Genomic DNA, 57,292 nt, shown 5'->3' on the forward strand with positions numbered 1-57,292 from the left:
AAATTCCCCCCATAAAAATTTTTTCTTTTTCTAAAAATGATGAAGCTGCAATAAGCAAATTAGTCCAAGAGCTGCTAAACCCCTTAGCTGAAGAAGCTCAACTAATTGATGCCGAGGACTTTTCTATCTTAGAGCAGTTTTTTAAAGTTAAAAGCGCATTTTACGCCTATCCCATCCAGTTAGAATCATTGCGATTTGAAAATTATAAAGGAATAAAAAAAATTGCCTTAAATGGGCTTCCTAAAGAAGCTTCTTGGTTTTTTATAACGGGTGAAAATGGCTTTGGAAAAACCTCTTTTCTTCAAGCTCTTGCTGTTTCACTAGATGGTAAACTCCCCAAAAGTGAGCTTCAAAGAGAACGCTTTGAGGAATCCCCTTCACCTCTTCAAGCAAATCTTTGGACGATTATTCATAAAAACGAAGTTACAGCTTGTCCCCCATTTTTTGTCTTCAGTAAGGGACAGTCAGATACTAGCTACCACAGCGTTCTAGCTTATGGTGCATCTCGTTTAGATATTGATAAAGACCCCAATCCTCAAAGGCATGCGAGCAACCCTATTGAGAGCTTGTTTAATAGTCAATATGTAATGAGAAATATTGAAGACAAACTCTTAGAATGGAATCTCTTAGACCGCGAGCGTTTTGAGAAAACTAAACAAATACTAGAGGAGCTACTACCTGCCATAAAAATTGAAATCGTAGCTAAGAAATCGATTTGGTACAAAGAAAAAGCTCCAGAAGAAAGCTATTTTGAGGCCGTTAGTTTTGATGAACTAGCCGCAGGTTATCGCAGTTTGTTGGCGCTTTTTGGGGATATGATTATCAGGTTATATGAACGTCAACCCAATGTTATTGACCCCAAAGAGTTTGTTGGCCTTATCATTATCGATGAAATTGCCCTGCATTGGCATCCAAAGTGGCAAAGAAAGCTGCCTACAATACTAAGTCAGCTTTTTCCCAAATTGATTTTTGTAGTATCCACTCATAGCCCTATACCTCTTTTAGGCGCTCCTAAGAATAGTGTCATCCTTACGCTTAACCGAACTCAAAAAGATGGAATCACGGTAAGGCGCTTAGAGAGACTAGAACAAGAGCTCCCAAAACTACTTCCCAACCTCATCCTAAGCTCTGATATTTTCAATATGGATGATTTGGCTCCAATCAGTGCACAACAAGAGGAAATCCTTAATTTCAGTGCATCTATGCAAGACAAAAATGCTAGAGAACAAGCTAAAGAGCATTTAAAAGCACTATTCAAAGAATTAGAAGAGGAAGAAGACTAACCTCCTATGCCCTAAAGCACAATAATAGTATCTGATGATTCCTGTCCAAAAAAAACCTCTTTCGATTCCAGCCAAACTAAGCTCGGAAAGTTGCCTCAATAATAGACGGCAAATTATTGGTCCACCTATAAATAAAGGTAAAATTAGTGCCTACTACTATGGTGATACTTCTGTAAAGGAAAAGTTGAACGAACTCTATTATAATAAATGTGCTTACTGTGAAAGTTTATTGGACGGTTTTGATGTAGAACACTATCGTCCTAAAAAAGGAGTTACTGAAAATACTACTCACCCAGGTTACTACTGGCTAGCTTATGAATGGACCAATTTACTCCCCGCTTGCATAAGTTGCAATCAAAGACAAAAAGGGAATCATTTCCCAGTGAATAACAGCCATAAAACAATTCCCTCCTGTAACCATCTCAGCGAAATTATTGAGTCAGACCAAAAATTAAACGAACTCTACCTTAGCCAAGAAGTGCCCCTTTTACTACATCCAGAAGAGCAAAACTTTGATCCCTTTGACTATTTTGATTTTAATCTTGAGACAGCAGCAATAATAGTCAAAAAAGATCTAAGTAAAACAGACTTAAAATATAAACGGGCCGATGCTACAATAAAAATAATAGGACTTGATAGAGACTACCTAAAGACTCGACGAGCCAACATTATAATAGCATTATCCAATGAATTCTTGTTCCATTTATCCCAATTGGCAACAGGAAAAATCCAACTGCCCGATCTACAAACTATCTTTTATCGCCTCTTAGCTAAACTAGAAAGCAATTCTCAAGTAAATAACGAATATGCTTTCTTCTGGCAGTATTTAAAGACAAATGCCCTATATCTAATCAACTTATCAGTTAATAATTTTATTCCTGACCCAAGGTTTCAAAACCTACTTATTCGACGCTTTCAGAAATGACTTGAGGAATACTCTTAGCAATGAAACTCGGCATGCAACTGTATAATTCTTCTTCCTTTTTTGGGGCCTCCCGCCTATGGCGGGCGCTACGTTGCGGGGCTCGCTATTCGCTCGGCCCTGCGCGGGCTTTGCCCGCTGGCTCTGCGGCTACGCCGCCCCCCTGCACATCGCTAGGCCAAAAGAAAATAGGCCTAAACGGCCTAGAAAAGCAGGCGCTTTGCGCCCTTTTTGCGCTATTACTGCCTAGCGGTTTATTGGCCCAAATAATGAGCGATTCGGTGGAAACTGTGGCGGTCTCGGCCCAACAAAAAAATGAACAAACGCCCTTTAGCAAAAAGGAGTTTTCTACCCTAGAACTAGAACAAGAAAGTAGCCGAAGCCTCTCCAATTTATTGCAAAAAGAAACGGGTATACATATCCGCTCCTATGGACCAGGACAACTGGCCACCCTCTCTAGCCGCGGAAGCGGCCCAGAACAAAACCTCCTGCGCTGGGAGGGCTTCAATTTGGCCAACCCCATGCTGGGCCAAAGCGACCTCAATCTCATTCCCCTCTTTTTTATCGATCAACTAAGTTGGCAGGCAGGAGCCGGCGGCTTGAGTGTTCCCCAACCTTTGGGCGGCAGCTTACTCATGCGTAGCAAATCGCCTTCTATAAAAGGCTGGCAAGCGGGATTTGGAAGTAGTTTAGGCAGTTTTAGCCGACAGCAACAGCAATTTCTCTTGGCCTTTGCCAAAAATAATTGGCGACAATCCCTCCGCTTATTGGTCCAATCTGCCGTAAATGATTATCCCTACCAAGATCTACAAGCTTTTGGTTTCCCCAAGCCCTGGAAAAAAAGAGAACAGGCCGAAACTGCTCGTCAAGCCGCCCTTTATACTTTAGATGCCCCTCTTTTTAAGGGCCAACTGGGCCTAAGAAGCTGGCTACAAAAGGACCTGCAAGAGCTGCCGCCTACGCTTTTGCAGGCCCAGCAAGCGAGCAGCGAAGTACAAAATACCTTGAGCTGGCGAAATAGCCTGAGCTGGAAAAAAAGCTTTAGCCGCTCTGTTTTTCAGGCGCGCTTGGGCTACCTCTATCAGGATATGACCTATATCCGCAATTTGAATAGTGAAGAGCATCTAACACAAGCTGTTTTTATTCAGGCCCAACAGTTTTTTGCCTTAAAAAATGGCGCTTTGCTCATTAATGGACGCTGGGGAAGAAACCAGGTCCAAAGCAGTAGTTATCTAGACATAAAAAAGGAGCAGCAAAGTCGTTTATCTATAGGCCTTAGACAGGCTGTCTTTGGCGCCCAACTAGAAGGGCAATTCTCCTTGGCCCATCGGTCTAATTTGGGTGTTTTTCCTGCGGGGCATTTGAGTTTTAGAAAAATTTGGGCTGCGGGACTGGGCCTAGAAGTCAGTTTGCAGCACTCCATTCGCTTCCCCACCCTAAATGATCGCTTTTGGCCCTTGGTGGGTCAAGAAGAGCTAGCGGTAGAGCAAGGCTGGCAAGAAGAAGTAAACTTCTTTTGGCAACACAAAATATGGGGCTTACATCAGCTCAGTTTTTTTAATCAGGAAGTTGAGAATTGGATTTTATGGCTACCCAACCCCAACACGGCCTTATGGGAGCCCCAGAACTTAGCTGCAGTTTGGGCCAGAGGCGCTAGTTGGAGCAGCGAAAAAAGCTTTAATTTGAAGAAGTTGGGCCAATTGCAATTGCAAATTGGCGCCAACTACAACCGCATTAGTCGGCATAAGAGTCCTTCTACAGATTTGCGCGATAAACAATTGGAATATCGGCCCATTTTTTCGGCCAATTTTGGGCTCAATTACCAATATAAAGCTTGGCGTTTGGGCTACCATCATCTTTGGGATAGTCCCCGCTATTTAGATGCCTTGAATGAAGAGGCGCTGGCCGCTTATCAGTTGGGCCAAATTCAGTTGGCATGGAGGGGCAAAATGGCCCAATATCCTATTCGGCTGCAGTTGCAAGTACATAATCTTTGGGGAGCAGAATATCAGTTGGTTTCTGCTCGGCCCCTGCCCTTGCAACAATGGGAACTGAGCCTGTTTTTTGGCGCCCAATAAAAGGGAAGAACTACCCTGCGGTGGGCAGGCGAGCGCAGCGAGCCGCAGGCCTAGCGATGTGCAGGGGTGGCCGTAGGCCAGACCGAAGTGCGCAGCACTGAAGGGCCGAGCAGGCCTGCGAGCCCCGAAACGACAACAAGAACTTTAGTTCGTAGTTCGACGACCAAAGGGAGTAACCGCCGACGAGCGAAGCGAGGCAGGAGGCCCCAAAAAAATAAAAAAACGGCCTATTGGGGAACAGAAAACTTATTTAGCCTTGTTCTAATTTTGAATTGTTTAAAAGCCCTAATTTATGATGGATAAGAAAAGAGAATAATATATCTTTGTGGCCCCAATTTTGATGGAGGAATTTAAGTTTTCCCCTGATCACTAAAGTCTTATAAAACTAAACCGCTATGAAAAAACTACTTTTGTTCCTTTTTGCCCTAGGCCTATTTGCGGCTTGTCAGTCTAATGTAGACCGCAAAGATTTGAGTTCTTCTGTGGTCAATACGCAGGAGATGGATAAAACCAGAGCTGGGCAGCAGAAAAAAGTAAAGGCCAAGGCTTACTATTACCCCTCTTTGGTTGCCTTTGAAAAGGGAGAAAGCCAGAAAGATTTGAGCTTGACGGCCCTATCAAAGATCAATGAAATGGAGCAAAAAGAGTACAATTATGTTGTACTTTATGATGCGGCTACTTCTTGGGCCGAAATTTTCAATACTGGAGATTATAGCCAAACGGGTGATGAGCAATTTAATGAGCTTTTGGCGAGTCACAATTTGCTTATTGTTCAGCAATTTGAGGTGGATGATATGAGTGAAGGCTTGGTTTTGGCGCCTAATATGGCGGTAGATTCTCCGGTAGAAGTAGCTAGAGAGCTCTCTCTTATTCAAGATGTTATGATGGTACAGCTCAAAGAAGTACCTGCAGAAGATCAGATGACGGCCTCTAAATAGAGAACATATAACAGTCTGTTAAAGTATACAAGCTAGTGTCCCTAATTGGGCGCTAGCTTTTTTTTTCTGCCTGCTGTTGTATCTTGCTAAGAAATCAGTCAAGGGAAAATGAATTTGGCTAGAAGCGAACAATTATGATACAAGTCGATCCAGAAATACTAGAGGCAATATATACTCAGAAAGATGAACATCTTTTGGAGCTTTCGCAAAAGCAGCCTGTTTTGCTTATTTTTTTACGTCATTTTGGTTGTACATTTTGCAAGCAAACGATGTCAGACCTATCTAAGGTGCGGGCAGAAATTGAGGGGCAGGGCATTTTGCCTATTATTATCCATATGGCGCAAGAGGAGCTAGCCACAAAACGCCTCCGTAATTTTAAACTGCCTAATATTGGTCATGTTTCGGACCCCGATTTAAGTTTGTATGCTTATTTTGGTTTGAAGAAAGGGACCTTTAGTCAGTTGTATGGACTAAAAGTTTTTGTGGGCGGCATGAAGGCTTTGTCCGAGGGCTTTAGTTTGCCCAGCATTAGTAAAGAGTATGGAAATATTAGCCAGATGCCTGGTGTTTTTATTTTGGAAGCGGGGGAAATCAAATTGGCCTTTATACATAGCTTTGCTGCAGAAAGAGCCAATTACCTAGAAATTGTTGCCGAATATTTGGCCCTAAAAGAAAATTAAGCAAATAAGCTAAATCGCTAATTAACAAGTACTTAAAAACAAGGACAAGAAGAAGGAAATATATTATCGCCTATAAATCAGGGCTTTGGGAACTTGAAAAAGCTCGTCGTAGTTTAAGTGATTGTGTTTCAATAAAAAACGAAAGCACATGATTATTATGACAGCGGCTTAGGTCGCCCAAAATCCTATTCTAATGAATTGGCGAAAACTAAACGGAAGTCGAATTTTGCTCCCTATTAAGGAAGCCGTCGACAAAACCCTAGCAAAAGAACTGGCCGAGGGCCATGACGTAAAGGTTTGCATTGGAACAGACTCGCAGGTGCGAGGCAAGCAAATCAGTTTTGCAACGGTGATTGTTTTTCTGCGTAAGGGCAAGGGTGGTTTTATGTACATTAAGCCAGAGCTGCAAACTGGGCAAATGAGCATTCGAGAGCGAATGATTACAGAGGTAGCCAAATCGGTTGCGGTGGCTTATGAATTGACTGACATCTTTGCGGCCCATGGGGTGCAACTGGAAGTTCATGCAGACATCAGCACAGATAGCAATTTTAAATCTAATGTGGCCCTAAAAGAAGCCATGGGATATATTCGAGGTATGGGCTATGAATTTAAAGCCAAACCTCATGCTTTTGCCAGCTCAAGCTGTGCGGATAAAGTCGTTTAAATGATAAACGCCTAGCCAAATTGGCTAGGCGTTTTTTTTTGTTTTAAAAGCCCTGATATTTTTCTAATTTTTCGGCTGCCTCCTTGGGCAGGCGCACTAACTTTTTGGCCTGATAATCATAACAAAGCAAAGCCGTTTTGATGCGGGCCATTTCCTGTTGATCTTCGGGCCGCAAAAAGCGATAGTGCAAATCAAAACCGAGGCTATAAATATCACCTACGGCAATTTGAATAATAATTTCTTGGCCCCAAAAACCTTCGGCTAAAAACATTTGGGCCGCATCAGACATAATGAGATCTTCTCCAGCAAAATTGGTTTCTTTATAGCCCAATAGGGCAAAAAAACGCATCCTCGCCTCATGGGCCAGGGTTAGAAAACGGTCATTAGACAAATGATTGCCGTAATTTAAATCATTGACGCGAATAGAAAGAGGAGTTTCAAAGGGATAGCGCTTGGCTAGGGGTAATTTGACACGCATAAACAAAATTTAAAAGGGCAAATGATCCAAATCTATATTGCCCCCACTCAAAATAATTGCCCAATTTTGGCCCTTAAAACGCGCTTTATGCTTTAATAAAGCCGCAAGGGGAACCGCAGAAGAAGGTTCCACAACTATTTTTAGTTGCTCCCAAATCAGACGGAGCGCTAAGATAATTTCTTCTTCCTCTACACAAATAATTTCCGAAAGCAATTCTTGAAAAACGCCAAAGGTTTTTGGTCGAATTGTCGTGCGCAAACCATCTGCAAGGCTATCCGTTCGCTTGTTCTCAATGATTTTTCCCGCCGCCAAAGATAAATAAGCATCATTGACAAGCAGAGGCTCACTGCCCAAAACCTTGAGTTTGGGCCGAAAATAATGGGCCGATAATAAAGCGCCACTCAAAAGCCCTCCCCCACCAATAGGCGCCAAAATTCCATCTATATCCGAAAGCTCTTCCAAAATTTCTAAACTACAACTTGCCTGGCCCAATATAACCTCATAATCATTGTAGGGATGAATAAAATGTGCGGCCGTTTCTTTTTGCCAAGCGGCCAAAGCTGCTTCACGTCCCGCTGTAGTGGGCGGAGAAAAACGAATTTTGGCCCCCAATTCTGCCGTGGCCCGCTGTTTAAAGGCGGGCGCATTTTCAGGCATCACAATATAGGCCGGACAAGCCAAGAGCTGCGCCGCCTTGGCAATTGCTTGCGCATGATTGCCCGAGGAATGCGTGCACAATCCTTTTTTTCGCTCTTCTTCAGATAAAAGCAAGGCCGCCGAAAATGCTCCCCGAACTTTAAATGAGCCAGTATGCTGAAAATTTTCACACTTAAAATAAATCTTGCAGCCCGCCAAGGCATTTATTTTCTCCGATTGAAGCAAGGGCGTTTTTTTTAGATAAGGCCGAATAAGCGCTTGCCGTCGCCTAATATTTTCGGCAGACAATATAGTTGGAAGATGTACTGACATTTTTTTTAAAAAATATGTGCTTCTTAATCAAGCAGTTGTTAACAGATTGTAAAAATACAAGCCTAAAATTCCAAAATGCTTTTGGAAAAACCAAAAAGACGCTCTATATTTGTGCCGCTCTCAAAGGAAAGCAAAAATAAAAAATTGGTCTGGTAGTTCAGTTGGTTAGAATACCTGCCTGTCACGCAGGGGGTCGCGGGTTCGAGTCCCGTCCAGACCGCCAATTTTTTTCTTAAAAAAGAAGACCTATAAGGTCTGGTAGTTCAGTTGGTTAGAATACCTGCCTGTCACGCAGGGGGTCGCGGGTTCGAGTCCCGTCCAGACCGCTTTTTTAAAGCCGCAACGAAAGTTGCGGCTTTTTTTATGCAAAATGGCGAATAGGAAAATCTATTCGCCATTTTTTGTTTGTTACGGTTTAAGAAGAATAATCAAATCAATGTCAGTCCATATTAACCGAACACCAAAGCGTTTTTCATTAAAAATTTGAAAGGCAATAACAGATCCCTCTTCATCTACCACAGTCATAAGCTGGTATTTCAGGCCATCTTCTGTCTCTCCCTCTTCTACTCCAGATATTCGCCGAAGAATTCTACGACTACCATCAAGTTTATATTGAGCAATGTCATTATTCGGCCCATGATTTAATATAAAAGTATTGGATGACTCTTCCCAGCCCCCCCAGGACTCTTCTATAGGGCTATACACATTCATATAATTACAGTCTATCCGAAATTGGTCATATTCTTCCTGCGCTTGCAGGTTTCCCATAAAAATCAAAAAGCTAAATACACTGAGGAGGTAAATTCTTACTGACATAGACATTCGTTTTAGTTTTTCTTCAATAGTTCAAAGAAAAAGCACAACTGGCCAACCTATCTGTACAGTTTTTATTTTTTTTATTTTTTTTTGGGCTGCCCCTGCGCTTCGCTTGGGTCGGGCTGTGTCGCAGCTCGCAGGTCTGCTCGGCCCTGCGTTTTTTTCGCTGCGCTCAAAAAACTGGGTCTGGCCTTCGGCCACTGCTATCCATCCCTCATCCGCTCATCTAATTTTTTCAGGCCATTGTTTTTCTTCGGCGGTTTTGAGAAGATTATTTTTCTCTACGATTTCTAGTAGCAGTGGGTTAAAACCCACAGCAAAAAGGGAGGCCATTCTACATCCAAAAAAAAATGGAATAAAACCTTTCCCATTTTCCAGCAAACAAGGGCTTCAGCCCGCCAGTTTGCATAGACCCACAACCATGGGCTTCAGCCCATGGCCATAAAATAACTCCACAAAAAAATTCAGAGTTAAAAAACAACTTCTATTGTTAGCGTCCATAAAATTCATAGGAACCCTAGGGCCAAGGCCCTAGGCTAAGCAAAAATTGTCATCCCCTCCTGCGAGGGGATTTTTTTCGGGCTGTTGTGGTTTGAGCGATTATTTTTTCTTGGAAAAATAATTCCACACTAAAAATTCAGAAATGAAAACAATTGCTATTATTTATGCCCTGGGCTGAAGCCCAGGGTTGCTGACTTGAGCGAACTGACGGAGAAAGTCCTTGTTCGCTTTTTCGGGCTGCTTGTTTTTTCTTGGCTTTTCTAGAACCAGTGGGTTAAAACCCACAGCAAAAAAGGGAGGCTGTTCTACATCCAAAAAAATGAGCCGATGGTTAAAACCATCGGCTCATAAAAAATGGAATAAAACCTTTCCCATTTTCCAGCAAAGAAGGGCTTTAGCCCGCTCTTTACACAGACAATCATTTAAGAAGCGCTACCCTGCTCCACAGCAACAATTTTTAGTTTTCTGCCCAATTTTTTAAAATAGAAATTGTAAATGTAGGGATTAGACAACCTATGCCCTTGCAAGCAACTATTTTCATAAAAAAACAACTCTATGCGAATAAGTTTTTTGGGGCCAAGGGCTTTCCTAATAAAAATATCTAAATGATCTGTCCTGATATTCGCATCTAATGGAATTGTATCCATTATTGTAAAATTTTTCTGTTTTGCTGCCTGGAACTGCCCTTCATCATCAATAAGACGCAAATTAGTCTTGCCTAAATCTTGACTTTTACGCACCAACTCTACAAATTGACTACTTTTAAAAATGGCGGACAAAAACTCATCCTTTTTTTTGAGCTCCCTAGCCATTTGTTGGCCTCTTTTGGCCTTTACTTTAGGTAGCTCATCTCCGAAGTTTATTTCAGACAGAGGAAAAATATTTTCTGCCAGTAAAATAGGGGTATCTCCTTGCGTGTCAAAATAAAATTTAGCCAGATGAGGTTTTTCTGCACTACAGTCCATTTTACAAAAAAACAACGCTAGCTGTTCTATACTGCCAATTTTCTTCCGCTCTAAAATGATAAGATCAAAAAAAGGGGCTGCATTGATATTCCTTGGAAAATCTTTTGCTACTGAGAGCGGCTTTCCAGCTCTGCACAAGCGCAGTGCAGCAAAAGAAGCGGTTTGATCAAAAATGCGCAGACTTAAATAAGCCTGATTTTTCTTTCTAGCCAATAAAAAGGGCTTTAAAGATGCTCCATCTATAATTTGTTGCAACATCTTTTCCTCCATAGTCCGCTTTGCATCCCTTAAGCCTTTGCATTGAAGCTCAGAAAAATAATGCTCAAATTCGTCTTCCAAATCTTCTTGAGCATGCAAAAAACTTAAGCTACTTAAAACAGCTAAAATCAATGCTATTGCTTTCATTAAACTACCGTTTTGGCAAGGTTGGAATAATAGAGGGGTTTTTCAGCTCTGGTGCATCCTTTGTTGGCAAAGCCCTACCATCAGGTTGTAATTCAAATAATTTCCCTTTTTCTACAGAAAATAAAGTCTGAACAGCTTCTATTAAAGAAGTTTTATCCATTGGTGTTATAGTATTACCTAAAATCATATCTCTATTTCCAAGGATATAGGACTCTGCGGCATTTCCTTCGTCAAATTCATCATAACCATCTCCTTCTGAATCCAAATTTTTTTCTTTGGGGATATCATTAACCTCATCATAGTCTATACCGTCTCTACCATCTCCATAATGAACATACTCCTCCCAAAATGTACTCATAATAACTAGTAAACTTGCTTTTTTGCCAAGGTCTGTAGATTTATTTTGCTTTGACATTTCTTCTTCAAATGCAATAATTAAAGTTTCATCCAACACTATATAATGTTCACTGTTAGCCTGTTCAAAAACACCTTCTCCTCCCGAACCATGTCCTCGTACATACTGCCCGTTTTGCCCGTCAGTCATATCTCTAATAACGATTAACGGACTACTACCTTCACCCCAAGTTGCATCCTTTTCAACTTGTTCTGGGGTAAGATTTCCTCCTGAAAATCGTTCCAAGGCCTCCAGAATCAGTTCGTTATTCATTAAATCATTTTTAATATTGTTTTCGATATAACTAACAAAATAAGGATATTTTTCTCGATATTCTTCTAATAACTCTTTAGGGAATTTAAAATTTGGTTTTTGATCCACTTCAGCCAGTTCACCCTCCCCATATAAAGGAGGATAAGCTTCATAGCCATTTTCATAACCCGCCGTATAACTCATCGGATAAGCGGCCTCCGTAGATTCAATATTGTTTTTTTGTCCTTGTACTGCTCCTAAACCCTGCTTCTCCTGCTGTTTTTGTAATTGCTTTGCCATGGGGATATTTTTTTGAGGATGACTTTTTTCTGTTTATTTATTTTATGGTTTTGGGGCCTCCGCCTTGCTTCGCTCGTCGGCGGTTACTCCCTTTGGTCGTCGAACTGCGAACTAAAGTTCTTGTTGTCGTTTCGCAGCTCGCTATTCGCTCGGCCCTGCGAGCTGCGAAACGTAGCGCCGCAGCTTTGCTGCGGAGGCCCCAAAACAAAATACTCCTCCAAAAAAATAAGATTTTAGGGGCAAAGCTTTTCTTTTCCATCAACAAAGGTTTTATTTGCACAAAATTTAAGCTTAAGGAATGATTTATATAGAAACAAGACTCAAAACGGCCCTGAAAGAGGGATTGAATACGCTTTATGGCCTAGAAAATTTGGCCGACAAACAACTACAGATCAATCAAACCCCTAAAAATTTTGAGGGCCAACTTTCTGTCTTAGTTTTTCCTTTTGTTCGAGCAGCTCGTAAAAAACCGGAGCAAGTAGCTGAGGAAGTAGGACAATATTTGTTGGAAAACTGTCCTGAAATTGCGGCCTTTAATGTGGCCAAAGGATTTTGTAATTTGGAAATTGCCGACCTTTATTGGCAAGAATTGTTGGCCGATTTGCTTTCTCATCCAACTTATGGACAAGGCGCAACAAAAGAAAGTGAAATTTTGGTCGAATATTCTTCGCCCAATACCAACAAACCTTTGCATTTGGGGCATGTTCGGAACAACCTTTTGGGGTATTCTACTGCAGAATTGCTCAAATTTGCGGGCTATTCGGTAAAAAAAGTGCAAATTATCAATGATCGCGGGATTCACATTTGTAAATCTATGTTAGCCTGGCAACTGTTTGGCGAAGGCGAAACGCCAGAAAGCAGCGGATTGAAAGGCGATCATTTGGTGGGTAAATATTATGTGCGCTTTGAGCAAGCTTTTCAGGCAGAATATAAAATTTGGCAGGCAACTGAAGCTGGACAAGCTGCTTTTGCGGCCTTTTTGGCCGATGAGAAAAAATATAAGAAGGCCGTAAAAGAGCTGACAAAAAAATCAAAAGATAAAAAGACGGCGCCTACAGAAGAAGCACTGCAAGCTTACTTTTTTAAGTCTGTTTATAAAAATAATTATTTCAATCAGAGTAGCGAATTGGGCCAAAAAGCCAAGGCAATGCTACAAGCTTGGGAGGCTGGCGATGCAGAAGTGCAGGCCCTTTGGGAAAAAATGAACAATTGGGTGTATGCCGGTTTTGCTTCTACCTATAAGCGCATGGGGGTAGATTTTGACAAAAATTATTATGAGTCGAATACCTACCTCAAAGGAAAAGAACTGGTTGAAAATAATTTGAAAAGTGATTCGCCGATCTTTTTCAAAAAAGAAGATGGATCTACTTGGATTGACTTGACCGATGCCAAATTGGACCAAAAAGCGGTTTTGCGTAAAGATGGCACCTCAATGTACATCACTCAAGATATGGGCACCGCTTTGCTTCGCTATGAAGATTATAAAATGGATCGCATGGTCTATGTGGTGGGCAATGAGCAAGAATATCACTTTCAAGTTCTTTTTGAAATTTTGAACCGCCTTGGGCAACCTTATGCAAAAAATTGCCATCACCTTTCTTATGGTATGGTAGAATTGCCCGAAGGAAAAATGAAATCTCGTGAAGGGACCGTGGTGGATGCCGATGATTTGATGCAAACGCTAATTGATGAGGTGGCCAAAGCCTCTAATGAACGCGATATGCTTAGCGCTTTGCCCTTGGAAGAACAAAAAGAAATTCATGAGGCCGTTGCTTTGGGCGCACTAAAATTTTTCATTCTAAAAGTAGAGCCCAGAAAAGGAATGCTCTTCGATCCTAAAGAGTCTATTGACTTGCAAGGACAAACGGGCCCTTATATTCAGAATGCTTTTGTTCGCTGCAACTCAGTGCAAAGAGCTTTTGCGGATAAAAACTTTAGCAAAACCACTTATGCCGAGCATAAATTGGAGCCTATCGAAAGAGAATTGCTACTAAATATTGAGCTATTTCCTAATTTGGTCCAAAGAGCAGCCGAGCAATATAATCCCGCCGAAATTGCCAACTACCTTTATCAACTAGCCAAAACTTATCATCAGTTTTGGAATATCGTAAAAATTCTAGATGCAGAGGCCCCTCAAGCGAGTAGCTTCCGTCTAGATCTTAGCCAGGCTGTAGCTCAAGTGATTGCGCAGGCCGGAGCTATTTTAGGTATGAAAATGCCTAGTCGGATGTAATTTTTTATTTATAAAAGGCATCAAAAAAGCCCATGCAGAAATTCTGCATGGGCTTTTTTACTTAGAGAGAAAACTAATAATTAGTCAACATACTCTCCATCTTTAGGCTGAAGATCTTTTATAATGATTCTGATGAAATCAATAAAAGCCCAAATACCCAAACCGCCAAAAGTCAACAATTGGACAATTCCAATTACGGTATAGCCTAGATAAAAACGGTGGATACCTAGCATACCTAGAAAAAATGCAAGTAGGATAGCAACCACCCAGCTTTTACCAGCTTTTGCTTTTTGAGGAGAATCAGCAGTTTTTTTGGCTGCTTTCTTCAATTTTTTCTTGGCTATTTTAAGTGCCATGCGCTTTTTCCAGCCCAGCTTTTTTCCTTTTTTAGCTGTGTGAAGGGCTGCGTCTAAGCTTTGCTCCGTGCGAACAGCGTCTACTTCATTGTAACGAAGTTCAAAGGCTTCCGCAGAAAAAGTGAAGCTAAGCGTAAAAAGGGCTACCAAAAGGTAGTTAACAAAATGTTTCATTAGTATGAATTTTATAGAAAAAAAATAAGTTTTCTAGGGTATAGCTCTTTCAAGTACTAAAAGATTTTCCTCTACTTCGAGAAAAACATTTAATTAGTGTTAACGACGAGCGAAGATAGTTTTTTTTTTTTACATCCAAAATTTTTAGTGAAAAATGTTCTACCCAATATAAAGGCATCAAAAAAGCCCATGCAGAATTGCTGCATGGGCTTTTTGATATTTAGCCTATTTTTTATCAAGATCTAATCATCATACTCTCCACCTTTAGGCTTAACTACTTGGAAAAGGATAAGGATGAAATCAATAAACGCCCAAAGGCCAAATCCCCCTAAAGTAAACAACTGAACAATGCCAATCAGTGGGTAGCCCAAATAAAAACGATGGATTCCTAGAAGGCCAAAGAAAAATGACAGCAAAACAGTCACCACAAAACTCCTATTACCTCCTTCTTTTAGCGTATTAGGCGCATCTGCTGATTTTTTAGCCGCTTTCTTCAGCTTTTTCTTGGCCAACTTAAGCGCCAAACGTTTTTTCCAGCCCAATTTCTTTCCTTTCTTCTGGCTATGCATCGCCTGATCCAATTGCTGCTCTATACGAACAGCATCTAACTGATTATAACGCAACTCAAAAGCAGAGGCAGAAAAACTAAAACTAATTGTAAAAAGAGCGACTAAAAGATAGCTAGTAAAATGTTTCATTTGAAATAGATTTTAGTAAAAAAGTGATTTGCAAATCAACTTCTTTTAGGTAAAGCTTTTTAATAAACAGCAGTTATTTTAACCATACTGCAATATTTTACACAACAGGTAAAAAAATACATTTCAATCCTTTCAATTAGCCCCTTTCAATTAAACCAACACAAAAAAATCGCTGAGGAGATTCTCCTCAACGATAAATATTTTTCAAAAAAGACAAAAAAAATGTATTTCAAACTGTTGCAACTCTAAAATTTTAACCTTAACTTTAGAAACAACAAAAAAATACAAGCGATGATGAAGCTCCAAGAAAAAATGCGGGACTATAAAATAAGCAAGAAAATGATCAAGGCCTTTTACGGCATTTCTTATCCCACCCTACGCAAACGATTGCGAAACAAAGGCTTAACGGATTTTATTGGCCGTAGAAAATTTATCTTTGCCGAATTTCTACTCATTTTTAAGGCTTTGGGCCAACCGCAAGAAGTTGCAGCGGAGGTTTCGGAGCTGCAGCTAATTTATGAGCAACTCTTGCAGTTGGGCCTATTAAAAGGGGCTTCGCAAAAAGATTTGCCTCAAAAAAAGAGCGAAAACAGCCCGCTGCAGCCAAAAACAAATAAATTGCTGGCCCTAAAAACTCCCCTAGCTTTATTTGATCGTTTTTTGATAAACTACTATCAAATTTTAATAAAAGCTTGGGAAATTTTATCGCCTTCCGCAAAAAATTACCGATCCCAACAGGCCGCCTAGCATTTTTTCTATACTACTTTTGCATCAATTAAAGCCTGCAAACTATCCTGCATTGTTTTTTGCAAGGGTAAAAATTCCATGCCCAATTCTTGACGAATTTTGTTGTTATTGGCTTTAAAAGCATGTCCCACATTATTTTGCACAAATTTTCTCGTCATTGCCGAGTTCACCATTGGCCCCACTAACCAAATTAACCATTTGGGCGCCACTTTTTTGGGCAAAGGATAATTTTCATACTTGGGCAAAAGAGTTTGGCTGGCCGTATAGATGTCGCTATTGTGCCCCACCGTAATATAACGCCCTTTTGCATTGGAGTAAAAAGCGGCCCGAAAATGCGCCTCGGCTACATCGCGCACATCAACAATGCCCATTCCCAATTTTGGCGCGCCCATTTTAAAGGTTCCATCGCCAAGTTGTTTCATAATCGTAAAACTTGCTGAAGTCGTTGCTTTTGGATTCAAAGGCGGCCCCATCACCAATGCCGGGTTAATCGTCACTAACTCCCAACGATTTTGCGCCTTTTGCATTTCCCAAGCCTTTTTTTCGGCCAAAGTTTTAGAATGAGCTTGTTTAAATTTTTTAGTCAGCAGCTAGACTAAGGCAAAAAAAAATGCTGCAAAGCGCTTATTATTGTTGATTACGACAAAAACAAAAAAAGGCTTTGCAACATGGTTGTGAATTTATCAAAAGAATTTATTACGGAAAAAATATTAGCATTTTTTCCCGAAAAAAAATTGGCTCGAAAAACCAAAGCGCCTCTGTGGCAAATTGTTAAAGCGATAATTTATAGGCTTAAAACAGGTTGTCAGTGGAGAGAATTACCGATACAATCTTTTTTTGACGAAGTTCTAATTTGCTGGCAAACAGTATATTACTACTTCAATAGCTGGTCCGAGTCTGGTATTTGGCAAAAAGTGTGGATCCAATTTCTAGCCCATGAAAAATCTTGTTTAGATTTATCTAGTATACAGCTTGACGGAAGTCATACCCCAGCGAAAAGAGGGGGCGAAGCTGTGGGTTATCAGGGCCGAAAAAAGTCCAAAACCACAAATGCTCTCTTTCTCACAGATAAAAATGGGCTGCCAATCGCTATGTCTCCGCCTTTTGCGGGAAACCATAATGATTTGTTTGAAATCGAGAGTCATTTCCAAAAAATGCTTGCCGATCTGCAGCTTTCAGACATCTCTCCTGATGGTTTATTTATGAATGCTGATGCAGGGTTTGATAGCAAAAAACTTAGAGAAAACTGCCAAAAAATGGGCATTATCCCTAATATTGACCACAACAAAAGAAATAGAAAAAAAGCTTATTATCAAGATATTATAGATGAGGAACTTTACAAAGAACGCTTTTCTGTTGAGCGAACTAACGCATGGATTGACGCATTCAAAATTTTACTCATTCGTTTTGAAAGAAAAGCCGACAACTGGGCGAGTCTACACTATTTAGCCTTTATACTTATTTTCCTAAAACGAAATTTTTAAACAAACTCAATAAGAATAAGGCTGATACTTTAAAGAAGCGGTTGTATTCCAAATTTTTTCTGTCAACTCCCCATTCGGATGCCCTTTGCACTCCGAAGCATCCGTATAAATGGCCGCACAACTACTGGTCAAAACTACTTTTTGTACCGATGGCGTTTGATTGACGGAAGCCAAAACATTTTCGGTTCCTTTTACCGCAGGCTCAATCAAATCTTTTTGCGGATCTTTTACGGCGGTAACAAAAGGCGAAGCCGTATGAAAAACAACTGAGCAGCCCTGCATGGCTTCAAAATAAGCGCCTTCTGTGAGTAAGTCGGCTTTAAAATATTTTATTTCGCCCGGGCTATTCGCCGCCAATTCATCCAAATGCGCTGTTTTTTTCTTGTTTTCTGGCTGTCGCACGGCTGCATGCACACTCAAACCTTCTTCCAATAATTTTTTCACCAACCATCCGGCTACATAACCCGTAGCCCCCGTTACCATCACTGGCTTGCTTTTATCCAATTGCATAATTCCTTTATTTTTGTTGCCTAACAAAGATCTAGCATAAAAAATAAAGTAGTCCACAGAAAAAAAGGAAAAAAGAACATAAATCGCTGCATTTTTATTTTTAGCGGCTGTTTTTGGGGCCTCCGCCTCCCTTCGATCGTCGGCGCTACGCTTTAGGGCTCGCAGGTCTGCTCGGCCCTGCGCAAAAAAACAAGTTTTTTTGCTGGGTCTGCGGCTTCGCCGCCCCCTTTCGCATCGCTAGGCCAAAAGGCTCGCTTCGCTCCCCTTTTTTTGCACAACCCTCTTTTTTTCTCTTATTTTTTTCTTCGGCCCTCAAATACCCTTTCAATTAGCGGCTTTCAATTAGTCAGGGGCAGAAAAATCAGTTTGATTTTTCTGCCCCTTTTTTTCTTGGCCTTTTTCGCTAAAGAACAAATTTTTCAGAATCCCCAAAGGGTTGTATCTTGAGGCCCTTAGTATTTCTGAGCTCAAAATTTTGGGCTCTCCACAAACATCTCTAATTGTTATCCAATGAAATCTAAAAAAGCAGCGAACTCTCTGCTAAAATTTGCCCTTATGGCCGTCATCATTATTGTGTTGAATGTTTTGGGCAGCTTTATTTATGGCAAAATTGATTTGACCGAGGACCAGCGATTTACGCTCAATCCTGCTACAGCAGAACTTTTGGCCAAATTGCCCAATGATACGGCTTCAGTAAGCATTGAAATTTTATTAGACGGAGAATTTCCCTCTGATTTTCGCCACCTACAAAATAATCTCAAAGATTTAATGGGATTATTTAAAGAGCGTTCTGCCGGCATGCTCAATTATCGTTTTGTCAATCCCCTAGATGGTACAGAAGAAGAGGTGAAAGCCTTGCAACAACAATTGGCCAAGCAAAAAATTATGCCCCTGCAAATTAAAGATGCTCGACAGGGCCGAATGATTTTGGTTTTCCCTTTTGCTATCGTTCGCTCTGGCTACAACTTTGAAGTCATCAATATGATTGAACTAGGCGATGGCTATTATCAGCCCAGCGATATTTCTGCTTCTATCAATAGTTTGGAGTATAAATTTGCGGCGGCAATTAAAAAGTTGCAACTAAAAAGCAAACCTGTAGTCGCTTTTATCAATAATCATGGAGAATTGCCGCTGCGCCATATTTATGGCTTTGAAAAAGCCTTGTCTGAAAATTATGGGACCAAACATGTGGACCTCTCTCGCCTCAATCAAATTGATTCTTCGGTGAGTTTGCTGGTGGTCGCCAAACCCAAACGCAAATTTAGCTATGACGATCAGTTTAAATTGGACCAATATGTTATGAATGGGGGCCGCATTCTTTGGATGATCGATGCCCTAGATATGGAAGATGACAGCCTAGGAAAAGCTAACGGCATTCATGTTCCTATGCCCAGAGAGCTCGACCTTCAGAAGTTGCTCTTTAATTATGGCGTTCGGGTCAATAATAATTTAATTGCCTCTTATGATGCCGCAGCTTTTGGCGGCCTACGATCTGGCCCCAACCAAAAATCAAATCCAAAATGGTTTTACTATCCTTTGGTCAAGCCTTTTGCAACGCCCCAAGAACGTCTAGAAACAGGGAAATCGGTCATTGACCACCCAATTGTAAAAAACTTAGATTTTGTCTTGACCAAATATCCCTCTAGTATTGATACGGTGGGGACAAAAACAAATGTAAAAAAGACGCCCTTATTAAGAAGCTCTAAATATAGTAAGCTGCAATATCCACCTACTCGTATTGGCTTTGGCGTTATTGATCCCGCTATTGGACCAGAAGCTTTTACCAAAGGCTCACAAAACGTAGCCGTTTTATTAGAAGGAGAATTTGAGTCTCACTTTAAAAATCGCCTGCCGCCAAGAGCCGAAGAAATTTGGAAAAAGGCAGGCAACTACCCAATCCGAATGAGCAGCCGCCCCAGCAAGATGATTGTCATCTCTGATGGCGATATTGCTTATAATAATTATCATGCCTCCAGCCAAAGGCATTATCCCTTGGGCGCAGGTTTTCTCCCTGATTTTGGACCAAAACTATTTGCCAACCAAGAATTTCTCTTAGCCTGCGTAGAATACCTCACAGATGATTCTGGCCTAGTGAATCTCCGCAACAGAGAGATTCGTTTGCGGCCCTTGGACCAAAAACGCGCCTTCGATCAAGAAAGCCTCTGGCAATTTATCAATCTGGGCCTTCCCCTAATTATTTTGGGCCTTTTTGGCCTGCTCTATTATTATTTGCGCCGACGCAGATACACAAAATAAAAGCGCTAAAAAAAGCGAGCAGGTTTTCCTGCTCGCTTTTTGTTTTTATCGCTATACTTTTTTAAAAAATACTCAATTGTCCCTGATCGATCAATTTTTTATCGCTGCGCAAACGATAAATCAAAATGCCTTTGGGCAATTGGGGCAAGCTTAGTTGTGTGCGGGGACCTTCTCCCCTTAGTTGATGGAGCAATTGGCCCTGCAAATTGTAGATTTCAAACACTAAAGGGCCTGTTTCTCCCGAAAGGAGCTCTACATTTAGGCTATGGCGAGCGGGCTGTGGATAAATTTTTACTTTTTGGGCCAAAGGAGCCGCCAATTCATGGCTATAGCTGGTCACAATAAAGTTTTGGCCAAAAGTTCTGTAAATCTGGGGCGCTGGCTGCTTGGCCAAACCATCCTCTACGGCCAAATATTGCTGATAAGCCAATTGGTTGAGGGCCGTAGCCTTAGGATAAAGCTGATAATTTACAAAAACTCGGTCCCCTTGGACCAAATTATAGTTGCTAAAGCGAAAAGATAAAATTCCTTGCTGAGAAATACTCCAATCTAAATCGGTCAAATTATGGGCGCCCAACTGAAAACTACTGGGGTCCAACCAAGACGAAATAGTATCGACCAAAGTTAGCACAGCAGTGGTATCTGTTCCCTGCTTTTCATAAAGCAACTGAAACTCTAGAGGCGTAAATAACTCTACATATTGGTTGCTACCATATCCTTTTGGAAAAGCCCGGCTAAAGTTAGTTGATCTTTGGGCCTGACTTTCTTGGGCGTCATAGGCAATATGTGCCGAGGCATGATCCTGATAAAACTGTCCTGAAAAGCCTGTATCATATCCTCCTTGCGCATCGGGCTTACAGCCTTCTAAGCTGGCCCAACTCATTTGACTAGAAAGCAAGCGGTTATTTTGCGTTTGTGGCGCCTGAATGCGATAAGTAGAACGCGTTCTCGTTGGAATAATAATCGTGTCGCTGCTCAAAGAATCTAAGCTGCCAATATTGGGTTGGCTGTACATCACATCATCTTCTATAACAATCAGGGCTTGGTTGTTTAGGGGCGCAACACCAACATTTCTGGCCACAAAGCGAATAGAATCGCCCAAACAATCGGCAGAAAGGGCTAATTCTCCTGCTGTATAATTGTTGCTATGCGGTCCTATTTCTGCCCGGACCTTATGCATACTTCCTGGCTCATCATTACAATTTGTATTTACCGAAAAAGTAAAATGAAAGGCAGAATCTTGGCCTTGGCCCAAATAGGATAAATTTAATTGATAGCGTTCATTTCCTAAGGCAATCAGTTGTGTAGTTGCAGAATCAAAACTCATGCGGTTACTATCCAGCTCTAGAAAAAGATTTGCGTTTAGCAGGGGCCTGCTGCCTAAATTGGCCATATAAACTTGATAGTCGGCCTGTCCGCAATCAGGAATAAAATCTGTACTTAATTCTACAAAGGGAATTGCTCTAGAGGTAGTTGTTTGGACCAAAATGTTTACCGTATCACTTTGGCTGGGCTGTAAAACAGGGCTACTATTATAGCTACAAGCTGTATACAAATCATGTTCAAAGGGAAAATGCAGCTCTAGGTTATATAATCCGGCGGGCACATTGAAACTGTAATAGCCCGAGGCTGAGGTTGTTTCAAAATATTGTTCGCCAGATACAGAATCGGTTAGGGAGACAATAACTTGCGGAAAAACAACATCTAAAGCAGAAACTGTACAGTTTTGGTCTTGGTCCTGATACAAATTGCCGCTTAAGAATGCGTTTTGCGCTTGGCCTTTGCCCAAGCAGGCAAAAAGGGCTAGAAGAAAAATTAGCTTGATTTTCATAAGGTATTTTATTTTGCAGTGGGGGTGGGAAATCTTGGCTTATTATCAATGATTTGAGCAAAGAGTTTTAGTTGGCTATTTGCTGCTCAAAAAATGGGGCAGCTTAAGACTATTTCCATATTACAAAGAAAAGAAATCTTGAGGCAAGCAAGAGGGCCAAATTTGGGCTGTTGTCAAAAATGAAATTTATTTTTTAAGCTTTATACTTATCTTTGGGCAAATTTTGTCAAAAAATAGTTTTCCTAAAAACGTTTAGATTTGGCCCAGCGCTGCGCAGCCGTGGCGCAAAGCGCCAGACCCAGTTTTTTGAGCGCAGCGAAAAAAACGCAGGGCCGAGCAGACCTGCGAGCGGCGCAGCATAGCGGCGGCCGACCTAGCCGAAGGCTAGCCGGCCGCGGGCCCCAAAATAAAAACAAATGTATAAATCAAAGTTAATTCATTTATTTGCCTTGCTTTCGGCCAGCCAGCGCTTGGGCCTCAGAAAATGGCTACAATCTCCGGCGCACAACCAAAGGGAAGATCTTTGGGCACTTTGGGGCTATATGGAGGAGCAAGGGCCAGAGGCGCCGCCCAAAGCTTGGGGAAAAGCGCGGGTATTTGAGGCCGTTTTTGGACGAAGCTATAGCAAGGAAGAAGACTCGATTTTGCGCTATGCCCAATCTTTTTTGCTACAAGCCATAGAGGAATTTTTAATTGCCGAGCAACTAGAGGAGCAGCCTTTATACAAGGCCGAACTTTTGGCTCAGGCCTATCAAAAAATTGGTTTGAGCAAGCATTTGAAGCAGCAAAGCCAAAAATGGGAGCGGCAATTGGAGCGGCAGTCGGAACGAGGAACCGCCTACCGAAAAGGGCAATATGCCTTGGCCAAATTGCGCTATCAGGAGGAAGCCAAAGCGGGAAAAAGTAGAAATGCGCCTAAGAATTTGCCCGCCTTGGGGCATTGGTTGGATAGCGAATATCGCTTGCGGAAATTGCGACAAGCTTGTTTATTTTTGGCCCATCAGGCTGTCTATAAAACGCAATATGATTTTGGCCTGCTGCCTGCTGTTTTGGCCCAAATTGAGGCCCATGAAGAACTATTAGAAGACAAAGCCCTGGCCCTTTATTACCATTGTTACCAACTACAATCTTCTTTAGAGGCCGAAGAAGATTTTCGAAAATTTAAGGCGCTGCTCTTAAGCGAAAAAAATATTTTGCCCGCCAGTCAATTGCGAGAACTTTATCAATTGGGCATAAACTTTTGTACCAAGCGGGTCAATTTGCAGCGGCCTGGCTACGAACAATACTTTGAGGAAATGTTTGCCCTTTATCGGGCTGGCCTAAGCGAAAATGTATTGCTCGAACAAGGCCAAATTAGTCCTTTTGCCTTTAAAAACATAGTGAGCGTGGGCCTTTGGCTTAAGGCCTACAATTGGGTGGCCCAATTTATTAAAGACTATGAAAACTGCCTGCCCAAAGTCTATCAATCTGCCTATGCCCGCTTTTCTTGGGCCAAACTCGCCCTGGAAAAAGAACAATATGAAAAAGCGCAAGAACTACTTTTGCAACAAGAGTTTGCCGACCTTTTTATGCAGCTCAACGCCAGAGTGATGCTGCTCAAAATTTATTATGCGCTAGAAGAATTTGACCTTTTGGAATCCTTTTTGGCTAGCTTTCGAGCCTTTGTCAATAGAAAAAAAAGAGCGCAAAAATTACGCTCCTATCATCAGGAAAATTATCTCAATATTATTAGCTTCTGCCGCAAATTATTGCAGCTCAATCCCTACGACCGCCAAGAGAAAAAAAACTTGCGGCAACAAATTCAAGATTGTAGCATTTTGACCGAAAGAAGATGGTTCCTTCAACAACTCTAATCCTTCATTATGAAATTATTTTTTGCCCCCCTTTTTCTTATTCTCCTCAGCCTGCTTCCCCTAAATGCCCAATCTTATTTGAGCGTAACCGCCAAAAGAGGCGATGGCATTTTGGTCCTTTTGGGCCGCTATGGCCTAGACCGCAGCCCTTGCAACCTCAAAAAGTTTTGCCAACTCAATAAGCTGAAAGAAACCGACTATTTAATGGTGGGCAAAAACTATAAACTCCCCATCTTAAAATATAAATATAATGGGCAATCGATTAGATCAACCATAGGAATTTCGAGCTGGCAAAAAGCCAAACAAATCGAGCGCTACAACGAAAGTATGGAGCTATTTCGACTAAAAACGAGCTTCAAAACTAAAAACGCCCCCCTTTGGTACCCTCATCATCTAAAAGCCTGTGCCGTAAACCTAGAAAAACATATCCCCAAAGGGCGACATTTCCCCATTTTAGGGAAAAACTTTGCCGATGTGCCTTTAAAAGATAAGCGCCTGGCCGGTGCCGTTTATTATTTGGTTTCTGGACATGGTGGGCCCGACCCCGGCGCGGTGGCCAACTACAAGGGAAAACCCATTTGCGAGGACGAATATGCCTATGATATTACGTTGCGCCTGGCCCGAGAACTGCTCTCGCATGGCGCTTTGGTCTACCTCATCGTTCGAGATGCCAATGACGGGATTCGCCAATTGGAGTATTTGCCCAAAGATGGGGATGAGCGCTGCTGGCCCAATAAATCTATTCCCAAAGGCCAAAGTGAACGACTCAGCCAACGCTCTGATGTGATTAACGATTTGTATCGAGAAAATTTGCGCAAAGGCCTTTACTACCAGCGTTTGGTCGAAATTCATATTGATTCTCGCTCTAAAAAACAGCGCATCGACCTATTTTTCTACCATTATCCCGAAAGTCTGCGTGGCCGAGAGCTCGCCCGCCGTTTGCATCAGCATATTCGTGGAAAATACAAGCAACATCGGGCCTCTAGAGCCTATAAAGGCACTGTAAAAGCCCGCGATTTGCACATGCTCAGAGAGGTCATTCCCACTCCCGTCTTCATTGAGGTGGGCAATATTCAAAACCCCAAAGACCAAAAGCGCATTTTGCTGCCCGCCAACCGCCAAGCCTTAGCCGATTGGCTAGCCGAGGGCTTGATCAAAGATTATTAGGCCTCGATTTTTATTTATTTTTTGGGGCTTGCCCGCCCTGCGGGCGGGCCGGGCTGGGTACTCCCGTTGGTCGTCGAACTGGCGCCCCTTCGGGGCTGGTTGTCAGGGCTCGCAGGTCTGCTCGGCCCTGCGCGGGCTTTGCCCGCTGGCTCTGCGGCTTCGCCGCCCCCTTTTCCATCCCTAAGCCTGCGGCCCTTCGGGCCTTTTAGGACCAAATAAAAAAGGGGCAATGAATAAGGCCAAAAAGCAAAAATGCAGTTGAGCGGCCTAGCGATGTGCAAGGGTGGCCGAAGGCCAGACCGAGCAAAAATGCGAAGCATTTTTGCGAAGGGCCGAGCGAATAGCGAGCCCTGCAACGTAGCGCCGCAGCTTTGCTGCGGAGGCCCCAAAAAAACAAACTATTTCTGCGCCTTACTGGCCAGATAAAAAGCCACAAAAGTAAAGATGATATTGGGGGTCCAAACGCCCAAAAGAGGCGAGAGTCCGCCATGGGTAGAAAAAGTCATCGAAAACTTAGACATAAAAATATAGAGTGCGCAGACCAGCATGCCCATAACGATATGCATCCCCATTCCGCCTCGGGTTTTTCGGGCAGCAATAGACACCCCAATCAGCGTAAGAATCAAGATACTAAAAGGGTCGGCAGAGCGGCGGTGATATTCCACTTCAAAAACCGTGGTACTGCCCAGGCCCTTGGCTTTTTCCTGCTCGATATACTCCATAATTTCGCGGCTATTCATGGCATCCTTCAGGTTTTTTCTTCGGGCCAAATCGGCAGAACTCAGAGGCAGCAAGGTATCCATTTTGGCTCCTTTGACAATAGCCTCTTGTAAGCCATCCACATAGCGAGCATGATAGTTAATCAGCTCCCATTTATTGGGGTATTCGATCAATTTAATCCTGCCGGCTTCTAAGGTATAAGGGCGGTCTACCCCATTACTATCATAGCGAATCAGGGCAAAATTTCGGCCTGTACTATCTTTGCGGTTATAATGTTGGATATAAATTTCTTCTTGCGGGCTCACAAAAAGGTGAATATTATCCTTTGGGCCATCAAAATTATTTTTCCGAATATAAGTATTTTCAAAGCGGGTACGGCCCTTATTGAGTTCTGGAAAAATAAAGTGGTTGGCATACAAATGAAAGCCGGCAATAATAGCGGCGCCCATCATAAAGGGCCGCAATAGCCGCCAAAAGCTAATCCCATTACCAATAATGGCAATAATTTCGGAATTGGCGGCTAGGCGGGAGCAAAAATAAATGACCGCAATCAGGGCATAGAGAGGAAAAAGCATGCTACTGATATAAGGCACAAAATTGAGATAGTAGTCAAAGACCACCTCCGTCCATTTTGGGCCATTGGCTAAGCTATCCACCTTTTCAGAAAAATCAATGACTACCGTGAGCATGCCCATCAGCAAAATGATAAAGAAAAAAGTGGCGAGATAACGAAAAAGAATGTAGCGATCAATAATCTTTAGCATAAAAGGCTAGCGTTTTTGCTCTAAAATAGGCACCAATTCGTCTTTCCAAGCACGGAAGCTACCATCTAAGATACGTTCACGGGCTTCTCGGACCAGCTCCAGATAAAAGCTGAGGTTGTGCAAGGTAGCAATTTGCATCCCCAAAAGTTCATTAACGGTAAAGAGGTGGCGCAAATAGGCTTTTGTATGTTGTCGGCTAGTGGGGTTGGGCGCCTCCTCATCAATAGGAGAAAAATCGTCCTTCCACTTTTTGTTTTTGATATTGAGTTTTCCTTTGCGGGTAAAAATCAAACCATGGCGGGCATTTCGGGTAGGCATTACGCAATCAAACATATCTACGCCCAAAGCGATACACTCCAAAATATTGGCGGGAGTTCCTACGCCCATAAGGTAACGAGGCTTATCGCTGGGCAATTGGCTACAGACCAAATCCGTCATGGCATACATCTCTTCTTTGGGCTCTCCCACCGAAAGTCCACCAATAGCAATGCCCAAATCGGCATATTGGACCACCGTTTCGGCAGATTTTAGGCGCAAGTCCTTATATACACTTCCCTGTATAATTGGAAAAAGCGACTGCGGGTAGCCATATTTGGGTTCTGTTTCCTTAAAGCGAGTATAACAGCGCTTGAGCCAACGGTGTGTAAGCTCCATAGATTTTTTGGCATAGCGATAATCGCAGGGATAGGGCGTACATTCGTCAAAGGCCATAATAATATCGGCCCCAATAGAACGCTGAATATCCATCACGCCCTCGGGGCTAAACAAATGTTTGCTTCCATCAATATGAGAGGCAAAAGTGGCTCCTTCCTCTTTGATTTTTCGGCGGTGGGCCAATGAAAAAACCTGAAATCCCCCGCTATCGGTCAAAATAGGGCCCTGCCAATTCATAAATTGATGCAATCCCCCCGCTTTTTCGAGCAGTTCGCTGCCCGGACGAAGATAAAGGTGATAAGTATTGCCCAAAATTATTTTGGCTTTAATATCTTCGCTCAACTCTTTTTGATGAACCCCTTTTACGGTTCCGATTGTCCCTACGGGCATAAAAATCGGAGTGGGAATTTGGCCATGCGCTGTTTGTAGTGTCCCTACTCGGGCCTTACTATGCGGGTCGCTATGTTCTAGCTCAAATTTCATTTCTGTATGCAACTCGGGCATGCAATTAAGTTTTTTTTAATGATGTGGATCGCGCTCTCGGCTTTGGCTTTCATTTTTTTTGGCCTCCAAATGGGTTTTGCCTATCGCTTTTATCAATGGGCCAAAGCGCCTCAAACAAAGGGCTGCGAACAGCTCCCGCCCTTGAGCATTGTTGTGCTGGCGCGTAATGAGGGCGCTAATTTACAGAAAAATTTACGGAAACTTTTAGCCCAAGATTATCCAATCTACGAGCTCGTTTGGGTAGATGATGACTCTAGCGACCAAAGTCCCGCTATTTTGGCCCAATTGGCCCAAGAAAACCCCCAACTTCGCCCCCTTTTTTATCGAGAAAAAAAATATTTGGGCAAAAAAGAAGCCCTGCTCTGGGCCATCCCCCAAACAAAATACAACTGGATTTTACTCACCGATGCCGACGGCCAACCCGCCTCTCCGCTTTGGGCCAAAAAAATGATGCAGGCCCGGCCAGAAAATGGGCCCGGCCTCGTTTTGGGCTTTGGGCCCTACCTCCCCGAAAAAACTTGGCTCAATAGCTGGATCCGATACGAAACCGCCCTGGTGGCCCTGCAATATTTTTCGGCAGCCCATTACAATCAAGCCTATATGGGCGTGGGCCGAAATTTACTCTACCACAAAAAGGTCTTTGAAAAGGCCGCCCCTGCCCTAGCCGCTAGCATCAATACCCCCTCTGGCGATGATGACATTCTAGTCTCCGCCGCCCAAAATTTCCCCATCCATAACTGCCTCGACCCAAAGGCCTTTGTCTACTCAGCCCCAAAAAAAACTTGGCCCGCGCTTTTTCGCCAAAAACGTAGACACTACAGCAGCAGCGAGTTTTATCCCAAAACAACCAAATGGATGCTCGCCCTCTGGTCGGCCAGCTTTTTGGGTCTGCCGTTTTTTTGCCTCGCTCTCTGCTTTGGCCCTTTTCCCTACCTCGCCCTCCTTTGGCCCCTCAGAATTTTAATTTTTTATAGGGTTTGGCAAAAAACTTTGCTTACCTTAGAGCAAGGAGATTTATGGAGCCAGCTTTTTTGGACCGAACTATTCGCCCTCCTCTATTACCCCTTTATGGCCCTCCAATTTTTGCGAAAAAAGCCCAGCTACTGGAAATGAAAAAACTATCCGATAGAGCAGCAGAAGATTACCGACTCGTTACCCTCGCTGTAGAAGAAAATGACCAAATGGCTTATGCCCAACTGATGGACCGCTACCGCAATTCCATCTTTCACATGATGCTCAAAATGGTCCGAAATAAAGATGATGCCGAAGATCTAACCATCGAAGCCTTTGGCAAAGCCTTCCGAAAACTCGATAGCTATAGCCCCAGCTATGCCTTTAGTACCTGGCTGTTCAAAATTGCCAGCAATAATTGTATCGACTTCATCCGAAAAAAAAGAATGAAAATGCTCTCCATCGATGAACCCATTTCCGATGAAGGTGGAGCCGATTATAGCAATAGCCTTAAAGCCGATTTGCTGGACCCAGAGGAGCGCTTCATCCGACAGCAGCGCCGACGCATTATGCAGGAACTGATGGAGCGCATGAGCGATAAATATCGCCAAATGATTGAGCTGCGTTATTTTGAAGAACTTTCTTACCAAGAAATTGCCGAACGCCTCGATATGCCCCTAGGCACCGTAAAGGCCCAGCTGTTTAGAGCCAAAGAATTACTCTACGATATCCTGAAAAATGCAAAAGCCCAAAGAGGCCTATAAAACCCCTTTTGAAAAATAGTTGCCGTCTTTCTCGCTTGCCGAAAAAGACGGTTTTTTTTATTCCCTTGGGGCCCGCGGCCGCCCTTTATAAGGGGGCGGCCGCCGCTATGCTGCGGGGCTCACAAGGCTGTTCGGCCCTGCAGCCGCCTGCGGCGGCTTTGGTCTGGCCTGCGGCCACCCCTCCGCAGCGCTGGGCCATTTGGCCTGCGGCCAGGGGGGCTTCGCCCCCCCCATGGACCAAAAACCGCCCGGCTATTTCCAATACAAAAAAATGATTCTATTTTTGGCACACTCTTGGAAAACGGAGCCGCAGATTAACCTTAACTTTATCATTGAACTTTTAAAACTACTTTACGCTCATGCGAATTTTTCTAACTTTTTTTAGCCTTTGCCTTATCATGGCCTCTTGTATTGTTGTCGATCCCGCTGCTATTGGTAATGGCGGTGGCGTTGTTTTGGGCGGGCCCGTGCCTGGCTATACTGGAAGAGTAGGCTGCAATACCCCAATCACCAATAATCAATTTCAAAAAACCCGACAAAATTTGGCCAGCTACAATAGTAGCTTTGACCGTATGGATGTGGCCAAAGCACAAATCCCAAGAGAAGGCTGCTATACCGTCTCTCAAATTAGACAACTAGTTACCCTCTGGTCTAGCTCTTTTGACCGAGAAGAATTTCTGCATTTTGCCTATACCTATACTTATGATATAGATAATTATGTAGACCTCCAAGATGTTTTTACCAGTAGTATCGACCGCAAAGAATTTGTAGAATGGTGCTACAACCGCTAAGAAAAAAAGGACTAGTTCAACGCTAGTCCTTTTTTTTGTTAATCTATTCATCTTTGTTCACAAAGCGATAAAAACAACATCCTTATCTTTGGCCCATAACAAATGAATAGAATATGAAAAAATTAAGTTTAGCGCTGCTGCTTTTTTCCGGCGCTTGTGCCAGCCCCGCAGCAGAAGAAACAAAAGACAAAAACAGCCAAAAAGAGCCTATGGAAGAAAAAAAGCATCATCACAAACATTCTCATGGCTCTGCCAATGCACATATGCACAGCCACTCTATTGAAGAATTGGTAGAACGCTTTGAGTCTAAAGAAAGAGATGAATACCAACAACCCGCAAAAGTCTTGAACTACCTAGGAGATTTGTCGGGCAAAAAAATTATGGATATTGGCGCAGGCTCTGGCTACTTTTCTGTAAAATTTGCCGCCGCTGGCGCTCAAGTAATTGCCGCTGATGTAGATACTGGCTTTCAAAATTATTTGCAAAAACGCATCGCTGCCGATAAAATTGAAAATGTAGAGCTCCGACTCATGCCTTATGAGCGCCCAAAAATCAATGACCAAGAAGTAGATCTTGTATTCATTAGCAATACCTACCACCATATTGAGGACCGTATCGCCTATTTTAAGGCAGTCAAAAAAGGCCTTAAACCCAATGGCGAACTCATTATTGTTGACTTTTTCAAGAAGGAGTTGCCTATTGGCCCCGCTATGGACCATAAAATTGCCAAGGAAAAAGTTTTAGAAGAACTCAAAGCTGCCGGCTTTGTCAATTTTGAGCTCAAAGAAGAGCTACTGCCCTACCAATATGTCATTAAGGCAAAATAAAATGCTCTAATCGTTTTATTCACTGTAAAGGCCGAAGATAAATATCTTCGGCCTTTTTTTGGGCCCAGTTGCTAATTGAAAGGGCTAGTTGAGGGCCAAAGCAAAAAGCCTAGCGCTAAGCGCTAGGCTTTTTGCTCTTCTCTAAAATCGTTCTGAGAAATCCTGCCCATCAAACTCGTAGATGCTTCCATTGCTAAAGCCAAAAAGTAAATGTCCATTTTGCTCTTCAAAACAACTGAGCGCCATTCCTACAGCCAAATTTTGAGCAACTGTATACTGTTGAACATCCTCCCCATCAAAGCGCCAAAGGCCAGTATCTCGGTCAGAAAACCAAATATTTCCCTTTTGGTCCTCCACAATAAGAAAAACGGATTGCAAGCCTTTATTCTGAGCAAATGCCCTTTTTTCTGTATTTTCTCTAAATACTTTTGGGGGCATCAACAAACCTTTTTCTCTTGAAAAATTAAGCAGGGTATCGCCCTGCATTAACAAAACGCCAATTCCATTATTGCCGATCCACAAACGCCCTTTCGAATCCTTCAGAATGCTTCTGATGTGTAGGCCCTCCTCTTTTTCAAGGCCCAAAACCTCATTATCGATTCGCCGAACGCCCTGCCCCTCATAAATAAAAGCAGCAGCATAACTGGCCCAATACAAGGCTCCATTTTTTCCTCTAGAAAAATCGGTTAGTGCATAAGCATTGTTAACATCTCGCTTGTCGCCCAAAGGAAAAGCCCAATAGCTTAATTTTTCGCCATCGTAACAATAAGCCCCCTCTTTTGTCCCCGCATTAAACCAAAGATCAAATTGGCCAAAATTGTTCTCTTTTAGCGCAGGCCCCCAACTATTTTCTACTAAGCGAATAATTTTTCCTTGCTCATAACGACAAACCCCCTGAGCTGTCCCAAAATAAATTCGGCCCAATTGATCTTCCTGTATAGAACGAACTTGATTATCGACCAAGCCCTCAGAAATACCAAAGTATTCAAAGGTTTTTCCATCATAACGGCAAGCGCCCTCTTGTTGACTGCCCAGCCAATAGTTTCCGCTGCGATCCCGATGTATAGCCGTAATTGCAGAGCTAAATCTTAGCTGAGGTTGCGGAACAACAGCAGTCGTTTTTTCTTCTTTACTGCTAGGCACTTTCTGTTCTGCACAAGAAAAATTTAGACAGAACAACAAAGAGAGCGCAATTATTTTAGCGTTTTTTTTCATTTTATTTTTTGGGGCTTGCCCGCCCTTTGGGCGGGCCGGGCTGTGTCAGGGCTCGCAGGTCTGCTCGGCCCTTCGCAAAAAACAAGTTTTTGCTCGGTCTGCGGCTGCGCCGCCCCCTTTTCCATCCCTAAGCCAAGTCGCTACGCTCCTTTGCGGCGGCTTCGCCGCCTGCTAAAGCTAGAAAAAGGACCAACTATGAGCGAATAAAAAATTTCTCTTAGGGAATATATAAGCGAATTGCTCTTTTTTCCAATCGGCCATCATAGCTAATCTCTAAAAGATAATCTCCTGTTTTTAGGCCTTGAATATTGAGCTCCACCTCTTGTTTGCCTGCGCCAAGGGCCATCGTATAACGCCTTTGGCTAATTCTATTCACATCAAAAAGCTCGAAGCGGACTTTTTCTTCGGCTTGATGCAATGAAAGGGGAACCGCTAATCTTTTTCGCAACAAATTGACGGACAAAAGCGGGATGCGTTCTTCATTTTCTTGGCTTGCTTTTACTAGCAGTTCTTGGCGGTCCAATAATTTTCCGTCTTCATCCAAAACCGAGATCCGATAATAAGACTGTTGGCTCAGGGGACGGTCCTGAATATCGGCAAATTCGTAGTGGTTGGGCAGTTCTTCTGAGGGGCCGGCCCCTTCTAAATTGGCCAGGGTAGACCAATAAATTTTGTTGTGCGAATGCTGAATAAGGAAGCGATAATTTTGCCCTTCATATTTACAGGCCCAAAATAAGCGCAGCCGTTGTTGTTCGGCCTTGGCTTTTAGGTCCATTAAAACTGTTTTGGCCTTATCGGTTGGGGGTTTATAGCGCAACAAATAATTATTGGCCAAATCAATATGATCTTCTTGCTGGGGTTGCCAAAGCATAATATTTTTGGGCATACTAAAGCGGCTATCATCATCCAGATAACCAATTAGGCTAGCATTATCTGATTTCACGGTGCGAATTTCAATATTTTCTAGGCTCACAAACAACCATTTCAGCTGATTGAGTTTGCCCGCGGCTCTGGTCCAACTTTTTGTATCGTCGGCATTGCGGAGGGGCGCGCCCCAGCCGCCTTCACCAATATAGACCACCCCATTTTTATCATCTCGGATAAAGCCTTCTTCATGGCCCTCCTCTTGGCTGTAGCGAATGGGCCAAGTATATTTAGAGGTATGCGAATCGCATTCTAGGGCCAATTGGACCCCATAGCGCTCAAACAAAGGGGCCCAAGCCATAGCCAACTCCTCTTTCTCTGATTTTCGCTTCACATGGGGGCGCATAGGATGATGATATTGGGCAAATCGCCAGCCATGGTCCTGATGTTCGGCCAAATCTTCGGCCAACCATTCGGATTGTAGGCCTGCGGCGGGCATCATGCTATTTAAGGTATATAAGCGCATGAGGTTGCCGCCCAAACTTAGGGCATAATAGGCCTTAGGGTTGGGTAAATCAAACAACTTATATAAGGTTTCATTAGAGAGCTCATGGTTTCCTCTGGCCACCACCATAGCCGTCATGCGGCCATCTGGCGTAATGGTTTCCTGCCAATCGTCGAGCCAGCCCTGCCATTGTTTGGCGGTACCTAGGGCCGTCATATCGCCAGCAAAGAGGACCAAATGCGGGCGCAAGCGGGCCACCAAGCGGTTCGCATTTTTTCTGGCCGCCTGATAATTTCTAGAATCTCCCCCGGCCACAATAGAGAGTCGTTCTTTGGGAGAATTGGGTAGAGTTTTAAAGGAATAGCGTTGGCCGCAGCCCTCTTCATCGCAAACTACAAAATAGTAGTTGGTATTGGGTTTCAAATTGGCTAGGCGGGCAAAGTAGGTCAGCATGCCCTTTACCTGATAGCTTTTTTGGGGAATTTGTTTGAGGGGATAGGCCTTAGCCTTTTGGCCCAAATCGTTGGGGCCATAATAGAGTACAGGGGCCTTTCCAGAGGCTTGCTCCCAACCAATACTAATACTTTGGCTGGGGTCTTGGCGCAAAACGGCCCGAAAACGGATGGGCTTGGCCCAAGAAAAAGAAAAACTGAAGAGGAAAAGGAAAAATAAACAATATCGCATCATCTGATTTTTATTGAACGATTTTTTGCGCCTAGAGGCGAGCGCAGCGAGCCGGCTTAGGGATGGAAAGGGGTGGCCGCAGGCCAGACCCAAGTTTTTGAGCGCAGCGAAAAAACTGCAGGGCCGAGCGAGCAGCGAGCCCCGACACAGCCCGGCCCGCCGATAGGCGGGCAAGCCCCAAAATATGCACAAAGGTAGTCAAAAACGCATAAAAAAACCCAAGTGCTTGAGTTTAGCGCTTGGGTTTATGGGGCGTCAAAAGAGCTTAATCGCAAAAGCGTTCGATAGCGGCCTTAAGATTGGCGGCGATCATTTCGGCTGTACTGCCCTCGATATGGTGACGTTCTAGAAAATGGACCAACTTCCCATCTTTGAAGAGCCCCACAGAAGGCGAAGAGGGTGGGTAAGGCAACATAAATTGTCGGGCCGTGTCTACGGCTTCTTTGTGCACACCGGCAAAAACGGTAATGGCCTCGGTGGGTTGCTTGCTCGCTTGCGCTAGGGCCAACTTTACGCCGGGGCGGGCATTGCCAGCGGCGCAGCCACAGACAGAATTGACCACGACTAGAGCGGTTCCTGATTTTTGGCCCAAAATGGCCTTTACGTCTTCGGCGGTTTCTAGTCCTTTAAAGCCGTGATCGGTAAGATCTTTGGCCATAGGTATAGTCAGATGTTCTGGATACATACGATTATTATTTTCGATTGAATAATATTTGAGTGGAGAGGGCAAAGATAGAAAAGATGTGCTAAAAATTGCCCTTTATTCTGTTTTCAAACCCTTAACGGCAGCCAAAACCACGGGGTCATCTTTGGCCATAGCCTTATAAAAATAGGCTTCGCCAAAGAGTTGTTCGGCCAAATAGCCTTTGATGTATCGTTTGAGGCTGCTTTGGCTTTTTTGCCAGGCGGCGGCATCGAATTGCAGTTCTTTTTGCGCAGTTAGATACTGCTGAAAAGCCTGCATAAGCTCTTCGGAAGGCTGATAATTTTTGAGGAAATTTTCTGCTTTTTGGCCTTGAAAAGTTTGGAAGCGCTGATCGAGGTAGCGATAGACAAAGGCGGGTAGGTTGAAGCGGGCATTGACATAAAAATCGTTGCGGTTGAGGCTATCGAGGGGCACAAAAATATCGGGGATGATTCCGCCACCGCCATAAACTAGGCGGCCACCGGTTGTTTTATAGACCGTAGAGTCTAGCACTTTAATGCTATCTTTTTCATAAAGTTCACCAGATTTCAGGCGGCTTTCAAAATCTTGGTCGTAGCCTGCTTCATCGCCTTTTTTGTAGGGGCGTTGAATCAGGCGGCCCGAGGGCGTATAGTAGCGGGCGACGGTAAGGCGGAGGGCAGATTCATCGCTCAGGCCGTATTGTTCTTGGACCAATCCCTTACCAAAAGAGCGGCGGCCCACAATAATGCCGCGGTCGTTATCTTGGATAGCGCCTGCCATAATTTCTGAGGCAGAGGCAGATCCTTCATCAATTAAAACGGCAACTCGGCCCACCTTAAAAAAGCTACGGCCAGTAGATTTATATTCTTTGCGTTTGTAGCTACGGCCCTCGGTATAGACCAAAAGTCGTTTGTCCTTAAACAATTGATTGAGGATTTCGGTAGCTTCTTTGAGATAGCCGCCAGGGTTTTGGCGCAGGTCAATGACTAGATTTTCCATGCCTTCTTCTTCTACCAAAGGCTCTAGGGCCTCCATAAACTCCTTATAGGTTTTGCTACTAAAGCGGCTAACTTTGATGTAGCCTGTTTTATCGTCCCACATAAAGCCGGCATCGACACTTTTAACGGGAATCTCGCCTCTTTTGATGGCAATATTTAGGGGGCTTGTTTTTCCTCTTCTCAAGACGCTAATATTTACAGTAGAGCCGGCTGGACCTTTGAGGCGTTTGACAATTTCTTCATTATCTAATTTTTGGCCAACAAAAAGGCTATCATTTACTCTCAGGAACTTATCGCCTACTTTTAGGCCGGCCTGATCGGCTGGGCCATCTTTTAGGACCGTAGTAATAGACACGGTATCATCGAGCAAGAAAAACTCTACGCCAATGCCTTCAAAGTTGCCTTCTAGGGATTCGTTGACGGCCTGTAGTTTTTGGCTGGGAATATAATTAGAGTGTGGATCGAGCTGGTCCAAAATGGCCTTGATAGCGGCATCTTCTAACTCGCCCAATTCTACGCCCTCCAAATAGCGGGCATCGACAAATCGGAGCACCTCTTCTACCTTCCCATTAAAGCGGCTAATATCGCCCGAATGAGGGCTATCTGCATCAAATTGATAGCTCGGGCGGCTAGGTTGGCGCAAAAACAGGCCCATAAATAGCCCCAAGGCGAGGGAAATACCAATGAGGGCGGGCAGCCAGATTTGAACCTTTTGTAAAAAAGAAAGAGGACCGTTGGAAGGAGCGTGCTGAGACATAAACGATTTGAGATGAGGGTGGAAAACTAGTTGGGCCAAAGATGGGGACTATTTATAGAAAAAGCGGAACTAAAAACAGTTCTTGGGCAGCCAAAGCACAAAGAAAATGAAAAAAGCCCTATTTTTTTATGCTAAAATTTATAATTTCGGCGGCTTCCCCTGCTTTTCCATTCAAAAACAGCCTTAACCCCTTGAGCCTATGCAGATAATAGCCGATAGCGGATCGACAAAAACAGATTGGTATTTTTTAGCCGAAGATGGCCGTTATAAACAAATGCAGGCCATGGGCATGAACCCCGTTAGTTATAGCCAAGCCCAACTAGAACAAAGCCTAGCCCCTATTGTTTTGGCCCAAAAAGGCCAGCCCATCTCCGCGATTCATTTTTATGGGGCCGGTTGTGGGGCCCATGAAGCGGCCAACAAAATGCAACTACTTTTGGCTCAGGCTTTTCCACAAGCCAAACAAATAGAGGTAAAATCAGACCTTTGGGCCACAGTTAGAGCCTTTGCTAAGCCCCCAAAGGTAGGTTTCTATTGTATTCTAGGCACCGGCAGCAATGCCTGCTTTTTTGATGGCGAAAACCTAAAGCAACTACAGCCCTCTTTGGGCTATTTATTGGGGGATGAAGGGAGCGCTAACGCCCTAGGGAAACAGCTCATTAAAGACTATTTCTATAATAAAATGCCCGCAAAGCTGGCCCAAGCCTTCGCGCAGCAGTTCCCCATACTACAAGCCCCCGATTTTGTCGCCCAACTCTATGCACAGCAGCGACCCAATGCCTTTTTGGGGCAGTTTGCTCAATTCTTATCTTTATATAGACAAGATAATTACATAGAAAATACCTTAAATTCTCATTTTTCAGACTTTATCTGCCAGCAGCTACTTATATTTGAGGCTGCAAAAAGCGCCCCCCTTCACTTCACAGGCAGTATTGCCGCAGTTTTTCAAGAAGAGCTGCAAAAAAGCATTGCCAGTCACCAACTTCCAAAAGCAAAAATACTAGCTCACCCCTTACCTCAACTTCTCCATTATCATTTGACCTAAAGCACTACAGATGCAGGGAAAGAAAGAAAACATAGATGAAACGGACCGAAAGATCCTCAACATTCTACTCAAAGACGCCAATACTTCTTATGTAGATATTTCCAAACAGATACACGTATCTCCAGGCACCGTTCATGTTCGCATGAAGCGCCTGATCCGCATTGGATTGGTAAAAAAAGCTTTTTTGAATGTAGATTACAATAAATTAGGCTACGATATTTGCGCTTTTTTAGGCATTCATCTAGAAAATAGCTCTTTTTATAGCCAAGTGATTGATGCCCTCTACCATATTCCCGAGGTCGTCAATGCACATTATACCACAGGCAATTACAGCATTTTTGTCCGTATTATCTGTAGAGATACCGATCATTTGCGAGAGGTCCTACACGAAAAGATTCAGGAAATAGATGGGGTGCAACGCACCGAAACCTTTATTTCCTTAGAAGAGAGCATCCATCGTACCATTTCTTTAGAGAGCCCAGAAGACAACAACTAGGCTCCCGTTTGTTCTTTTACATAGGGCGACATTTCTTCCTGAATGCGCTGTCTATGTTCCATAAGGCGCTTGGCATAGTCCTCAAGCGCCTTATCTTTTTCTGTTTGGGGGCTCCATTTGGGCACCGCCACGGTTTTGCCATTTTCGTCTACGGCCACAAAAATAATAATGCAGTGGGTCGTTTTTTGCCAATTGCTTTCTCGCAAATCTCTAGAATAGACGTCTACGGCAATATGCATAGAGCTACTGCCCGTATAAATTACTTTGGCCTCTAAACGGACCCTTTGCCCAATCTGAATGGGCCGATAAAACTGAATTCCCCCCACATAAACGGTGACACAATAATGCCCGCTCCAACTAGCGGCACAGGCATAACTCACTTGGTCTATCCATTTCATGACGGCCCCTCCATGCACCTTGCCCCCAAAATTTACATCGGTAGGTTCGGCCAAAAAAGTAAAGGTGGTTTTTCTTTCGTTTGCTGACATATTTTTCTGTTCTAAAGGTGATTTGGGGCTGCCCCTCGCCTATCGGCTCGGGTCGGGCTGTTTCGCAGCTCGCAGGTCTGCTCGGCCCTGCGGGCTTTTTCGCTACGCTTCAAAAGCCCTGGGTCTGGCCCTTTGGGCCACTGCTGTCCATCCCTCAGCCGAATAGCGCCTGGCTGTTGGGCCAAAAAATTAGTTAATCGAGCTCGCTCCATTCGGTCCCGGGAATCTCTCCGGCAAAAACAAGGCGGGTTTCATGCAACCAAGCCCGAATTTTAAAGCCTTGGCGAGAATCAAAAAGCCATTCGCTGCCGTTATTACTATTGGGTTGGCCCAAAAGACGCTCGGCTTCCTCTTTCATATAGTTTTTGTCTTGATACTCGACCAAAATTTCATAGAGCGGCTGCGGCGAATCGCTATCGATATAATAAAAGACTCTTTTGATGCTATCTCGGCCAATTTCTTCATAAAACTCTTTGCGGAAAGAAAGGGCATCTTGCACATAATTGATGGGCGCCATTTTGGGCCGCTTAGTCTGCAACTCTTTCCAACTCATATTGAGCACAATATTGCCCAGCTCGGCAGGCAGATAAAAATTGGGCCTTTTTTGCTCTACGGTAACCGGCTTGGGCTTTTTGCAAGCCGTAAGGCTAAAGAGCAGAAAGAGAAAGAAAAAAAGGCTGAAATTTCGCATAACTGGCAGGTTTTATATAACAAATGTCACTAATAAGAAAATTGAAAAAAACTATCTTTATTGAGAGCAAAAAAAGATTGTGAAATGCTTATTCCGCCCGCTATATTTGCCCTTGTCAGGGGCCGAAAGATAGGGATTTTTGTCGATTGTTTCACAAGATAAAATAAAAGCTCAGACAAGAAGCGCTAGCCCAAAGCCCAGCCGCAAATGCCCCGAAGGGGCAAAACGGCCCAGCGCTGCGCAGCCGTGGCCCAAAGGGCCAGACCCAGTTTTTTTGAGCAAAGCGAAAAAAAACGCAGGGCCGAGCAGACCTGCGAGCGGCGAAGCATAGCGGCGGCCAACTGAGGCCAAAGGCCGAACTGGCCGCGGGCCCCAAAAAAAGAAAATTATGGTTCTTATATAAAAGCACCTGCATTTAATCACTTACTTAATTTATCAACTTATGTTTAATCTACTATCTAAATTTAGCCTAGCAATTGCTGCTTTTGCCTTGGTTTTTTCTATGGGCTCTTGTAAAAAAGACGATGAGGATACGGCCACAGACACAGACCTCAGCATGCACTTGCACTACAAAGTAGGTACAGAAGACTTTGCCTACGACCAAGTATATACCATTGACGGTGTAGCTGTGAAATTCACTTTGGCCCAGTTCTATGTTTCTGGAATCAATATTATGAATGATGATGGCGAGATGCACAGCTTTGACGACCTTTTCCTTTTGGCTAAACCCAGCCAGATGGATTATGCCCTAGGAACTGTACCCGCTAGCTTTGGCGACCATCTACATATGCTCAACTTTAACCTTGGGGTAGATTCTGTGACCAACAGCCAAACAGAGGCTGATTTTACTAGCCGTGACGCCAATGATCCTTTGGCTGCGCAAAATCCAGGAATGCACTGGAGCTGGAACTCTGGATATATCTTCATGAAGTTTGAGGGAGAAATCGACACAGATGGTGACGGTACTACCGATAGCACTGCACACTGGCATGTTGGTAAAAACAGCTTCTTGCGCGCTGTAGAGTTGACTGCTCATGAAGAAATGAACGAAAACCACACTATCAATGTAGAGCTAGATCTTTCTACTATCTTCACCAACACTAACTTGGCTACCGACTACCAAACCATGACTATGGACAATATGCCTTTGGCTACTAAAGTGGCGGATAATATGGCGACTGCCTTTGGTGTAGAATAATTGGATGCTATTCGTTTGATGATAGACTGAGGTTATACTTTAGTCATCTGGCCAGAGCGGGCGTTGGCCTGTTCTGGCTTTTTTAATTTTAAAACTATGATCTATTTATTGTTAGCGCTTTTTGCTGTTGCCCTTTATGCGGGAACGGCTATTGGGGCAAAGATTTTATTCTTGCTTTTAGAAAAAGAAGCCCCTTTACCGGCCACTTCCTTTTGGCTGATTCACTTCTTAATGCTTGCCTTTTCTTCTTGGGCCATTTATGCGGTCAATAGTGGGCAGGCTTATGAATTGGCCCTAGGATTTTTGGGCCTCTCTATGGCCGTTTTCATGGCCCAAATGCTCAAAATTCGCCAAATTTTACTCCAATTGGCCAAAAAATAAGCCTATGCGATACCTCCCCCTCTTATTCCTGAGCCTACTGCTACTGAGCAGCTGCCAAAAAGAAGAAAAAAGCTATGCCCTAGATCTGCCGCCCGGTTTTCCAGAAGTAGATCTGCCCGAGGACAATCTGCCCACGCCCCTAAGGGTAGAATTGGGCAAGCGGCTATTTTTTGACCCCATCTTGTCTAGAGATTCTAGCATTTCTTGTGGCTCTTGCCACTTTAGACAATTGGGCTTTGCCGACGATCGAGTAATTTCGCCAGGTATAGAGGGGCGCTTGGGCTTACGCAATGCGCCTATTTTGACCAACCTCATTTATCGAGAAAACTTTTTCTTTGATGGAGGGGTGCCCAACTTAGAGCTACAGGTGGTGGCCCCCGTAGAAGATGAAAACGAGATGGATTTTCATTTGGGAGGCGTAGTGGAGCGGCTCGCTCGACATCCGGAATATGCCGCCCTTTTAGAAAAGGCTTATCCGGGCAAACCGCTTACTTTTGCCTTTACTCGAGCCATTGCGAGCTATGAAAGGACATTGCTCTCGGGCCAATCTGCCTTTGATCGCTACTATTATCAGGGCGATAGCAATGCCTTGGGTAGCCAAGAAAAAAGAGGCTGGCAGCTTTTTCAGGACAAAGGCTGTAGAGACTGCCATAGCGGCCCCAACTTCTCCAATGAAGAATTTATCAATATTGGCCTTTATGCCGATTATGACTATAATGGAGACCCTGGCCGCCGAAGAGTGACCGCCTTAGATAGCGATATTGGCCAATTTAAGGTCCCTAGCCTTCGCAATATTGCCCTTACGGCCCCCTATATGCATGATGGCAGCATGCAAAGCCTTGAGGAAGTGGTAGATTTCTTTGCCTCTGGCGGAAAAGCCCACTTTAATAAGAGCTCCCAAATGCAAGCCTTTGCGCTATCGGCCCAAGAAAAAGCCGATCTAATCGCCTTTTTGGAAAGCTTGACCGATTGGGATTTTGTGCAGGGAACAGACTAAAAAGAAAAAGGGCCGAAAACCTATGGTTTTCGGCCCTTTGCTTATTTAAATCTTCAGATCTTGCTCTCTGAGCACATAACTAATTTTGCCTTTTTGCTCATCGATATCCAAGAAAAAGACACCCTTATCATAAAGTTCATCTAGGCGGTCTTGGGCCTCGTCTAAGCTGCTTTTGGTGGTTAAGCAAAGCTGGCTGGCGGTTAGCTTGCCGCCATGCTCTATAGCCAGCTTAAGCAAGCTGGCATCATCTAGTTCTATACGCTCTGCTTCTACCTCTTGGGCCAATTTAAAATTGCCTTTTAGCTCTTGCTCCTTAAAGCTATAATAGCGCTGAAAATGCCCGTCATAGTAGCTTTTTAGAAGGTCTGCTTTCACCCATTCTTTGAGCAATTTTCGGGCTTCATGGAGCTCTAGATCAAAAACCCAGACCAATTCGGCCACATTGATTTCTCGGCCAGTGTGCAAGGGCCGAAAAGCCGCTAATAACTCCTTAGGCGATTTATTGGCCCTAGATAAAGGGCGATCTAAGGGCGCTAAATTGGCCTTGAGTTGATATAACACCTTATCCGAGCCATCATAAAGGCTCCGAAAAGCGGATAAATTTATCCAGGCTTGCATGCGCAAACTCAACTCCGCAGAGGTCAAAGAGGACATCGTTTGAAGCTGAGGAATACTCAATACATAATTGTTCATGGCAAAAGCCCCTAGCAACTCTCTATCCGACAATTTACTGAGCGATCGCTTTCTCGTGCGATTATAATAGCGCAGTAAAATATGCAGAGAGAAAAAAGTAGTGACTACCATAACGGTAATTAAAATAACAGCTAGTCTTCCCATTAGTCTATAATCATAAGTTTGGCGTATTTAAGCATAATGCGTTTTTCGCCAATTCGTTCACCAAATAAGATCGTGGCCACTTTTTTGTCGCCGCCGTCTACTGCTATAATTTTGCCCTTGCCAAAGCGCTCATGCATGACTTTTACGCCAGGAAGAAGCTTTTGCACGGGGCTGGGCCGAAAATCTTTGATTTTTGGCAGCTCGCTCTTGCGCAATTGTCGGCCAGAATTGGCCATTGGGCGGCTATTTTGATAGCGCTTCACCCCCGAAACCGTTGCCCGATTGCCCATCGGTTGGGCCAAAGCTAAACAAGAAGGCGAAATCTCCTCTAAAAAACGGCTAGAGTTATTGTACTGCATTTTGCCAAAACGATAGCGGCTAGAAGCATAAGATAGGGTCAGGTACTGCTCCGCCCGAGTAATGGCCACATAAAATAAGCGGCGCTCTTCATCAGTGGCCGAGCGGCTATCTTGAGCTTTTAAGGCCATGGTAGAGGGAAATAAATTCTCTTCTAGGCCCACAATAAAGACAGCGGGAAACTCTAGCCCCTTAGCAGCATGTACCGACATCAACTTGACGCGATCGTTTTCATTGGCATCATTGTCAAAGTCAGTAATTAGAGCAATATTTTGTAGGTAGCTGGTCAAACTTTTATCCAGTACATCATCAAGCAGCTCATCCACCTCATCTTCTTCTACAAAAGACTTGATGCCATCCAGAAGCTCCTGAACATTATCTACCCGAGCTTTTCCCTCTGCCGTTTTATCCTTTTTGAGCTGATCGTTAATGCCTGTCATCCGCACCACTCTTTTGGCCAGCTCATAGGCATCATCATCCTTGGCCCAACGCTGAAAGGTTTCAATCATGGCCACAAATTCCACCATAGAGCGGCCAGCACGACCCCCAACGCCCAATTGTGGCGCAGCCTTCAAAGCCTCCCAAAGGCCCAAACCTCTTTCAGCCGCAGCATTTCGGAGCTTGCTCAAACTCGTATCGCCAATACCTCTTGTTGGATAATTGACAATTCTAGCCAAAGCTTCCTCATCTTTAGGGTTGATGATGGTCCGCAAATAAGAAAGGGTATCCTTCACCTCCTTGCGCTCATAAAACGACATGCCCCCATAGACCTTATAAGCCAAACGCTTGTTCTTCAAAGCTTCTTCAAACACCCTCGACTGCGCATTGACCCGATACAAAATCGCAAAGTCTTCATTCTTCAAATGCAGGCGATTTTTCATCTCCACAATAGATTCGGCCACCAAACGCGCCTCTTCCTTATCCGTTACGGCCCGCATCACCTTAATCTGCTCGCCCGTTCCCTTATCCGTAAAGATTTTCTTCCGAATCTGCTTGCTATTATAGGCAATTACATCATTGGCCGCCTGCACAATATAGTTGGTCGAGCGGTAGTTTTGCTCCAATTTATAGACGACTAATTCAGGATAATCTCGCTCAAAATCCAAAATATTCTGAATGGTCGCTCCCCGAAAAGCATAAATCGACTGCGCATCATCGCCTACCACACAAATATTTCTGGGGCTGCCCGGATAATTCACCAGCAACTGGATGATTCCATACTGCAAAGAGTTGGTATCCTGAAACTCATCTACCAAAACGTATTTAAATTTCTTGCGGTACTTTTCTACCACATTGTCGGGATTCTGATCGAGCAATCGATGCATCTGATACAATAAATCATCAAAATCCATGGCGCCAGATTGAGCGCATTTCTTTACATAAAGGTCATAGATTTTATAGACATAAGGCATTTTGGCCGACTTATCCTGTATGATTCTGTCTGGATCAGTCGCATAAGCCTGTGGCGAAACCAATTGGTTTTTAGCCATAGAAATCCGACTATAGACCTTATTGGCAGAGTACACCTTAGGGTCCAAACCCTGCGCCTTAATAATAGCCGTAATGGCGCTTTTGGCATCCGCAGCATCATAAATCGAAAAATTGGAGGGAAAACCAATTTTCTCGGCCTCCGAACGCAAAATCCGAGCAAAAATCGAGTGGAAAGTCCCGGCCCAAATCTGATTGGCCTTATCGCCCACCACCCCAGAAATCCGCTCTTTCATTTCTCGCGCCGCCTTGTTCGTAAAGGTCAGGGCCAAAATTTCCCAAGGCGGAATCCCCGTTTTAACCAAATGCGCAATGCGATAGGTCAATACCCGCGTTTTTCCCGACCCAGGGCCAGCAATCACCAGCAAGGCGCCGTTAATATGCGTGACCGCCTTATATTGTATATCGTTTAATCCTGATAAATAATCACTCATTTTTTTCTTTCTTCTCGGTTTGCAAAAACAATCTGCTCCTCAAATGTCTGTTATTTTTTGGGGCCTCCTGCCTCCGGCAGGCGCTACGTTTCGGGGCTCGCTATTCGCTCGGCCCTGCGGCGGCGGCGCCGCCTTGGTCTGGCCTTCGGCCACCCCTACACATCGCTAGGCCTGCGGCTCGCTTCGCTCGCCTGCCCACCGCAAGTTTGCCCCTCCACATCGGTTACTCCCTTTGGTCGTCGAACGGCGCCCTAAGGGCTTGTTGTGGCCTGCGGCTCGCTTCGCTCGCCTGCCCACCGCAATTGGTCCAAGCCTTGATAGAGATGAACCATCAGGGGGCAAAACTGTTTGCATAGACAGAATCAGCATAAAGCTGGCCCAAAATTACGACCAATCCAATAAAAAAGCGACCCTAAAGGAAGCTACTTCCAAAAAAAAATAGGTTTGCCTTATTTAAAAAATAACTAGGATTTGCCAATATATATGAGTTTATGGAACCAAATTAAAGGGCTTTTTGCAGAGAACAAAATACAACAGCCTGAAAATAAACGCCCTAGCCAAGAAAAGCTAATTCGGCACGAACCACTAGACCGAAAAGAAAACTTTTTGGCCTACTTTCAAAAATGGCTAGCCTCTAACACCAAAGAGCAAATGCTCGATTGGCTCTTTGCCCAATATCAGGACCACTGCTGCTGCGGCCAAGCCGAAGCAGCCATCCACTTTATGATTATCCCTTCCGTTAGTGGCTTTGTCATCCACTTTGATGAAACCCGCTGGCGCCCTATGGACTTTGAGTGCCTCTTTGACTTTTTTAAGCTGCAGTTTAAACAAACAGGCTATCGCCTACAACTAGCCGAAATCAAAGTAACAGAAAGAGATGGCTTTCAAGAAGAAGTGGCCCGCTATTACCTCAAGCCCCCCAGAGAATTTGGCCTAGCCTACGGAGAACAAATGGACCAAATTTTTGGCAATATTATGCTTACCCTTACCAAAGTTAATGAACAAATGATTAACTTGAAGCTGAGCGCCACCTCTTATAATGATCACTTATATAAAGCCCCCAAAGACTTCTCGGCGCTGATGCAAGACATTTGTGAGGCTTATTAACTACCCTTCAACCCTTTTTAGATGTTATCTAAACTTATGTTTCCGCTGCTATTCCTTAGCTTCCTTTTAGTGACCGCTTGTAGTAGCTTTGAAAAAGAACAACTTGTTGGCAGCTGGCAAAATGAATTGATCTTTGTTAAATTTCAGGCCAATGATAGCATGCAGCTAAAGCTTGGCGGCGACAATGTTCAGAAAGGAACCTACCACATTTTTGGCAACACCATTGAATTGATCAACCCAGAAGGGAAGGTTAGCCTCAATATGTCGGTAGTCAAAATTGAAAATGATAGCCTTTACATCAATATGATGAAAACGGGCAGCGATAATATCAAGGCCTTGGCTAGAGTGAAAGAGTAAGCCTAGCTTGGCCCTCAAGCAACAAGCCCCCTGAGCGATAGCTCAGGGGGCTTGTCTTTTATTGGCCCCTTAGGGCCAAGGCGCAAATGGCCTAGCGATGCGGCGGGGTGGCCGTCAGGCCAGACCAAGGTGGCGTAGCCACCGAAGGGCCGAGCAGCCCTGCGAGCCCCAAAGCGTAGCGCCGCAAGGCCGCAGGCCGCAGCGGAGGCCCCAAATCTTTAAAAACTAAGGATTCAATAAAATAAAATCTTTGCCTGATTTGCGGAAGCGCTGTGGACCGATTTTTAGGGTTTCGCCCTCTTGCATCTCACTTAGGTTGAGGTACTCGCCCTCTAGGGTGTAGATGGAGCCGCCGGTTCGGCTAGCGATGCGAATATAATCTACGCCCACCTGGCCCTCCTTGCCGGTTTCGCAGATGAGGACGTCTATTTTTTTGCCCATTTTTTCAATTTTTCGGAGTAGCGGCATATCGCGTACTCGGGCAAAATTATCGGCAATGAGGAGCACGCCCGTACAATCGGGATAGCGGCCCAAACCGGCCAGTACGGCCTCCAAATCATTTTCGGAAGGGCGGCCACCACGGCCTGCCTTCATGGCCGAAAAAGCCACCTCCTTGATGCGATCGGGAGAAGGCGAACCCACGAAATAGGTTCCGCCAGAGCGGCCCAGCATGCCATCGGGATGATCGTCGCCATCATTGAAAAAGAGGTACTTTTTGCTACTATCCATTTTGGCCTGTGATTGAATGAAAATCAGGGTTTGAGTGATATAAGGGTACATACTGCCCGTTACATCTTGGACAATCAGGTGGCCCGACCAATCTTCGGCTTTTTCAGTGAGGTATTTATAGACCACCGTATCGCTATCGAGTTGTTCTAGGGCCTCGGAAATAGAGGCGGCAGAGGGCGGCTCGCGGTAAGCGACCTTTCTTTCGCTTAGTTTTACCTCCTTGACCTTTTTGGTGACATACTGTTTTGGGCGTTTTTTTCCAAACAGGCCCTTTTTCTTATTATAGCGTTTGCCCGTTTTTCGTTTTTTGGGGTTACTGTGTAGGTATTTGCCGGTCCAAGTTCGTTTTTCCACCCATTCGATGGTAGAATCTTGGACCGTTTTATAGGCCGTTTTGCCCAGAGCTGCATCCATCGTTCGTTCAATAAAGGCAATTTCTTCTTCTGGGGGCAAAAGGCGGCTGCTGGGGCGATCTACTCGGACATCATCTACTGTGCGCAGGATGCTGCCATCTTCTGCGGTAAGGCGGTGCGGTTTGAGATAAATGACGAAGCCGTGAAAATAGGTCTGGGCCGTGGCATAATCGCTAGCGCCATCTTGGGCCACTAATCGCCATTCGATGAGGTTAGACTTAAACGCTTGTGGAAAAAACCAATGCAGCATTTCGTAGCGGTCCTCATTGAGTTTTACCTGATCGAAGCTTTTATCTTGTCGAAAAACGGTATAAACCAAATCAATGCGCTCCACAATGGTATCGGTCAGGCTATTAATCAGCGCCTTATCTTCTGGTGTAAAGATAAAGCGGGCATAGCGCATGGGAAAATAGAGAATGTAAGGACTTTGGCGGCTGGTATCAAACTGCGCAATGAGCTCCTCGGGTTCTTCGGCCAGCATTCTGGGCGTAACGACTAAGGTGTCTTCACTGGCCATCTTTTGGGCCGAAAGTGGCAGGGCCAGTAACAATAGAAAAAACAAATAGTAAGGCATAAAACTCTTTTAGGTGATTTGCCCAAAGATACTATTTTTAGTTTTGCCCCCCGAATAGATAGGTTAAAGGGGGGGAAATAATTGGCTAGAGTTGGCCGCAAATCCCTGAATAGCTTGTACCTTTGTGCAGACAAAACAAACAAGCCCATGAAATTCTTATTGACCCTCCTTGTCTTTTCCCCCTTATGCCTATTGGCCCAAATCTCGGAACCATCCTTTGAGAAGATGGCGGATAAAGGCGAATATGAAGCTATGGTCCAATTGGCCCAAGAGCAGCTCAAGCTGGCCAATATTTCTCCCCAAGACAAAGCCCGTTTGCAGTTCTTTTTAGCTTGGGGCTTAGATGAAGGCCCTGGGGAAGATAGTCTGGCCCTCGCCCAGTATTTAGCCGCCGAAAGCTGGCAAAAAGATGCCCCTCAGGCCCTAAAAGAATATGCCGAAACATTGGGGCTCTTGGGCTTTTTTTATAGCCAAAAGCGCTCTAACTTTGAGCAGGCCCTTCTTCGTTTTGAGGCCTTAGAGCAAGCCTATAATCGCCTAGCTGAAGCCGACAGCCTAAAAGTAGAAAATGAGATTAACCTGGCCTATTCGCTACGGATGCTCAACAGAATGGAGCAGGCCGAGCAGCGCTATAAGAGCTTGGCGCAGCGGCTGCTCAAGCAGCCCAAAGCGGCTCGCAAAGACTTAGTGCGGGTCTATAAAGAATTGGCCAATTTGGCCCTAGAGCAAGATCAGGTCGATCAGGCCCTTCAGCTTTTTCAGCAAGCTTTGCAGGCTGCCCAAGAAATCTTTGGTCCAGAAAGTAGTGCCTATGCCAGTCAGCTCAATAGCTTGGCCACCTACTATTATCACTTAGAGCAATATGAAGAAGCCGAACCGCTTTTATTAGCCGCCCTAAAGATTTATAAGCAGCAGGAGATTCAAGATAAAAAATATGCTGCCGCCTTAGGCAATTTAGGGGCACTCTATATTGAGCTCGACCGCCTAGAGGATGCCCTGCCCCTCATGCAAGAAGCCGCCGAGATTGAAAAGGCCCTTTTGGGAGAAGATAATCTGGATTATGCCACTAGTTTAAATAATATAGGCGCCGTTTATATGCGTCTGGGCGAACTTAAGAAAAGTCTGGCCGCGGTAAAGCAATCGGTAGCCATTATCAAGAAAGCCAAAGGCAGCAGCCATGGCAGCTATGTAAACAACTTATCTAATCTGGCCTATCTATACACAGTAGCAGAAAAATATGAGTTGGCCGATGCCGCCTATTTAGAGGTTTTGGCTTGGGTGCGGCAGCATAGAGGCGAAAAAAGCCTGACCTATGCCCGCATCTTGTATGATTATGCCATCTTATGGGAAAAAAAGGGTGAGATGGACAAAGCTATTGCCCTCAACAGAGAAATTTTAAGCATTCAGCAGACAGTTTTAGGCCCCGATAGCCCCAAACTGCTCCGCAGCAAAAACAGCCTAGCCATCTATCTTTTTGCCAATGAGCAAGATGAAGAAGCCCTGAATTATATTGACCAAGTGGTTCGACATTGTACCGATAAAAATGTGGGCCTAGCCGCAGAGGAACAATGGCAGCAACAAGTTTTGGAGCATGCGCCCGTTCAAAATACCGACCTACTCAAAAGCTTAGAGCTTTATTATGACTATTTGCAACGGCAGCAGCCCCAAGGCTACAAAAACCGCCTAGAACAAATAGAGCAAACGGCTATTTCGCTGCTAGAGAATGAGCGGAAAAATATGAGCGCCGAAGCTGATAAATTGCGCAGTTTGCGAGCGCAGCAAAAGTGGGTTCTCTTGGCTAGCCAAGAGGCCATGCAAGAAGAGAATTATCTTCGGGCCTTTAGTTTCTCTGACTTTAATAAGACCGTTTTGCTGCGCCAGCATTTGGCCCAAAAGGCAGGACGAAGCCTTAGCAAATTTCCTAAAGAATGGCAAGAGAAACAAAGCAAGCTGATTGACAACTGGAAGGAGCTGCGCATTGCGGCCCAAAAAACAGCCGAAAAATCGGAGAAAGATAGTTTGTTGCGTGCAGCCAATACAGCCAAACTCAAAATTGATGAATTGCGTCTAGAATTGGCCCAAAAATATCCTCAACTGGCCCAATTGGAAGAGATAAAGCCCCTAGATCTTCAGGCTTTGCAAAAGGAGCTAAGAGCAGGCGAGGCTATCATTAACTATATGGTAACGCCCGAAAAAATTTATGTTTTTCTTCTACCCAAAGAGGGCAAATTGATCGCCAAAGAACTCCCTATTCAGTTAGAAGATCTAAATAAGCGCATTAATAGACTGAGAAAAAGCTTGAGTAATTACTCCTTTATTCAATCCGATTCCTTAAAGGCCCGAACGCTCTATCTCCAAGAGAGCCAAGCGCTTTATCAGCAGCTTTTGGCGCCTATTTTGGGCAAGCAAAAGCAATTCGATCAGCTGCTGATTATTCCAGATGCCGCCTTGGCCCATATCCCTTTTGAGGCCCTGCTCACAGCAGCGCCCAAGGCCAATAGCGCTTATGCCGAGCTGCCTTATTTGATTAAAGATTACGCCATTTACTACAATTATTCCTTGGCCCTTTGGCAGGAAAACAAGCAACAACAGCCCAAAAATAATGGGCAGTTTTTGGGCTTTGCCGCTAGCTATGATGGGCAGGCTGAACCAACCTCTGTTTTGCGCTCTATGCAAGAGCAGCGCCTACGCTCGCATCTGAGCCCCTTGCCTGCCGCTCGCCAAGAAATCGACTTTTTGGCCCAGGAGTTTTCTGGCCAATTTCTCTACGACAGCTTGGCCAATGAAGCTAGTTTTAAGCGTTTGGCCCCCAATTTTTCGGTCATCCATTTGGCCATGCACGGCCTGCTTCGCCCTCGGCAGCCGCTGCTCTCGGCCTTGGCCTTTAGTGAAAATAACGACAGTATAGAAAACAACTTTTTAGAGGCGCATGAAATTGCCAAACTAGAGCTCAACAGCGATTTATTGGTCCTTTCTGCCTGCGAAACGGGGCTCGGAAAGTTTGAGCAGGGCAATGGCGTAGCCTCTTTGGCCCGCTCCTTTATGTATGCCAAGGTGCCGGCCCTGCTGGTCTCTCTTTGGCAGGTCAATGACCTGAGTACCGCCTATTTGATGCAAGCCTATTATAAAAACTTGGCCGAGGGGCAGGCCAAATCTAAGGCCCTACAGGCGGCCAAACTGCAGTACTTATCTAATGCCGAAGGAGTTGCTCAGCATCCTGCGTTTTGGGCCGCATTTATCCAGTTGGGAGCCGATCATCCCATACAACTATCCGCTGGTTTCTGGTCCTCCAAACTGATGTTGTTGGCTACTGTTTTTGCCAGCGGCTTGTCCATTCTCATTTTGCTTTACATCATTTTACGCTGGAAGAAAAAAGACCAAAAAGCGGGTTTATATCAGAAGTAAGAGCATCTTTTGGGGCTGCCCCTCGCCTATCGGCTCGGGTCGCTATGCTTCGCGGCTCGCAGGTCTGCTCGGCCCTGCGGGCTGCGCTTTGCTTGCCCTTGGTCTGGCCTTCGGCCACCGCTGCGCAGCGCTCATCCGCTCCACCTTATTCCTTGCTTTCGGCTTTCGGCTTCGGCCCTTTATCTATAATTTTTTATGAAAAAACCATTTGCCCTACTTTTGGCGGGACTTCTTTTTGGGGCTTGCCAAGACATGCCCAAAACTACATCTTTGCAGCAAGAAGCCCCCAAAGCAAAAGGCCCGCAAAGGGCTGTTGCGGTAGTAAATCAAGCGCCAAGCAAAAAAGACAGCATGCAATTTCCTTGGCTGGCCCAGCCCATTTTTGCCGAGCGCATAGAAAGTGCGATAGCTCCACCCGAGGGCTATCATTGGCAGGCGGCCAAGGCGGGTAGTTTTGGGGCTTGGTTGGCTAGGCTTCCCTTATATCCCAAGGGCCATAAGGTCCATTTGTACAATGGGGCCGAAAAGCCCTATCAGGCGGGGGCGGCCAGAGTCATCCAAATTGATGTGGGCCAATCGGATTTGCAACAATGCGCCGATGCCATCATGCGGCTCTATGCAGAATATGCCTATGCCCAAAAAGATTATGCGGCCATTTTCTTCAATTTCACTTCTGGAGACCGGGTTGGTTTTTCGGATTGGGCCAAGGGCAAAAAGCCGATAGTCAAGGGCAATCGGGTTTATTTTTCGGCGGCCAAAGGAGCGGCAGATTATAGTTATGGCAACTTTCGGAGCTATTTGAAGCGGATATTTATGTTTGCGGGCACAGCTTCTTTGGCCGCCGAGCTGCCCAAAAAGCCCTTGGCCCAATTGGAGGCTGGCGATTTATTTTTGCAGGGAGGGTTTCCGGGCCATGCCGTTTTGGTAATGGGCGTAGCGCAAAACAAAGACGGTAAAAAGCAATTTTTATTGGCCCAAAGCTACATGCCCGCTCAAGAAATTCATTTGTTGCGCAACTTACAAGCTGGGGGGAGTCCCTGGTTTTCTTTGGCTGAAGATGAAATTTTGTATACTCCAGAATGGAACTTTGCAGTTGGGAGTTTGCATAGCTTTTCGGGCAGGAAATAGGGCCAAAATGGCGGGCAAAGCCCGCCTGGCCGAAGGCCAAACGGCCTAGCGATGTGCAGGGGTGGCCGCAGGCCAGACCGAGCCGCTGAAAGCGGCGAAGGGCCGAGCAGACCTGCGAGCCCCGAAACGTAGCGCCCGCCGCAGGCGGGAGGCCCCAAAACAGCGGAATGAATTTCAGTATAAAAAAACTGCTCTTCCCCAAGATAGGAGAAGAGCAGTTGTCATTTAAATTCTAATGATTGTTAGTCAATTTGAATTTTGTCGGTATAGCTACGGGCAGACTCGAGGTGTTGGGCACGGATCAAGTAATTGCCTGCGGGTAGGTTTTCGGGTAGATTGATTTGCAATTGGTTTTGGCCGGTTTGGATTTGGACCAATTGGCTAAGAATCTTTTTGCCCAATAGATCATATAGTTGGATCTCCACGGTTTCCTGCATGCTGCCCTCCACTTGGTAGAAGAGTTCGGACTTGGTAGGATTGGGGAAGAAACTAGCTGCTAGTTGATCGGGGCGAGCGAAATTGAGGGCAAGGACCTCAGAAAGTTCGCTTTCGCCATTGGCGAGGAAGCTTCTTACTCTATAGTAATTCATTCCCGTTAGTGGAGCGACATCATCGGCGGTATAATCTAGTTCGCTAGCAGAAGGGCCTTGAGCGGCAACCTCTACCATATCGCTAAAGTTGATGCCATCGGCAGAGCGTTCTACCACATAATGCGTTACTTCTGCTTCTTGGGCTACGCCCCAGTAGATGCGGTGAATTTGGCCGAGTGCAGATGCGCGGAGATAGCTCCAGTCGGTATTGAGTAGGGGGTCTGGAATTAGGATAACTGCACCAGAGCCACCAGAGAAGCCGGGGATACCGCTCCATTCTGAGTAATTCACGCCATTAGTGGTTGCTCCAGAGGTAGCATTATAATGTATATCATCATAGGTAGGGGCTACATAATTGCTGCCTGAATTTTTGAACCAGTAGAAGCCATTGGGTGTAGCATACTTGTAGGCATAAGCACAAGCGGGATAGCTAGCGATCCAGTTGGCTGCAGCTGTTTCGATAGCGGCTTTTTCTGCGGGTTCATAGTAGAAGCGCACTTCATATCCACCGATGGGGGCACCTCCGCCAAAGTCGAGGTTCCAGCTACGTTCCATTTCAAAGCGTTCTTCTCCGGGGTCGCCAGCGGTAGCACAATCGGCTGCGGTAGCTGGGCCTTGAGTTTGTTGGTAGTAAGCGCCATTATCATAGATAGTAGCGATAGGATAGCCAGCGGGGGCGCCGCTAAGGTCTCCACGGACCGAGAAGATAATTTCGTTTCCGTTGTAGAAGTGGTGCCAGCCCATATTATCGGTACAGTAAGTATTGGTAGAAGTACCATTGAGGGCATAGATATAATCTTTGGCCAAAATGGGTTGACTATCATCTGCGGTATTGTTACAGCTTCCTTCTCTGCGCAGATAAACGGTAGAGCCTCCAGAGGGGATGGTATAATTGATCGAGCTACCGATACCGAGGAGAGCTCCGGTCCCGTTGGGGCCAGAATACCAATAAATATCAGAGGCAGTACCTGCGGTTCCGCCGGCGGCAGAAAGGACAACATCTGTATTTGGGCAGAAGGTCCCTGTAATGGGGGCCATAGTAGGCGTAGTAGAATTATAAGTTACATTTACTGTTTCTGCTGCTGTAGTGGTACAGCCGTTAGCATCAGTTACCGTTACGGTGTAAGTAGTTGTATTGAGTGGAGAAACGGTTTGGTTTGCGCCAGTGGGCAAGCCATTATCCCAGTTATAGGTAGTTCCACCAGTAGCACTTAGCGTAGTATTATCTCCATCGCAGATATCGGTTGTTCCGCTAATAGCGCCAGTGGGTAGTGCATTAGTCAATACACATTCGTCAATGGTATAGCTACAGCCAAAGTTATCGACTACTTCATAAGTATAGCATTGATTTCCTGCTGCGGCAGGTGTAACATCGGCGGTTGTGATAGAGGTTGTGGTTAGGTCGGCAGCGGCCTGCCAGCCTTGGCTAGCGATAGTGGGCGTAAAGCTTCCGATAGCCTGAACAGAGGCGCCAAAGCCCATCTGCCAGCTAAAGATATAGCCATCATCAGAACCGAGGTTATCTGTAATTTCGATGGTCCAATCGCCATTTAGTGGGCAGCCAACAAGGTCGGCAAAGCTTCCAGCAGGCAAATAGTCCCCGGGAGTAACTGTATTGCCTCCTTCGATAGGTGAAATAATTGTAGGACCGTCCACCAAAAGATCTGTAGCCGTATTGGTAAAGCAATAATCATAACCAGTACCAGGTCCACTAGTCACATCATCATAAGGGTCCCCTAGAAAAGTACTACTACCGCCAGGGTAAGTGTGTAGATCTGTAGATTGGCCATTGGGGCAGCGAATCGTCATTTGAAGATCACCCATATAAGAGTGTTCCATATTGACACAAATGCTTTGAATATCTGTAGCAGCCGTTACTGTACTTGCTGCGGGATAGCAATCTACGGTTGTAGAAGTAGAATAAGACACCCCTGATCCATCGGGCAAGAAAGTAGTTCCACTAACAGGAGGCGCACAATTAAATACAAAAGTATTCATGGCCACAGTAGCGTCTAGGGCAGAGCTTTCGCCCAAACAGAGGGGCTCGGGCGTGGCGGTAGTGGCTAGTGTAGGAGTAGTAGATACTTCGATCACTTGATCGAGTACATTATCATTCATACAGCCGTCTGTATCTGTAATATCTAGATTGATTTCATAGCTACCTTCCGTTGTATAAGTATAAGAGGCTGAAGTACCAGAGGCGGTTCCACCGCCACCAAAAGTCCAATCATAAGTAGCGCCTGCTCCAGAGTTAGAGAAAGTTCCGCTACCCACTACAGAAAGCGTTTGGCCTTGACAAAGGCGGATGACGCCATCGCCATCTGCGGCAGGAGAAGTAGAGACAAGTACAGAGTTAATCGTTTGGCAACTACTTACACAGGTTACGGTAGCCTCCCAACCGGCTAAGGTTGCTGAACCATCAGAAGTGAAACGAAAGGTTAGACAGCCAGAAGTATTTGAAGGAGTAGCCGATACCAAGCCAGGGCCTACCACATCGGTATAGGTACCTAGAGAAGGGGCCGCCGTAGAGTTACCGTCAAAAATTTCTAAGAAATCATAACTATCTTCTAGGGCAAAGGCAGTAAAATTGGCTTGTACTTTTGAGTTAGCAGCATCTGGACAGATGGTATACTCTAAGGTTTGGCTATTGCTGTAGTTTCCAGATAATCCACCATCATCGGTAAAGGTAGCCGAGCAAGTGCTTGTTCCGCCGTTAGTCATCACAATGCCCCCAGCTAGATCGGGAATACAGTTAATAGTGGCCTCAAAACCAGGGTTGGTCACAGAGCCATCAGAGCTAAACACAAGTGTCAAACAGCCCGTAGTAGAAAGTACTGTACCGGGGCTTGTGGTCCCTGCATAAGTACCAATTAGGGTTCCTGCAGTGCTATTTCCATCATAAATTGTCAAATCATCGCAGCAGCTTTCTGTAGAGAAAGAGCTAAACACCAATTGAACTTCATCGGCACTTCCAGAGCAAATAGTATAGGTCACTAGCTCATTATTGCCGTAGTCGCCAGTTCCACCCGGATCTAGCAAAGTACCCGAACAAGCCGTAATACTTCCGTTCGTCATGGTATAGGTCTGCGCATGACTATAAAAAGAGAGGCCCGAAAAAAAGGCCGTCAATATAAAGAGATAAAAATGTTTCATACCAATTAAGAGTTAAGTTAAAAAGGAATTATTCCACGGGGAGGACAACAATTAAATATGGCTCATTATCAAAACGATAGACCTTTTTTGTCTTGGGAAACAGCTCAATTCCGTATTTTAAAGGATTAAAGGTGAGTTGGTTAAATTCTCGGTCTCTACTCAGGCTGCGGTTGTTCTTATTGCGTAGCGACAAGCTAGATAGCTTTGGAAATTTTTCATCCGGCTCAATTGGATAATGCAAGTACTCTACCCGATGCTGCAAAAGATCTTGCAGCTTGGCATAAATGCTTGGGTTCTGCTGTTGGTAGTTGGCCCCATAAACCGCTGCAATCTTGTCTGAGGGTTCTGTGGGTTGTAGTGTGGCTTGTGCGCTTAGGCTAAAAAAACCAGCAAATACACATAAAATTAACGTAAGGGTAAATCTCATACCTTGGGATTTTGTGAAGTGATGTGATGATAAAATTTTATTTCCTTGGCTTAAAATTACTGCTTTTTTTTTGTAACTAAAGCAAGATTTGGGACTTATAGTATGTTAAACGTCTTTTCAAGCTAATTTATCCCCCTAACCCGCTCTTTTTTTCAGTTTTTTTTGCAAATCAAGTCCCTACACATATAAAAGGGCCCTTTCTCCTAAGAGAAAAGACCCAGAATCAACAACTGCTTGACAGAAATAAAAAACTAGAATAGTCTATTGCTAATTAAACTATAACAACATTTATAGCGATTTTTTCGCAAGAATCATCAGCCAAACGAGCATCCATTTGCTCCAATATTTTGGGCGGAGGAACAATTTTCTGATCTCCTT

At 44.5% G+C, this 57,292-nt stretch carries 48 protein-coding genes, 2 tRNA genes and 1 pseudogene (2 of these 51 only partly in view); 27 read left to right on the forward strand and 24 right to left on the reverse strand.

The genetic code is table 11. The features are described from left to right. From SAPGRDRAFT_RS18905 to SAPGRDRAFT_RS18930, 6 genes are all read left to right on the forward strand, one after another. Positions 1–1,283, forward strand: the 3' portion of a protein-coding gene (locus SAPGRDRAFT_RS18905; protein WP_002661069.1) for an AAA family ATPase. The gene continues 289 nt to the left of window position 1, outside the view; the window shows 1,283 of its 1,572 coding nt (coding positions 290–1,572); the start codon falls outside the window, past its left edge; it ends in the stop codon at positions 1,281–1,283. A 34-nt stretch (positions 1,284–1,317) separates the two neighbouring features. Beyond that, the gene (locus tag SAPGRDRAFT_RS19965; protein ID WP_002661070.1) at positions 1,318–2,208 is read left to right on the forward strand and encodes a hypothetical protein; all 891 of its coding nucleotides are present in this window, start codon (positions 1,318–1,320) and stop codon (positions 2,206–2,208) included. A 266-nt stretch (positions 2,209–2,474) separates the two neighbouring features. Continuing rightward, entirely contained in the window at positions 2,475–4,283 is a 1,809-nt protein-coding gene (locus SAPGRDRAFT_RS18915) for a TonB-dependent receptor plug domain-containing protein (protein WP_253271377.1), read from the forward strand. 395 nt (positions 4,284–4,678) lie between these two features. Beyond that, positions 4,679–5,221: a hypothetical protein gene (locus SAPGRDRAFT_RS18920; RefSeq protein WP_002661074.1), complete on the forward strand. Its 543-nt coding sequence runs from the start codon at positions 4,679–4,681 to the stop codon at positions 5,219–5,221. Positions 5,222–5,355: 134 nt separating this feature from the next. Further along, the gene (locus SAPGRDRAFT_RS18925; RefSeq protein ID WP_002661077.1) at positions 5,356–5,901 is read left to right on the forward strand and encodes a SelL-related redox protein; all 546 of its coding nucleotides are present in this window, start codon (positions 5,356–5,358) and stop codon (positions 5,899–5,901) included. A 193-nt stretch (positions 5,902–6,094) separates the two neighbouring features. Next, complete coding sequence (locus SAPGRDRAFT_RS18930) at positions 6,095–6,565, forward strand: ribonuclease H-like YkuK family protein (protein WP_002661078.1); 471 nt, start codon at positions 6,095–6,097, stop codon at positions 6,563–6,565. Between the two features lie 43 nt (positions 6,566–6,608). On the opposite strand, the gene SAPGRDRAFT_RS18935 is transcribed toward SAPGRDRAFT_RS18930, so the two are convergent. After that, positions 6,609–7,043: an acyl-CoA thioesterase gene (locus SAPGRDRAFT_RS18935; protein WP_002661080.1), complete on the reverse strand. Its 435-nt coding sequence runs from the start codon at positions 7,041–7,043 to the stop codon at positions 6,609–6,611. A 9-nt stretch (positions 7,044–7,052) separates the two neighbouring features. Continuing rightward, a complete protein-coding gene (locus SAPGRDRAFT_RS18940; RefSeq protein WP_002661082.1) occupies positions 7,053–8,012 on the reverse strand; it encodes a threonine ammonia-lyase in 960 nt (319 codons plus the stop codon). A gap of 146 nt (positions 8,013–8,158) precedes the next feature. Here SAPGRDRAFT_RS18940 and SAPGRDRAFT_RS18945 point away from each other — a divergent pair. Beyond that, positions 8,159–8,235, forward strand: a tRNA-Asp gene (locus SAPGRDRAFT_RS18945). Between the two features lie 29 nt (positions 8,236–8,264). Then, positions 8,265–8,338 (forward strand) — tRNA-Asp (locus SAPGRDRAFT_RS18950). 82 nt (positions 8,339–8,420) lie between these two features. On the opposite strand, the gene SAPGRDRAFT_RS18955 is transcribed toward SAPGRDRAFT_RS18950, so the two are convergent. The 3 genes from SAPGRDRAFT_RS18955 to SAPGRDRAFT_RS18965 form a co-directional block, all read right to left on the reverse strand. Then, entirely contained in the window at positions 8,421–8,828 is a 408-nt protein-coding gene (locus SAPGRDRAFT_RS18955; RefSeq protein WP_156002023.1) for a hypothetical protein, read from the reverse strand. A 923-nt stretch (positions 8,829–9,751) separates the two neighbouring features. After that, the gene (locus tag SAPGRDRAFT_RS18960) at positions 9,752–10,699 is read right to left on the reverse strand and encodes a hypothetical protein (protein ID WP_002661084.1); all 948 of its coding nucleotides are present in this window, start codon (positions 10,697–10,699) and stop codon (positions 9,752–9,754) included. Between the two features lie 4 nt (positions 10,700–10,703). After that, positions 10,704–11,645: a hypothetical protein gene (locus tag SAPGRDRAFT_RS18965; RefSeq protein WP_002661085.1), complete on the reverse strand. Its 942-nt coding sequence runs from the start codon at positions 11,643–11,645 to the stop codon at positions 10,704–10,706. 298 nt (positions 11,646–11,943) lie between these two features. On the opposite strand from SAPGRDRAFT_RS18965, the gene argS reads away from it, so the two are divergent. Beyond that, complete coding sequence (gene argS, locus SAPGRDRAFT_RS18975) at positions 11,944–13,878, forward strand: arginine--tRNA ligase (protein WP_002661087.1); 1,935 nt, start codon at positions 11,944–11,946, stop codon at positions 13,876–13,878. Positions 13,879–13,958: 80 nt separating this feature from the next. Here argS and SAPGRDRAFT_RS18980 read toward each other — a convergent pair whose 3' ends face one another. Together SAPGRDRAFT_RS18980 and SAPGRDRAFT_RS18985 are read right to left on the reverse strand one after the other, a co-directional pair. Continuing rightward, a complete protein-coding gene (locus tag SAPGRDRAFT_RS18980) occupies positions 13,959–14,408 on the reverse strand; it encodes a TM2 domain-containing protein (protein ID WP_002661089.1) in 450 nt (149 codons plus the stop codon). A 242-nt stretch (positions 14,409–14,650) separates the two neighbouring features. Beyond that, complete coding sequence (locus SAPGRDRAFT_RS18985) at positions 14,651–15,106, reverse strand: TM2 domain-containing protein (RefSeq protein ID WP_002661090.1); 456 nt, start codon at positions 15,104–15,106, stop codon at positions 14,651–14,653. A gap of 291 nt (positions 15,107–15,397) precedes the next feature. Here SAPGRDRAFT_RS18985 and SAPGRDRAFT_RS18990 point away from each other — a divergent pair, with 291 nt between their 5' ends. Next, positions 15,398–15,853: a hypothetical protein gene (locus SAPGRDRAFT_RS18990; protein ID WP_002661092.1), complete on the forward strand. Its 456-nt coding sequence runs from the start codon at positions 15,398–15,400 to the stop codon at positions 15,851–15,853. A gap of 8 nt (positions 15,854–15,861) precedes the next feature. On the opposite strand, the gene SAPGRDRAFT_RS18995 is transcribed toward SAPGRDRAFT_RS18990, so the two are convergent. Then, positions 15,862–16,380 carry a hypothetical protein gene (locus SAPGRDRAFT_RS18995; RefSeq protein ID WP_216593852.1) on the reverse strand — a complete coding sequence of 173 codons (519 nt, stop codon included), beginning with the start codon at positions 16,378–16,380 and terminating at the stop codon, positions 15,862–15,864. Positions 16,381–16,521: 141 nt separating this feature from the next. Here SAPGRDRAFT_RS18995 and SAPGRDRAFT_RS19000 point away from each other — a divergent pair, with 141 nt between their 5' ends. Continuing rightward, on the forward strand, positions 16,522–17,337 hold the full coding sequence (locus tag SAPGRDRAFT_RS19000; RefSeq protein ID WP_002657728.1) for an IS5 family transposase: 816 nt from the start codon (positions 16,522–16,524) through the stop codon (positions 17,335–17,337). Positions 17,338–17,346: 9 nt separating this feature from the next. On the opposite strand, the pseudogene SAPGRDRAFT_RS19005 reads toward SAPGRDRAFT_RS19000, so the two are convergent. Beyond that, positions 17,347–17,847 (reverse strand): annotated as a pseudogene (locus SAPGRDRAFT_RS19005) (NAD-dependent epimerase/dehydratase family protein); the annotation flags it as partial. 510 nt (positions 17,848–18,357) lie between these two features. Here SAPGRDRAFT_RS19005 and gldG point away from each other — a divergent pair. Then, positions 18,358–20,103: a gliding motility-associated ABC transporter substrate-binding protein GldG gene (gene gldG, locus SAPGRDRAFT_RS19015; protein WP_037350601.1), complete on the forward strand. Its 1,746-nt coding sequence runs from the start codon at positions 18,358–18,360 to the stop codon at positions 20,101–20,103. A 61-nt stretch (positions 20,104–20,164) separates the two neighbouring features. On the opposite strand, the gene SAPGRDRAFT_RS19020 is transcribed toward gldG, so the two are convergent. Beyond that, positions 20,165–21,934 carry a T9SS type A sorting domain-containing protein gene (locus SAPGRDRAFT_RS19020; protein ID WP_002661095.1) on the reverse strand — a complete coding sequence of 590 codons (1,770 nt, stop codon included), beginning with the start codon at positions 21,932–21,934 and terminating at the stop codon, positions 20,165–20,167. A gap of 416 nt (positions 21,935–22,350) precedes the next feature. On the opposite strand from SAPGRDRAFT_RS19020, the gene SAPGRDRAFT_RS19025 reads away from it, so the two are divergent. Next, positions 22,351–23,787, forward strand: a complete 1,437-nt coding sequence (locus SAPGRDRAFT_RS19025; RefSeq protein WP_002661097.1) for a hypothetical protein — start codon at positions 22,351–22,353, stop codon at positions 23,785–23,787. A 9-nt stretch (positions 23,788–23,796) separates the two neighbouring features. After that, positions 23,797–24,954, forward strand: a complete 1,158-nt coding sequence (locus tag SAPGRDRAFT_RS19030) for an N-acetylmuramoyl-L-alanine amidase family protein (RefSeq protein ID WP_002661098.1) — start codon at positions 23,797–23,799, stop codon at positions 24,952–24,954. 398 nt (positions 24,955–25,352) lie between these two features. Here SAPGRDRAFT_RS19030 and SAPGRDRAFT_RS19040 read toward each other — a convergent pair whose 3' ends face one another. Next, a complete protein-coding gene (locus SAPGRDRAFT_RS19040; RefSeq protein ID WP_002661100.1) occupies positions 25,353–26,438 on the reverse strand; it encodes an LptF/LptG family permease in 1,086 nt (361 codons plus the stop codon). A 6-nt stretch (positions 26,439–26,444) separates the two neighbouring features. After that, a complete protein-coding gene (gene tgt, locus SAPGRDRAFT_RS19045) occupies positions 26,445–27,575 on the reverse strand; it encodes a tRNA guanosine(34) transglycosylase Tgt (protein WP_002661101.1) in 1,131 nt (376 codons plus the stop codon). Positions 27,576–27,614: 39 nt separating this feature from the next. On the opposite strand from tgt, the gene SAPGRDRAFT_RS19050 reads away from it, so the two are divergent. The 4 genes from SAPGRDRAFT_RS19050 to SAPGRDRAFT_RS19070 all read left to right on the forward strand — a co-directional run bounded on the left by SAPGRDRAFT_RS19050 (position 27,615) and on the right by SAPGRDRAFT_RS19070 (position 30,929). Beyond that, the gene (locus SAPGRDRAFT_RS19050) at positions 27,615–28,709 is read left to right on the forward strand and encodes a glycosyltransferase (RefSeq protein ID WP_002661102.1); all 1,095 of its coding nucleotides are present in this window, start codon (positions 27,615–27,617) and stop codon (positions 28,707–28,709) included. Beyond that, on the forward strand, positions 28,706–29,311 hold the full coding sequence (locus SAPGRDRAFT_RS19055) for an RNA polymerase sigma factor (protein ID WP_002661104.1): 606 nt from the start codon (positions 28,706–28,708) through the stop codon (positions 29,309–29,311). The genes SAPGRDRAFT_RS19050 and SAPGRDRAFT_RS19055 overlap by 4 nt, the downstream gene beginning before the upstream one ends. Positions 29,312–29,670: 359 nt before the next feature. After that, positions 29,671–30,102, forward strand: coding sequence for a DUF4476 domain-containing protein (locus SAPGRDRAFT_RS19065; RefSeq protein ID WP_002661105.1), 432 nt, complete (start codon positions 29,671–29,673; stop codon positions 30,100–30,102). A gap of 113 nt (positions 30,103–30,215) precedes the next feature. Next, positions 30,216–30,929 (forward strand): class I SAM-dependent methyltransferase, encoded by a 714-nt coding sequence (locus SAPGRDRAFT_RS19070; protein ID WP_002661106.1) that lies wholly within the window; start codon positions 30,216–30,218, stop codon positions 30,927–30,929. 141 nt (positions 30,930–31,070) lie between these two features. Here the strand turns inward: SAPGRDRAFT_RS19070 and SAPGRDRAFT_RS19075 are convergent, their stop codons facing one another. From SAPGRDRAFT_RS19075 to SAPGRDRAFT_RS19090, 4 genes are all read right to left on the reverse strand, one after another. Then, entirely contained in the window at positions 31,071–32,144 is a 1,074-nt protein-coding gene (locus SAPGRDRAFT_RS19075; RefSeq protein WP_002661107.1) for a ligand-binding sensor domain-containing protein, read from the reverse strand. A 217-nt stretch (positions 32,145–32,361) separates the two neighbouring features. After that, positions 32,362–34,200, reverse strand: a complete 1,839-nt coding sequence (locus tag SAPGRDRAFT_RS19080; protein ID WP_037350606.1) for a purple acid phosphatase family protein — start codon at positions 34,198–34,200, stop codon at positions 32,362–32,364. Between the two features lie 262 nt (positions 34,201–34,462). Beyond that, positions 34,463–34,882: a BrxA/BrxB family bacilliredoxin gene (locus tag SAPGRDRAFT_RS19085; RefSeq protein WP_002661110.1), complete on the reverse strand. Its 420-nt coding sequence runs from the start codon at positions 34,880–34,882 to the stop codon at positions 34,463–34,465. A gap of 75 nt (positions 34,883–34,957) precedes the next feature. Further along, positions 34,958–36,619 carry a S41 family peptidase gene (locus SAPGRDRAFT_RS19090; protein ID WP_002661112.1) on the reverse strand — a complete coding sequence of 554 codons (1,662 nt, stop codon included), beginning with the start codon at positions 36,617–36,619 and terminating at the stop codon, positions 34,958–34,960. Between the two features lie 199 nt (positions 36,620–36,818). On the opposite strand from SAPGRDRAFT_RS19090, the gene SAPGRDRAFT_RS19095 reads away from it, so the two are divergent. Both SAPGRDRAFT_RS19095 and SAPGRDRAFT_RS19100 read left to right on the forward strand, forming a co-directional pair. Next, positions 36,819–37,664: a hypothetical protein gene (locus SAPGRDRAFT_RS19095; RefSeq protein WP_002661113.1), complete on the forward strand. Its 846-nt coding sequence runs from the start codon at positions 36,819–36,821 to the stop codon at positions 37,662–37,664. Positions 37,665–37,674: 10 nt separating this feature from the next. Further along, a complete protein-coding gene (locus tag SAPGRDRAFT_RS19100; protein ID WP_002661114.1) occupies positions 37,675–38,160 on the forward strand; it encodes an Lrp/AsnC ligand binding domain-containing protein in 486 nt (161 codons plus the stop codon). Here the strand turns inward: SAPGRDRAFT_RS19100 and SAPGRDRAFT_RS19105 are convergent. Further along, positions 38,157–38,648 (reverse strand): acyl-CoA thioesterase, encoded by a 492-nt coding sequence (locus SAPGRDRAFT_RS19105; RefSeq protein WP_002661115.1) that lies wholly within the window; start codon positions 38,646–38,648, stop codon positions 38,157–38,159. The genes SAPGRDRAFT_RS19100 and SAPGRDRAFT_RS19105 overlap by 4 nt on opposite strands. Positions 38,649–38,841: 193 nt before the next feature. Further along, entirely contained in the window at positions 38,842–39,339 is a 498-nt protein-coding gene (locus SAPGRDRAFT_RS19115) for a hypothetical protein (protein ID WP_002661116.1), read from the reverse strand. A gap of 442 nt (positions 39,340–39,781) precedes the next feature. On the opposite strand from SAPGRDRAFT_RS19115, the gene SAPGRDRAFT_RS19120 reads away from it, so the two are divergent. The 3 genes from SAPGRDRAFT_RS19120 to SAPGRDRAFT_RS19130 all read left to right on the forward strand — a co-directional run bounded on the left by SAPGRDRAFT_RS19120 (position 39,782) and on the right by SAPGRDRAFT_RS19130 (position 41,915). Continuing rightward, on the forward strand, positions 39,782–40,537 hold the full coding sequence (locus tag SAPGRDRAFT_RS19120; RefSeq protein ID WP_002661117.1) for an MbnP family protein: 756 nt from the start codon (positions 39,782–39,784) through the stop codon (positions 40,535–40,537). Positions 40,538–40,633: 96 nt separating this feature from the next. Next, the gene (locus SAPGRDRAFT_RS19125) at positions 40,634–40,918 is read left to right on the forward strand and encodes a hypothetical protein (protein ID WP_002661118.1); all 285 of its coding nucleotides are present in this window, start codon (positions 40,634–40,636) and stop codon (positions 40,916–40,918) included. 4 nt (positions 40,919–40,922) lie between these two features. Continuing rightward, the gene (locus SAPGRDRAFT_RS19130) at positions 40,923–41,915 is read left to right on the forward strand and encodes a cytochrome-c peroxidase (RefSeq protein ID WP_002661119.1); all 993 of its coding nucleotides are present in this window, start codon (positions 40,923–40,925) and stop codon (positions 41,913–41,915) included. Between the two features lie 45 nt (positions 41,916–41,960). On the opposite strand, the gene SAPGRDRAFT_RS19135 is transcribed toward SAPGRDRAFT_RS19130, so the two are convergent. Both SAPGRDRAFT_RS19135 and SAPGRDRAFT_RS19140 read right to left on the reverse strand, forming a co-directional pair. After that, a complete protein-coding gene (locus tag SAPGRDRAFT_RS19135) occupies positions 41,961–42,752 on the reverse strand; it encodes a hypothetical protein (protein ID WP_002661120.1) in 792 nt (263 codons plus the stop codon). Then, positions 42,752–45,031: an ATP-dependent helicase gene (locus tag SAPGRDRAFT_RS19140; RefSeq protein WP_002661121.1), complete on the reverse strand. Its 2,280-nt coding sequence runs from the start codon at positions 45,029–45,031 to the stop codon at positions 42,752–42,754. The genes SAPGRDRAFT_RS19135 and SAPGRDRAFT_RS19140 overlap by 1 nt, the downstream gene beginning before the upstream one ends. A 483-nt stretch (positions 45,032–45,514) precedes the next feature. Between SAPGRDRAFT_RS19140 and SAPGRDRAFT_RS19145 the strand changes: the two genes are divergently transcribed. Beyond that, entirely contained in the window at positions 45,515–46,138 is a 624-nt protein-coding gene (locus SAPGRDRAFT_RS19145; protein ID WP_002661122.1) for a hypothetical protein, read from the forward strand. 21 nt (positions 46,139–46,159) lie between these two features. Continuing rightward, complete coding sequence (locus tag SAPGRDRAFT_RS19150; RefSeq protein WP_253271379.1) at positions 46,160–46,495, forward strand: hypothetical protein; 336 nt, start codon at positions 46,160–46,162, stop codon at positions 46,493–46,495. 225 nt (positions 46,496–46,720) lie between these two features. Here SAPGRDRAFT_RS19150 and SAPGRDRAFT_RS19155 read toward each other — a convergent pair whose 3' ends face one another. Further along, positions 46,721–48,211: a hypothetical protein gene (locus SAPGRDRAFT_RS19155; protein ID WP_002661124.1), complete on the reverse strand. Its 1,491-nt coding sequence runs from the start codon at positions 48,209–48,211 to the stop codon at positions 46,721–46,723. 147 nt (positions 48,212–48,358) lie between these two features. Here SAPGRDRAFT_RS19155 and SAPGRDRAFT_RS19160 point away from each other — a divergent pair, with 147 nt between their 5' ends. Further along, positions 48,359–51,616, forward strand: coding sequence for a CHAT domain-containing protein (locus SAPGRDRAFT_RS19160; protein WP_002661125.1), 3,258 nt, complete (start codon positions 48,359–48,361; stop codon positions 51,614–51,616). Between the two features lie 351 nt (positions 51,617–51,967). After that, a complete protein-coding gene (locus SAPGRDRAFT_RS19165) occupies positions 51,968–52,744 on the forward strand; it encodes a DUF4846 domain-containing protein (RefSeq protein WP_002661126.1) in 777 nt (258 codons plus the stop codon). 242 nt (positions 52,745–52,986) lie between these two features. On the opposite strand, the gene SAPGRDRAFT_RS19170 is transcribed toward SAPGRDRAFT_RS19165, so the two are convergent. The 3 genes from SAPGRDRAFT_RS19170 to SAPGRDRAFT_RS23785 all read right to left on the reverse strand — a co-directional run. After that, positions 52,987–56,487, reverse strand: coding sequence for a CUB domain-containing protein (locus SAPGRDRAFT_RS19170; protein WP_002661127.1), 3,501 nt, complete (start codon positions 56,485–56,487; stop codon positions 52,987–52,989). Positions 56,488–56,515: 28 nt separating this feature from the next. Then, positions 56,516–56,914 carry a hypothetical protein gene (locus SAPGRDRAFT_RS19175; protein WP_002661128.1) on the reverse strand — a complete coding sequence of 133 codons (399 nt, stop codon included), beginning with the start codon at positions 56,912–56,914 and terminating at the stop codon, positions 56,516–56,518. 271 nt (positions 56,915–57,185) lie between these two features. Beyond that, on the reverse strand, positions 57,186–57,292 hold the 3' portion of the coding sequence (locus tag SAPGRDRAFT_RS23785; RefSeq protein WP_301280500.1) for a hypothetical protein. The gene runs 19 nt beyond the window's last position; 107 of the gene's 126 nt are visible here — the last part of the coding sequence; its start codon lies off the right edge, out of view; the stop codon is at positions 57,186–57,188.

The sequence above is a fragment of the Saprospira grandis DSM 2844 genome, assembly GCF_000275825.1.
In the GTDB taxonomy this organism is placed as follows: Bacteria; Bacteroidota; Bacteroidia; order Chitinophagales; family Saprospiraceae; genus Saprospira; species Saprospira grandis_A.

Coding starts and splice junctions, on each gene's coding strand:
- SAPGRDRAFT_RS18935 (WP_002661080.1), bottom strand. CDS start 7,043: ATGCGTGTCAAATTACCCCTAGCCAAGCGCTATCCCTTTGAAACTCCT.
- SAPGRDRAFT_RS19065 (WP_002661105.1), top strand. CDS start 29,671: ATGCGAATTTTTCTAACTTTTTTTAGCCTTTGCCTTATCATGGCCTCT.
- SAPGRDRAFT_RS19030 (WP_002661098.1), top strand. CDS start 23,797: ATGAAATTATTTTTTGCCCCCCTTTTTCTTATTCTCCTCAGCCTGCTT.
- SAPGRDRAFT_RS19965 (WP_002661070.1), top strand. CDS start 1,318: ATGATTCCTGTCCAAAAAAAACCTCTTTCGATTCCAGCCAAACTAAGC.
- SAPGRDRAFT_RS18925 (WP_002661077.1), top strand. CDS start 5,356: ATGATACAAGTCGATCCAGAAATACTAGAGGCAATATATACTCAGAAA.
- SAPGRDRAFT_RS19040 (WP_002661100.1), bottom strand. CDS start 26,438: ATGCTAAAGATTATTGATCGCTACATTCTTTTTCGTTATCTCGCCACT.
- SAPGRDRAFT_RS19160 (WP_002661125.1), top strand. CDS start 48,359: ATGAAATTCTTATTGACCCTCCTTGTCTTTTCCCCCTTATGCCTATTG.
- SAPGRDRAFT_RS19130 (WP_002661119.1), top strand. CDS start 40,923: ATGCGATACCTCCCCCTCTTATTCCTGAGCCTACTGCTACTGAGCAGC.
- SAPGRDRAFT_RS19150 (WP_253271379.1), top strand. CDS start 46,160: ATGTTATCTAAACTTATGTTTCCGCTGCTATTCCTTAGCTTCCTTTTA.
- SAPGRDRAFT_RS19095 (WP_002661113.1), top strand. CDS start 36,819: ATGCAGATAATAGCCGATAGCGGATCGACAAAAACAGATTGGTATTTT.
- SAPGRDRAFT_RS18980 (WP_002661089.1), bottom strand. CDS start 14,408: ATGAAACATTTTGTTAACTACCTTTTGGTAGCCCTTTTTACGCTTAGC.
- SAPGRDRAFT_RS19100 (WP_002661114.1), top strand. CDS start 37,675: ATGCAGGGAAAGAAAGAAAACATAGATGAAACGGACCGAAAGATCCTC.
- SAPGRDRAFT_RS19090 (WP_002661112.1), bottom strand. CDS start 36,619: ATGTCTCAGCACGCTCCTTCCAACGGTCCTCTTTCTTTTTTACAAAAG.
- SAPGRDRAFT_RS18940 (WP_002661082.1), bottom strand. CDS start 8,012: ATGTCAGTACATCTTCCAACTATATTGTCTGCCGAAAATATTAGGCGA.
- SAPGRDRAFT_RS19070 (WP_002661106.1), top strand. CDS start 30,216: ATGAAAAAATTAAGTTTAGCGCTGCTGCTTTTTTCCGGCGCTTGTGCC.
- SAPGRDRAFT_RS18920 (WP_002661074.1), top strand. CDS start 4,679: ATGAAAAAACTACTTTTGTTCCTTTTTGCCCTAGGCCTATTTGCGGCT.
- argS (WP_002661087.1), top strand. CDS start 11,944: ATGATTTATATAGAAACAAGACTCAAAACGGCCCTGAAAGAGGGATTG.
- SAPGRDRAFT_RS19105 (WP_002661115.1), bottom strand. CDS start 38,648: ATGTCAGCAAACGAAAGAAAAACCACCTTTACTTTTTTGGCCGAACCT.
- SAPGRDRAFT_RS19000 (WP_002657728.1), top strand. CDS start 16,522: ATGGTTGTGAATTTATCAAAAGAATTTATTACGGAAAAAATATTAGCA.
- tgt (WP_002661101.1), bottom strand. CDS start 27,575: ATGAAATTTGAGCTAGAACATAGCGACCCGCATAGTAAGGCCCGAGTA.
- SAPGRDRAFT_RS19080 (WP_037350606.1), bottom strand. CDS start 34,200: ATGATGCGATATTGTTTATTTTTCCTTTTCCTCTTCAGTTTTTCTTTT.
- SAPGRDRAFT_RS19135 (WP_002661120.1), bottom strand. CDS start 42,752: ATGGGAAGACTAGCTGTTATTTTAATTACCGTTATGGTAGTCACTACT.
- SAPGRDRAFT_RS19125 (WP_002661118.1), top strand. CDS start 40,634: ATGATCTATTTATTGTTAGCGCTTTTTGCTGTTGCCCTTTATGCGGGA.
- SAPGRDRAFT_RS18955 (WP_156002023.1), bottom strand. CDS start 8,828: ATGTCAGTAAGAATTTACCTCCTCAGTGTATTTAGCTTTTTGATTTTT.
- SAPGRDRAFT_RS18985 (WP_002661090.1), bottom strand. CDS start 15,106: ATGAAACATTTTACTAGCTATCTTTTAGTCGCTCTTTTTACAATTAGT.
- SAPGRDRAFT_RS19165 (WP_002661126.1), top strand. CDS start 51,968: ATGCAATTTCCTTGGCTGGCCCAGCCCATTTTTGCCGAGCGCATAGAA.
- SAPGRDRAFT_RS19025 (WP_002661097.1), top strand. CDS start 22,351: ATGTATAAATCAAAGTTAATTCATTTATTTGCCTTGCTTTCGGCCAGC.
- SAPGRDRAFT_RS19085 (WP_002661110.1), bottom strand. CDS start 34,882: ATGTATCCAGAACATCTGACTATACCTATGGCCAAAGATCTTACCGAT.
- SAPGRDRAFT_RS18995 (WP_216593852.1), bottom strand. CDS start 16,380: ATGCAAAAGGCGCAAAATCGTTGGGAGTTAGTGACGATTAACCCGGCA.
- SAPGRDRAFT_RS19055 (WP_002661104.1), top strand. CDS start 28,706: ATGAAAAAACTATCCGATAGAGCAGCAGAAGATTACCGACTCGTTACC.
- SAPGRDRAFT_RS18960 (WP_002661084.1), bottom strand. CDS start 10,699: ATGAAAGCAATAGCATTGATTTTAGCTGTTTTAAGTAGCTTAAGTTTT.
- SAPGRDRAFT_RS19050 (WP_002661102.1), top strand. CDS start 27,615: ATGATGTGGATCGCGCTCTCGGCTTTGGCTTTCATTTTTTTTGGCCTC.
- SAPGRDRAFT_RS19145 (WP_002661122.1), top strand. CDS start 45,515: ATGAGTTTATGGAACCAAATTAAAGGGCTTTTTGCAGAGAACAAAATA.
- SAPGRDRAFT_RS18990 (WP_002661092.1), top strand. CDS start 15,398: ATGATGAAGCTCCAAGAAAAAATGCGGGACTATAAAATAAGCAAGAAA.
- SAPGRDRAFT_RS19075 (WP_002661107.1), bottom strand. CDS start 32,144: ATGAAAAAAAACGCTAAAATAATTGCGCTCTCTTTGTTGTTCTGTCTA.
- SAPGRDRAFT_RS19175 (WP_002661128.1), bottom strand. CDS start 56,914: ATGAGATTTACCCTTACGTTAATTTTATGTGTATTTGCTGGTTTTTTT.
- SAPGRDRAFT_RS18930 (WP_002661078.1), top strand. CDS start 6,095: ATGAATTGGCGAAAACTAAACGGAAGTCGAATTTTGCTCCCTATTAAG.
- SAPGRDRAFT_RS18965 (WP_002661085.1), bottom strand. CDS start 11,645: ATGGCAAAGCAATTACAAAAACAGCAGGAGAAGCAGGGTTTAGGAGCA.
- SAPGRDRAFT_RS19170 (WP_002661127.1), bottom strand. CDS start 56,487: ATGAAACATTTTTATCTCTTTATATTGACGGCCTTTTTTTCGGGCCTC.
- SAPGRDRAFT_RS19155 (WP_002661124.1), bottom strand. CDS start 48,211: ATGCCTTACTATTTGTTTTTTCTATTGTTACTGGCCCTGCCACTTTCG.
- SAPGRDRAFT_RS19120 (WP_002661117.1), top strand. CDS start 39,782: ATGTTTAATCTACTATCTAAATTTAGCCTAGCAATTGCTGCTTTTGCC.
- SAPGRDRAFT_RS19020 (WP_002661095.1), bottom strand. CDS start 21,934: ATGAAAATCAAGCTAATTTTTCTTCTAGCCCTTTTTGCCTGCTTGGGC.
- SAPGRDRAFT_RS18915 (WP_253271377.1), top strand. CDS start 2,475: ATGAGCGATTCGGTGGAAACTGTGGCGGTCTCGGCCCAACAAAAAAAT.
- gldG (WP_037350601.1), top strand. CDS start 18,358: ATGAAATCTAAAAAAGCAGCGAACTCTCTGCTAAAATTTGCCCTTATG.
- SAPGRDRAFT_RS19115 (WP_002661116.1), bottom strand. CDS start 39,339: ATGCGAAATTTCAGCCTTTTTTTCTTTCTCTTTCTGCTCTTTAGCCTT.
- SAPGRDRAFT_RS19140 (WP_002661121.1), bottom strand. CDS start 45,031: ATGAGTGATTATTTATCAGGATTAAACGATATACAATATAAGGCGGTC.